The following is a 56,276-nucleotide window of genomic DNA, read 5'->3' as shown; positions in this document are numbered from 1 at the left end:
GACCTGGGAGATGCGCAAGGTCAACGCCCATCGTCGCGCCGATATGGACAACCTGGTGATTTCCCGGGAAAACCGCGACGACGCCAGTAATCTCGCCGACTCGGCCCTGGCTGATTACCAGCAGGCCCAGGCGCAACTGGAAGCCGCCGAGCTCAACCTCAAACGCACTGAAGTGCGCGCAGCGGTAGACGGCTACGTGACCAACCTCAACGTGCATCGCGGCGACTACGCGCGCATCGGCGAGGCGAAAATGGCCGTGGTCGACATGAACTCGTTCTGGGTCTACGGCTTCTTCGAAGAAACCAAGCTGCCCCACGTGCGCGTGGGTGATAAAGCCGACATGCAACTGATGAGCGGTGAAGTGCTCAAGGGCCATGTTGAAAGCATCTCGCGCGGCATCTACGACCGCGACAACCCGGAGAGCCGCGAGCTGATCGCCGATGTCAACCCGACCTTCAACTGGGTACGACTGGCGCAGCGGGTGCCGGTGCGCATTCACATCGATGAAGTGCCGGAGGGCGTGCTGTTGGCGGCGGGGATTACCTGTACGGTAGTGGTTAAGCAGGATGGTGGGGCTTAGCTGTCGGACCGGTTCGCCTGCTTCGCGAGCAAGCCCGCTCCCACATTTGATCTCCTTCGTGCGCAAATCTTGAGCTCACTGAAGATCCAGTGTGGGAGCGGGCTTGCTCGCGAAGGGTACAACGCGGTCCGTCAGGCAGGCGTCGCGCGTTACTCCTTGCAAAACGTCTCATGCAGATGCCGCCAGATCACCCGGCCATCCGTCTGTTTTTCAAACACGACCGTGGAGCGACGATCCGAGTGCAGCCCGGTCGCATCGGTCTGTTGCTCGCGGTAACTCACGGTCGCGCCGCCATCGTGCAGCGCGATGCCACGCAACTCGCTGAGCGCGATGCGGAACCCGAGCTTCTTGCCGCCCGCCAACGTGAACAATTCGTTCAGCGCGTCAAAATCCAAAACCCGACCGAGCGGCGAGACCATGGAAAACTGCGGCGAAAAACGGGTCAGCAGTTGTTCGAGTTCGGACATGTCCTGTTCTTCGGCCAGCCATTGTTCGATGGCCACGTGGGCCTGGATCACTTCGTCGAAGTATTCGGTGTAGTCGGTCATTGTGCTGTTACCTGAAGTTTTGTAGGGACTGTGCGGGCCTCTTCGCGAGCAAGCCCGCTCCCACAATTGATTGTGTTTCTTCAGGAACAACTCGGTCAAATGTGGGAGCGGGCTTGCTCGCGAAGGTGTCGACGCGGTCTCAGAGCTGCCCACGCAACCCGAACCGCTTCATCAACCCGGATTCGAGCAAGCCCTTGGGCAGCAACGTTGCCATCAGCGGCAACGCACGACTGCCATTGCCGAGACGAAGCAACCGTGGCGGTTTGGCCTGCTGCACAGCCTTGAGCAATCCGGCGGCAAACTCGCTGGCCGGAGTCGGCTTGTCCTGGGAAGCCCTGGCCCGGGCGCGTATGCCTTCGCGCAGGGGAAACCACGGCGATTGTTCACTGATCAGTTGTTCGGCTTCGTGGCCGGCATTTTTGGCGAAACAGGACGCGATGGCCCCCGGCTGGACTTCCATGACCCGCACGCCGAACGGCGCCAGTTCCATGCGCAAGGCATCGCTCAAGGCATGCACGGCAGCTTTCGAGGCACAGTAGGCACCGGCAAAGGGCGTGACCAGTACGCCGGACACGCTACCGATATTCACCACCAGCCCCTTGGCCCGACGCAGCACCGGGAACAAGGCGCGGGTGACGCCGACGATGGCGAACACATTGGTTTCGAACTGGCGCTGCATGGCTGGCACACCACCATCGAGCAGCGGCCCCATGGCGCCATACCCTGCGTTGTTGACCAGCACATCGAGGCCACCGGCCTGTTGGTTGATTCGCTCGCTCAAGGCTTCGAGCGCCGCGGCGTCGTTGACATCCAGTTGCACGGCCGTGAAGCCGGCGGCGGTGAGTGCCGCGACATCTTCGGCCTTGCGGGCACTGGCCCAGACTTCATAACCGGCGACCTTGAACGCATCGGCAAGGGCGCGGCCAATGCCGCTGGAACAACCGGTGATCAACGCAACGGGCATGGCGCATTCCTTGTGCAAAAAAATGGAGGAAGGATCAGTCGGAAAAACTACCGTGCAATCGCTCGGCGCGAAACTCCAGCGTCTCCGGACGGTAGCCTGGGCGCAATGGCGGCAGCGGCAAGCAGTCTTCCCAGTTGCCACCGGCCTGCAATTCGCCGGGGCCACGATAGCGCGGGGCGGTGTACTGATTGTCGGCCAGGTTCACGGTGTCGCCCGGTGCATAAGCCGCGACCCGCCAGCGCAGTTCCGTCAGCGGCACGTCATTGCCGTTGTTCAGGGTCAATTGCAAGGGACGGTCGGCGGGACATTTATGCGGCGCGTAACTGATGCGCAACTCCAGGCGTTGCAGTTGCTTGAGTTCGCGGTGGTCCATCCAGATGACCCAGGTCGCGACAATGCCCAGCCCCACGGCGGCGGCCATGGAAACGGGCAAGGCCTTGGCCGGATAGCGCAGCAACAGGATCAGCCAGGTGATGACCAGCAGGACGCCGATGAACATGACGTAGATCTCGGGAATAGAGAGGGTCATCCTACCTAAGCGCAGGTGGGGTTGGCGATGGGCGAGATTTTTTGCGGCGGATGTAATGGCCTCTTCGCGAGCAAGCCCGCTCCCACAATTGATTGTGTTTCTTCAGGAATGACTCGGTTAGATGTGGGAGCGGGCTTGCTCGCGAAGACGCCAGCGCAAGCAACACAAATTTCAGGCAAAAAAAGCCCCCGGTCCAATCCGCTGCGGATAGGGAACGCAGCGGGTGGATCGAGGGCTTAATGTCTACAGATGTTTACTGCGCGATAGTCTTCACCGAAACCCCACGCTCAACCGGTGTCGACCGCCCGTAGATATCCTCGAACCGCTCGATATCGTCCTCGCCCAGATAGCTACCGGACTGCACTTCGATGATCTCGAGTGGAATCTTCCCCGGATTACGCAAACGATGCACCGAAGCAATCGGAATATAGGTCGACTGGTTCTCGGTCAGCAGGAACACGTTCTCGTCGCAGGTCACCTCGGCGGTGCCGCTGACCACGATCCAGTGTTCGGCGCGGTGGTGGTGCATTTGCAGCGACAGGCACGCGCCCGGTTTGACCGAGATGTGCTTGACCTGGAAGCGGCCGCCCATGTCCACCGAGTCGTAGGAGCCCCACGGACGGTAGACCTCGCAGTGGTTCTGGGTTTCGCTGCGGCCCTGTTCGTTGAGGGTGTTGACCATCTGTTTCACGCCTTGGACCTTGTCCTTGTGGGCGATCATCATGGCGTCCTTGGTTTCGACCACGACGATGTTTTCCAGGCCGATCACCGACACCAGTTTACCGTTGCCGTGGATCATGCAGTTGCGGCTGTCCTGGATCACCACGTCGCCTTTGCTGACGTTGCCGTTGGCGTCTTTTTCATTGACTTCCCACAGTGACGCCCAGCAGCCGACATCGCTCCAGCCGGCGGTCAGCGGCACGACGCAGGCGCGTCGGGTTTTTTCCATTACCGAGTAGTCGATGGAATTGTCCGGGCAGCAGGCGAAGGTGGCTTCGTCGAGGGTGATGGTGTCGGCATCCTGCTTGCTGCGTTCCAGGGTCAGCACGCAGGTGTCGTAGATGTCCGGATCGTGCTTTTTCAGCTCTTCCAGGAAGCGGCTGGCGCGGAACAGGAACATGCCGCTGTTCCAGAAGTAACCACCGGACTGGACGAACTCGGTGGCGCGCTTCACGTCGGGTTTTTCGACGAAGTGCGAGACGCGGCTGACGCCTTCAGGCAGCAGCGAGTCGTTGGTCGACTTGATGTAGCCATAACCGGTTTCCGGCTTGGTGGCCGGCACGCCGAACAGCACCATTTCGCCGTTCTCGGCAGCGACGGTGGCCAGGGCCAGGGCGCGCTGCAGGGCTTTCTGGTCTTCCAGCACGTGGTCGGCCGGCAGCACCAGCATCAGCTCGTCGCGACCTTCGTTGACCAGCATCATCGCGGTCAGGGCCACGGCCGGCGCAGTGTTGCGACCGAACGGCTCCATCAGGATGCGCTGGGTTTCCAGTTTGCGCGCGGCCAACTGCTCGTTGACGATGAAACGGTGGTCCTTGTTGCAGACCACGATAGGCGTGTCCATACCTTCGAACACCAGGCGTTCCAGGGTTTGCTGGAAGAGGGTGTGCTCGCCGGTCAGGGCCAGGAACTGTTTAGGGAACTGCTTACGGGAAAGCGGCCAAAGACGTGAGCCACTACCACCTGACAAGATCACCGGAATCATGTTGTTACTCCTTGAATATCGATTGGTTAGAGCTACCGCGTTTGTGTCGTTTCACTCTTGTTTTTGTTCCGTGTCCGGATTGACGCCCCGGATCAATGTGGGAGCGGGCTTGCTCGCGAAAGCGGTGTGTCAGTCGACATCGTTGGTGAATGTCAGACCGTATTCGCGAGCAAGCCCGCTCCCACAGAGGGATGCGTCAACCCGGAAAATTGATTAGCGCGTCGACACCGGGCGTTTCACCCAGACCGGCGACAGGCTGCTGCCGTTGCCGGTGACGTACAGCACCGCGGCTTCACCGCGTTCCAGGGCGACCGGTTTCACGTCGCCGACTTTGGTTGCGCCGTCATAGAGCGCCAGGCTGACTTTCACCGGGTTGATTTCACGTTCGCCACGGCCCTTGGCGGCTACGTTCGGGACCACGTCGGTCTTGCCGTCGGCGGTTTTCAGGGTCAGCGTCTTGTCGCTGAGGTTCTGTACGCGTACCAGGGACTTCTGCTTGTTCTTGAACGGCGGCTCCTCGATCAGTTGCGGTGCGCCGCTGGCGTTGTTGACCAGGGTGTAATAGTGATCGCCGGCCAGTTTCACCGGCAGGGTCTGGCTACCGACCTTGGCGCTGTAGTCACCGCCCGGCATGAAGCTGAAGTCACTGCTGGACAGTGGCGCGACGTCACTCAGGTTGGTGCTGCCGACGGTGGCGCTGACTTCGGCGTTGCTGGCGTTGTAGATGCGCACGAAGGTCGAGCCTTTCGGTGCGGTCGGGCCGTAGAGTGCTGCGTCGCCACCAGCGAAGGCCTGTATCGACAGCACGCTGAGGCCGGCAACCAGAGCAAAGCTTTTAGCGAGACGACGCGGAGTTGTAGTGAAAGTCATGGTGTACCTCTCTTTCAGTTTTGCGCCCGGTCGGGCGTCTCGGATTTGTTGTTGATGGCTACGTTTTGTTGGCGCGCGCCGGCTTGTTTAAGCTCTGCGACCCACTGCGGGTCGGCGTCGCCGATTTCGTTGTTCACGGGCAGATATCGTTCAGGAAACTCCCAGATCAGCACCTGTGGCGGGCTGTTCTTGAAGGCATCGCTTTTCAGGTAGCTGAGCATCGGCAGAATCGGGCCGTGGCCGTCTTCGGCGTAATTGACCACGTCACTGTGCAGGGCTTGCTTGAGCGCACCGACGAAGTTCCAGTTGGGGTTGGCGCTGTAGCTGGTGCCGATCAGGGCCACCGGCACTTCGGTGTTGGCGAACAGGGCATCGTCACCGGCCGGTTGGTCATCCGCTGCCACGGTGTTGCGCTTTTGCAGCGACTCTTGCGCCGGCATCAGGTTTTCGAACAGTGGGTCCAGCGGCAGGAACAGACGCAGGTCGCCCTTGTGGGTGATTTTCTCCGCAGGCTCGGTGACGAAACGCTGTGGCTCGCCGCTCAGCGGGTACTTGTCGGCGATGGTTTGGGCCAGGCGGTTGGCGGCGATCTCGGCGCCTTCCGGGGTCCAGTGGGTGTCGGTGCGCAGGAACACTTGCTGGCCATTCTGTTTGGCCTGTTGCAGCGGGCCGAGCAGGTCAGGGGCCGGAATCCGGTCGGCGGCCAGGCGCTGGTGGAAGTCCTTGTAGAGGTTGGCGTGGATGCTCGCCGGTTTCACTTCACCGAGGTGTTCCGGGTACAGGCGCACCTTGGCTGGCACCACTGCCATAACCAGTTGCACGCCTTTTTCCTTCAAGGTCTGGCGCACGCCTTCGACCAGCGCGTAGTTGCCTTGCAGGTTCAGTTCTTCGTTGACTACCGGGTGGAATTCTTCATCGCTGTACAACCACTGGTCGCGACCGAGCACCACGCCCGGACGACCTTCATTGAACAGTTTGAAATCCAGCGCGGCCCAAAGATTGGTGCCCAGGCGCTTGATCGGGAACTCGTCGTCGTAGTGCGTTTCCACGGCTTTGGTCCAGCGACCGTTGAGCACCGTCGCATCGGCGTTGGTGCTGAAGCCGAAGAAGCTGCGCACCGACCACAGACCGAGCACCAGCAGGGTCACCAGGAACAGCGCGATGTAGAAGATACGTAATGAGCGGGTCATGGTCAGATCCCTCAGAACTGGAAGTAAAGGAACGGCGAGAAGCTTTGCGCCGAGAGTTTGAGAATCGAGGCGATGAACAGCAGCAGCACCAGCGCACGCATCACGTAGCGCGACCAGTCAGCGCTCCAGTAGGCCGGTTGCACCTGGGCTTCGACGCCGACGGTGTAGCCAGGCTGATGGATGCTTGCCGGGTTATCCCCTGGCACGGCCTTGATCGTTCCGGCTGTAGCGGCGGCCGGGCCGTCGGCGTCGACGTTCTCGGCAGGCTTGGTCTTGACCGGTGGCTGATTGCTGTAGAAGTCGCGCAGGCCGAAGAACGCCAACGTCACGTAGGCCACGATCAGCGTTGCCACTTGCAGGCCGGTGAGGCTGGCCTGGTTGAGTTCCGACAGCGACCAGTCGCCGAAGCTGAACATCGCGCCATACATGCGCCCCGCAACGTGCAGGTTTTCCGCGCGGAAGATCACCCAGCCCATCACCACCAGCAGGAAGGTCAGTGCCCAGCGAATCGGGTTGAAGCTGCGTGGCGAGGTGTTCAGACCGATGGCTTTTTCAATCGCCAGCCAGGTGCCGTGCCAGGCGCCCCAGACGATGTAGGTGATGTTCGCACCGTGCCACAGACCACCGAGCAGCATGGTCAGGAACAGGTTGCGATAGGTCATCAGCGTGCCTTTGCGGTTACCGCCGAGGGTGATGTACAGGTAGTCACGCAGCCAGGTCGACAGGCTGATGTGCCAGCGCCGCCAGAACTCGGTGATCGACTGGCTGACATACGGCTGCTTGAAGTTTTCCATGAAGCGGAAACCCATCATCAGACCCAGGCCGATAGCCATGTCGCTGTAACCGGAGAAGTCGAAATACAACTGCGCGGTGTACGCCAGCGCGCCGAGCCAGGCATCGCCCGTGGTCGGGTTTTGCAGGGCGAAGCAGTGGTCGGCCACCACCGCCAGGGTGTCGGCGATGAAGACTTTCTTGATGAAACCCTGCATGAACCGCGTGCAGCCCTCGGAGAATTTGTCGAGGGTGTGGGTGCGGTTGTTGAACTGGTCGGCCAGGTCGCGAAAACGCAACACGGGGCCGGCGATCAAGTGCGGGAAGATCGCCACGAATGCCGCGAAGTCGATCAGGTTGCGGGTCGCCGGGGTGTCGCCACGGTAAACGTCGATGATGTAGCTGATGGACTCGAAGACGTAGAACGAGATCCCGATCGGCAGCAGCACGTGGGTCAGGATGAAAGGTTCCAGGCCCACCGATGTCATCATCGCGTTGATGCTGTCGACGCCGAAGTTGGCGTACTTGAAGTAGCCGAGGATGCACAGGTCGACGGCCACACCGAGCAGCAGCCAGCGCTGCGCCGGTTTGGTCCTGACCCCGGCGGCACCGACTTTCAGGCCGATCCAGTAGTTCCACAGCGTGACGCCGGCGAACAGCGCGAGGAAGTCCACACGCCACCAGGCGTAGAACACGTAGCTGGCAATCAGCAACAGCAAATTGCGATAGCGTTGCCCGCTCAGGTAGTACAAGCCGAGAAAGATCGGCAGGAACAAAAACAGGAACACGTTGGACGAAAAAACCATCCCGATCTCTCCTTGTTTGAATCAACAGTCAAGGGCCAACGGCCCCCCCAAACCCCCCAGGAAAATCTGGAGGGCGACACATCTTCACTGTGGGAGCGGGCTTGCTCGCGAAAGCGGTGTGTCAGTCGACATCAATGGTGAATGTCAGACCGCTTTCGCGAGCAAGCCCGCTCCCACAAGGGACAGCACTTGGCCTAAGAGCCTTTGCCTTTTTCATTGGCTGGGTCGTAGACCTTGGTCAGGTCGCCGCCGAGGCGGAAGGTCTTGAACGGCTGCATCTGGTGTTTCTTCGCCAGCACCTCGGGCGAGCAGGTGTAGAGCGAGCAGAACGGTTCGAGCCAGGCGAATTTCATGTCCTCTTTCAGGTCGGTCATGTCCTGTTCCTTGCCGTTCTTTTTCTCGAACTGGTCCGGGTCTTTCACCCCGGACAGCACCCGGTCACCCAGGCGCTTGAGCGCGCCATTGTTTTCCTGGCGCAGATCCACACCGTTGACCTGAGCGAAGCTGGCGATCATCGCCAGCGGCGGCAGGGCGTAGTTGTGGTAAGCCAGGGCCCGTTGCTGACGCTTGAGTTCGTTGGGCAGGTAGCCGTCGGCGTCGATCTGGTTGGCGCCGACCTTGTATTCCTTCACTGCCCAGTCGAACAGGTCGCGACGGTTGGTGGCGATGGAAGTGGCCATCACCGACCAGGCGGCCCAGTACGAGTGGTTGTTGGTCTGGTCGAGCGGCAGGTTGTCCCAGTCGCTGACCACCTGGTCGGCCATCTTGCTGAACCAGGCTTCGATCAACTGCGCTTGCTGTTGATGGGTGGCCAGCGGGTGGGAGTCGGAAAACTTCAAGCGGATATACGCCGAAGCCATGCTGCCCAGCGCCCATTTGCGCATCGACTTGCCGGTGTGGTTGAAGTCCTTGGACATCAGCGCGTCGGCCTGGGCCCAGGCGGTCAACCAGTCGAGCGTGCATTCCAGCTGTTCCGGGCGACCGTCACGCATGAACTGCATCACGCGCTTGCTGGTGCCGCGCTCGATCTTGGTGATGTCGGCGGTGCTCTCGCGGAAGGCTTTTTCCGACTGCACGTTCAGGGTCGCGCGGGCTTTGTCCGAGCCTTCGTACTTGCTGCGAAATTGCAACGAGCCGGTGTATGGCGTCGGCATCGCATCGCAGCCTTCGCTTTTGTCGCCCGTCTTGAATTTATCCACAGGCGCAAAATAGCCCTGGGGTGGACGCAGTGGCGCAGCCGCTTGCGTGGCCCCGGCGAACATCGCCAGGCTCAGGAGCGTCGGTGCCAACAGAGTTGAAAAGTTCGGATAGCGCATAGCAGACCTCATTGCCCGACCGAAGCAGTACGCTGCTCGGCGCCCGGGAATACGTTGCGTTTGCAGATTTTCGCTTCGACTTTCTGTGGTGCGGCACCGGCTTCGGGGCCCTGGACTTCAACGGCCAGCAGGTTCTGCGAGGCCCAGTCTTCATCCGTGCGCAATTCGAAAGCGAAACGCCCGTCAGTCTCGGAGGTTTCCGGTTTGTCGATCTTGATGTCCTCGTGGCGACCGTTCATGTACCAGAGGGTGGCTTGCAGGGTTTTCACCGAAGTGTCGGCGAAGCGGATGTCGACCTGGTGGCTGCTGTTGCGCAGGTCCATGTTCTTGCTGTTGACCATCAACTCGTTTTTGCCCGGCTTGAGCGTGGCGCTGCCGGACATCTGCGCATCCTTGCCTTCGCAACCGTTGTCCAGCAACGCCATCATCTGGCGGTAGATGGTTTCCTGGTCGAGGCGGTACAGCGGCGAGAATTCCCAGATGAGAATCTTCGGCGGGTTCTTCTGAAACTCGTCGCTGCCCAGGTACTGCAGCATCGAACCTTCCAGGCCGCCGCCGGGGAATGCCACGTTGAGGATGTCGGCACCGATGGCCTCTTCGAGGAACCCGGCGAAGTTGTAGTTCTTGCCGCTGTGGGAGGTACCCACGAGGGTGATTTGCGGATTGCCGGAATCGCCGAACAGATCGCCATCGCCCGCTTCGCCCTTCGGCTCGGTGGTGAACTGATCCATGTACTGGATCGCGTAGCTGGTGCCACAGAGTTGACCGGCCATGTTGTGCAGGGTTCCGGTCTTGCCCATGCGACCCGACTTTTTGGTCTCGAATTCGCGCTTGGGAATGTCGGCGAATTCAGGCAACTGCTTGACCTTCTCGGCGACGATTTTCGCCGTGCGCTGGGCACCGTATGGCGTCCAGTGCTGGTCGCCACGGAAGTAGAAATCGTGGGCGGGCAGGGTGTCGGGCAACGATTCGTTGGTCAGCGGCGAAAGGTCCGGGACCACATAACCCATCTGCGCGAAACGACCGAGCATGGTCTTGTAGTTCTGCAGCGCCTTGTCGTAGTCGAAGCTGGCTTTCTCCGCCGGGTTGAGCTTGTTGCGGTTCACCAGGCCACGGGTCGGCTGGTACACGATGACCAGTTCCACGCCTTTGCTCTTGAACGCATCGTGCAGTTGTTTCATGCGTTTGTAGCCGGCGGGCGTGGTGTCGAATTCGGTGCGCAGGTCTTCCTGGGTGCGGAACAACCAGTCGCCCTGGGCCTGTACCAGCGTGGTGAAGTTCTGCTGGTAACGGGTGGTGTAGTTTTTTGCATCGTGGGCGGCCGGGCACAGGCTGCAGCACGGTTCGGCACTGAACTTCGGTGCCTGGACTTCATCGGCACGCGCACCGCCGCTGGCCGCGAGAATGCCGGCGGTCAGGGCCGACAGGCTGAGTAATTTGATCAAGTGTGGGTGCATAAGATTGTCCTCAGTCCCGCATTTCGGTCTGGCGTTCGACAGGGTCGATCAGCACGGCTTTCTGCTGGCGCACCAGCAGGTCGAGAATTTCATCCTGACGATCGCCAAGGATGCCGGTGAAGCTGATGCCGCTGGATTTGGTCGGTGCGAGCATCGACACGCGATACAGCTCGACACTCAGCGGCGAGTCGATGGACAGCGGCCCGCTGCCGTTGGCCGCCAGCTCACCACCGACCACGATCAGCGACACCTGGGCGTCGAACGGGTCGAGCTTGATGTCACGGTCGGTGTTGCTCAGGTCCTTGATGTGCCCGTAGACGCCGGTCAGGCCGTTGGCCATGGCGACGTTTTCGTAGAGGCGAATGTTCACGCTGTTACGAATACGGATGCCGTGGCGCTTGTTGCTCAGCACACGGTTGCCCCACAACAGGTTGTCGGCACTCTCGTAGAGGGTGATGCCGTCGGTGTGGTTCTGGTAGATCTCGTTGTGGGCGATCAGGTTGTTCACGCTGTTACGGTCGATCACCAGCCCCGAGAGGTGGTTGTCGTAGCTGCGGTTGTTGAAGATGAAGCTGTCGTTGACCTCACGGGAAATAATGATCCCGTGCTTCTTCTTGGTCCCGTACACCGTGTTGTCGGCGATGATCAGACCATGGGAACGGTCGTGCGGGTCGATGCCGTAGACGATGTTGTCTTTGTAGGTGTTGCCCTTGACCACGAAGTCGCGGGTTTCATAGCAGTAGAAGCCGTACCACATGTCCGAGAATTCGGAGCCGACGATCCAGCCGGTCGGTTCAGGACGCTTGAGCACCTTGGCCATGTTCGGCGTGTACTGGGAAATACTCACGCCATAGGACTTACTGTTGGCGTAGCCGAAACTGGCGATCTTGCTGTTGGCGATGTAAGTCTCGGTGCCGCCCCAGGCGAGCAGGAACGGACGGAACTCCTTCGGAGAGTTGAACGTCGCCGGGCCGTTGTCCTTCTCGCGCCAGCCGGTGATTTTGGTGTCGCGCACGAACAGCTGGCCGTCGTTGACCAGGAACGAACCGGCCTCCTGGGACAGGCGCAGTTCCCGGGTCTGCTTGTCGATTTCCAGAATGCCGTGGCGACCGACCACGATCGGCAACTTCGCCAGGTAAACCCCTGGCGCGGTTTCGATGACGTACTTGGGTTGCTTCTTCGCCAGGTCCTTGAGGTTCATGTAGCCGTCGTCGACGAAGATCGCCTGAGGGATGCCGTGCTGACGCACCACCCACTCGGCCATCTTGTTGTCGCCGCCGATGAAGTCCTTCAGGGCGTCTTCCTGCATCATCCGGCGCACGCTGATTTTACCGGCCTTGCTGCGCACGATTTTCGCGGCGATGGCTTCGGCGGTGTAGCCCGAGACATCCGGCAGTTTCGGCGTGGCCAGTTCCAGCGGCGCGGTCGGTGCGCTGCTGACGGTATAGGTCTTGGCCTGTTGCAGTTCCTTGGCGATGGTGGCCGCGTGTGCCGGTTTGGCCGGCTCTACATTGGCCGGCTCTACATTGGCGAAGCCGGCCGAGCTTGCCAGCAGCATCGCGCCGGCCAACAAGGTGAGCGAACCTCGCTTCGAATTGTTCATGTCGGGCACTCCCTTCGCGGCTTGCATCAGAAGCGCCAGATCACGTCGATGAACGCGCGGTGCATATACGAATCGACTTCCTTGCCGTAGGCATCGCCCGGCTTGAACACACCGCCACGGAAGCGCACCAGGGCCGAAGGCTCATCGATGGACTGGCTCAACGCCGCTGGCAACAGGCCTTGCTTGAAGTACTTGGTGACCACCAGGTCCATCTCCTGACCGAGGTCTTTCTCGCCATCGTTCAGCGGCAGCGAAGTGCTGGAGAGGATTGCGCCAGTTACGTCGTCGGTGTTGTTCTCGACGGCGTTGATGCCATTGCTGCCGACCGGCTTGTTGCCGTCGACGCGCCAGAACTTGTGGTAGATCAGGCTGGCGTCGTATTCATCGTTGAGCATCCACGAGCCGAACAGGGTGGCGGTCTGCATGTTGTTCATTTCGCCACGGAAGGCTTCGCCGAAACGGTGTACCCGCGAGCGGGTGCCGGTGTAGTTCGAGCGATTGCTTTCCAGGCCGTTCTGTTGGTACTCGGCGCTGGCGCGGGCATAGGCGGCACCGACTTGCCATTGCGGGTCCAGGCGCAAACGCACGCCGACATCGGTGGCCCAACCGTTAAGGTCATCACCGTGCTTGGCTTCGGTCGGGCGTGTGCCATCGGCATTCAGCGGGTTGACCGTGTCGGTATCACCGCGCATGCCGGTGATGCTGCCCCAGTAGTTGACCGTGTTGGTGTTGCGCCAGTTGTAGGCATCACTGTCGGCGGTCAGGCCGATCCAGCTGATGTCGCCGTTCTGTTTCTTGTCCAGCGAATCGGCCGGCACACCTGGCTCCGGGAAGTCGAGCTTGCCGTTGTCATGGGTGTGATGACTGCGAATGCCGACCCAGTTGCCGGGCGTCCACTGATACGCGGCATCGGCGTAGGCGTGCAGGCGATCCTTGTCTTTCGGTGCCAGTTCCTTGAGGTCGGTGCGGTACTCGCTGAAGCGTTCGGCGATACCGACGTTGGCGCGCAGCAGGGTGGTATCGAAAGTCCAGTTCAGGGCTTCGATGTTGGTGTCGCGCCATTGGCCGTCGTCATTGCGCAGGCGTTGGCGACCGAGCTTGAGGATCTCGCCGGGGTAGGGCGTGAAGCCGCTGTAGCCGACCCAGAACTCGCGCATGGCCAGGTAGTTTTTCTTGGTCTCGCGATCACCGTTGTCGGTGGTCTGGGCACCATCGGACTGTTGCAGGGTGTCGGTCTCGATGATGTCGGTGGACGTCACCGCCTGACCCATGGCGTAGGCACTCCACGCGCCGCTTTCGCCGTAGACCCAAGGGCGCAGGTCGAGACCGACGCCATTGACGTCGCCACCCGGGGCGGTGCCGAGATCGCGGTCGTCTTCGGACTGACCGGTGATTTTCACTTCGAGGCCAAAGTTCTTGGTTTCAGTGATCGCAGCAAGCGTCGGGCAGGACCAGATCAGCGCGAATGTCAGGCCGATGCCGGCCTTCATGAATGGATTCAATTTCATTTGGATTCCTCGCTGGCTTCTTCTTGCAGGGCGTTCAGCTCCGGCGTGTTCGGGCTCAGGGCACCGCGCACGGCCTGTTCTTGTTTCAACAGGCGTTGGGCTTCGGCCAGCCGGTCGGGTGGCAGTTGCGTTTGGATTGTTTGCGCAAGCTCGGTGGCTTGCGGAGTGTTCTGGGTCAGGGCCAGTTGGCTGAAGACATAGGCATTGAGCGGATCAGGCTTGGTGCCCTTGCCTTGGGAAAACAGTTGGGCGATGGCGAAGTCGGCGCTGTTCTGGCCGTTGCGCGCAGCGGTCAACAGATGGTCGAGCGCTTTCTGCGGATAGACCTTGCCCAGGTAGCCACGGCGATAGATCTGCCCCAGGTAGTAATCGGCGGCGACTTCGCGGCCGACGGCTTTCTGGAAGTGCGCTTCGGCGACCTTGGCGTCGGCCGGCACCAGTTTGCCTTCGTAGTAGAGCTTGCCCAGCAACAGTTCGGCGCGGGGCTGGTCGGCGGCGCGACCGTTGTCCAGGTACTTCATCATCTGGTCGACGTCGCCCAGTTCGGGGAAGTCGTAGAGCAGTTGCGCAAGGGAGACCCACGAGGCCGGGTAGCCCGGTGCGATCGGTTCGAGCAGCGACTGTGCGGTTTTCTCGTCGGTCTTGCCCAGGGACGAATCGGCGAGCACGCGGGCGACGCTGTCGACGCGCTGCGCCGAAACGGTGCCGCGAGCGTGAGCCGCTTGCAGCTGTTTGATCAGCTCGGCCTGTTGCTCTGGCCTGGCCTGTTTCTGATAGACCGTGGCCAGCTCGACGTAGCAGATGTCGTTGGTGTTGAGCGCGGCCTTGCAGATTTTTTCCACATCATTCAGATGCTGGTCATAGGTGCCCTGGGTGCGATAGAGCAGCACTTGCGCCAGACCGGCTTCCGGTTTGTTCTCGGCACGCCATTGGCTGATTTGCTGCTGCGCATTCACGTTGGGAAAGCTGTGCGGGTATTGCAGGTACAGCATTGCGAGCGGGATCAGCGTGTTGCCTTCGCCCGCGGCGGCGGCTTTTTTCAACAGGGTTTCGGCTTCGTGCTGCTCGGCTTCGGTGGAGCCGGGCTTGGCCACCAGCAGACGACCGAGGCGTGCCTGGGCGCGCGGCGAAACGCTGGCCGCGGCGCGGTAAGTCGCCTCGGCCTGTTTCATCTGCGCCGGGTCACGGCTGTCGACCTGAATGTCGGCCAGACCGACCTGGGCTTCGCTGTAGCCCAGGTCTGCCAGTTGCCGGTAATTCTGCGCCGCGGTGACGGTGTCACCGCGCTTGAGCGCTTCGTTGGCCAGGCGCTGGTCGGGCAGGCCGGCGCAACCGGCAAGGCTCACCGCCAATGCAACGGCACACAGAGACCCCATGTGGGAGCGGGCTTGCTCGCGAAAGCGGTGCGTCAGTCGGCACTGATGTTGAATGTCAGAACGCATTCGCGAGCAAGCCCGCTCCCACAGGGGCTGCGGTGTATTCAGGATAGGTGGAGTCGTCACAGGCATGTCCTCCGGTTACAGACCAACAGCCATGGCTTTGTCGATCAGCCAGTTCAGGTTCGGGCCACGGTCGCTGTTCACTTCCACCGGACGACCGGCGAGGGAGCTGTCCAGGGTTTCGTCCGGCTGGATCAGCACGCGGATGTCGGAGGACAGGTCGGCACTTTTCAGGCTGGTGCTGCTGACGATCTTGCCGGTGCGGGTGTGGTCTTCGCCGGCGATCTGGAAGCGCACCGAAGTACCCGGGCGCACGTCGCTGAACTGGCGATAGGAGAAGCGCGCTTCTACGTTGGCTTCGCCGCCCCGCGGGACCAGCTGGAAGATCACGTCACCCTTGCTGGCGTACTGACCGTTGGCGACCATTTGCTGGGCCACGGTGCAGTCGCAAGGCGAGGTCAGCGTGCCGGTCATTTGTTTGCCGAACAGTTCTTCAACCTTGGCCGGTTGCAGTTGGTCTTCGTCCAGATGGCCCTTGAGCACGTCGAGCATGCTGGTGCTGAAGGTCGCCAGCGGTGCACCTTTGGCGGCTACGCCGTCGGGCTTCACCAGGCTCTGCACGGTACCGTCGCGAGGCATGGTGACGTTCACGCCAGGCACGCTGACCAGGCCGGCCTGGGCGTGGCTGACGAAGTACATGCCGTACACCGATTTGAAAACAAAACCGAACGCGGCCAGGCCAACCACGAAGACCCCGAGGCTGAAGGTCACGGCTTTCATGCGTCCGAACGCAGTCATGCCATGGCCGCCGTCCTTGACCTTGCGCGCCTTGGTGAAGTTGTCGCGCTGCAGGGTCGCGAGCATTTCACCCACGCTGACGATGTCGCCGGCCAGGTGCGAAGTGATCAGGTGGCGCAGGGTCGAGATGTCCCGTGGTTCCAGGTTCTGGAACTGGCAGCCGGCGCGTCCGGTCTCGCGATCGAAGGAGCGGACCTGCAACTCGACGTCCATGGCCAGGCCGAGGTTGTCGATGACGAATTGCAGGCGGGCCTTGTACACGTCACCCATTTTCAGCGGCAATTGACCGGCGTTGAACGCCAGGCCACCGGCGGACAGGTCGATCACCCGGGCTTCGACCGGTGTCCGGTCAGGGCCGAAGAAACGCAACTTGGCCGGGATTTTCACTCGGGCGTGTTGGCGCTGGGCTTCGGATTCGTGCACTACGTTGGCGTTGACGGCGGTATTCATAAAGGCGATTTCCTGGTTAATTCAATAAGGGGGCGGTCAGACCATCAACAGCAGCACGGCGACAAAGATGCTGCCGGCAGAGAAGGTCATGGTCCGAGACGACCAGGTGTTGAACCAACGTTGAAAGCTGGCGAGATCACGGGTCAGAGAAGTGGGCTGGCGAGTCCAGGACTGTTTGTCGAGGCGGAAGAACACGTAGATCTTCACCAGTGCACCGACGATCTGGTTGTAATAGAGAATCGCCGGGTAGGCCGGGCCGATCCGGTGGCCGGAGCACGACAGCAGCACGGTCAGGATCAGGCGGGTGATGCCGATCCACAGCAGGTACACCAGGATGAACGCGGTGCCGTACTTGAAGCTGGCGATCAGTGCCACGGTCAGGCCCAGCAGCGAGGTCCACATCGACACGCGCTGGTCGAACAGCACCACCGAAGTGAACACGCCGAGGCGTTTGATCCCCAGGCCCAGGGCACGGGAGTTCTGCCGCAGGTTGTTGCCGTACCAGCGGAACATCAGTTTGCGGCTGGCCTTGATGAAGCTCTTTTCCGGCGGGTGTTCAACGGTGTTGATCGCCGCGTCGGGCACGTAGAACGTGTCGTAGCCCAGGCGCATCAGGCTGAACCAGCTCGACTTGTCATCGCCGGTAAGGAACTTGAAGCGACCCAGGCGCCAATGTTGCAGCGAGTCGCTTTCCACATCGGCGATGAAGTCCGGGTTGGTGACCACGGTGGCGCGGAACACCGACATGCGGCCAGTCATGGTCAGCACGCGCTTGGACAGGGCCATCGAGCACATGTTGATGTGGCGCTGGGCGAAACGCAGCTTGTGCCATTCGCTCATGATGTAGCCGCCGCGCACTTCGCAGAACTCGTTGGTGGTCAGGCCGCCGACATTGCCGAACAGCTGGAACCACGGCACAGTCTTGAGCACCACGCCCTCGGCCAGCACGGTGTCGCCATCGATCACCGCGACCACGGCGCGATCATCCGGCAGGTGCCGGGAGATGGCGCGGAAGCCGTAGGCCAGGCCATCGCGTTTGCCGGTGCCGGGAATGCGCACGAAGTCGAGCTTGACCCGGGACGGCGGGTTCATCCGGTTCCACAGGCTTTTCACCAGCAGTTCATCGGACATTTCCACGATGGAACAGACCACGGTGGTCGGCAGGCCGCAGTCGATGGCTTCGCGGATCACCGAGCTGTAGACCTGCGCAGTGGTCAGGGCGTCGATGCGGAAACTGGTGACCATCAGAAACACGTGGGACGGGTCAGCCGCTTTGCCCAGCTTGCGCACTTTGCGCCGCAGGTACGGGTAGACGATGTATAGAAAAATCATGCCGCGCACAAAGTGGGTGGCACCCATCGAGTAGCGCCAGATGCCCACGGCGCCAATCAGGAAAATGAAGTCCTTCGACTCGGAGTCGAACGTGGACACGGGCAACGCCATGGCGAGGCCCATCAGTAAACTCAGGTAGAACAGCCAACCGGCGGCCTGGAGTAGGCCGTGTTTTAGCCTGTGCATAATCGGAATCCTAAAGTCAGTTGCAAGCCCCAAGCTTCAAGCCCCAAGCGAGGAGCTTTGAACTTGCGGCTTGGAGCTTGAAGCTTGCGGCTGCTTTACCAGCAGATACCTTCGGCGCGGCCAGTGGTGCTGGTGGCCTTGGACATGAAGCCGACCAGGTCGATCACTTGCTTGCCCTGTGGAACTTCCTGCACCAGCGCGCGGAATTTCTCGTCGCGGTTGCCGAGGATGATCACGTCGGAGTTGTTGATCACCGCGTCGAAGTCGGAGTTGAGCAAGGATGAGACGTGAGGGATCTTCGACTCGATGTAGTCCTTGTTGGCGCCGTGAACGCGGGCGTACTCGACGTTGCTGTCGTAGATGCTCAGGTCATAACCCTTGCCGATCAGCATTTCCGCCAGGTCAACCAGCGGGCTTTCGCGCAGGTCGTCGGTGCCGGCTTTGAAGCTCAGACCCAGCAGGGCGACTTTGCGTTTGTCATGGCTGGAAACGATGTCGAAAGCGTTCTGCACCTGGGATTCGTTGCTGCGCATCAGCGAGTTGAGCAACGGGGCTTCCACGTCCAGGGAACCGGCGCGGTAGGTCAGGGCACGCACGTCTTTGGGCAGGCACGAACCGCCGAAGGCGAAGCCCGGGCGCATGTAGTACTGGGACAGGTTGAGGGTCTTGTCCTGGCAGACCACGTCCATCACTTCGCGACCGTCGACGCCGACTGCCTTGGCGATGTTGCCGATTTCGTTGGCGAAGGTGACCTTGGTGGCGTGCCACACGTTGCAGGTGTACTTGATCATCTCGGCGACCGCGATGTCCTTGCGGATGATCGGTGCGTCGAGCTCTTCGTACAGCGATTGCAGAACGTCGCCGGACGCTTTGTCGAATTCGCCGATGACGGTCATTGGCGGCTGGTCGTAGTCGGCGATGGCGGTGCTTTCACGCAGGAACTCAGGGTTCACGGCCACGCCGAAATCAACGCCGGCTTTCTTGCCGGAGCAGTCTTCGAGAATCGGGATGACCACGTTGGCCACGGTACCCGGCAGCACGGTGCTGCGCACCACGATGGTGTGGCGGGTGGTCTTGTCACGCAGGACGAAACCGATTTCGCGGCACACTGCCTCGATGTAGTTCAGCTCCAGGTCGCCGTTCTTTTTGCTCGGCGTGCCCACGCAGATCATCGACAGGTCGGTGTCGCGAATCGCCTCGGCGAAGTTGGTGGTGCCACGCAGGCGACCGGTCTGGATACCCTGGGCCAGAAGTTCGCCCAGGCCAGGTTCAACAATCGGCGATTTGCCGGCATTGATCATGTCGATCTTGTCTTTGGCCACATCGACGCCAACGACGTCATGACCCCGTGCAGACAGGCAACCGGCACATACTGCGCCGACGTAACCCAAACCGAAAATGCTGATGCGCATCGCAATTACCTCTGTATTGATCAAGCCATTAGATGGCCGGAGTTAATGGTGTTCAGCGGTGATAGTGCACTCGCAAGTACGCCGTGCAGGCGCAACGATGCCGTGTGCTGGCATATAAGTTACGAGTGTCTAAATAAATGCACTCAAGGTGTGCGCAACTAGGCCTTGTTGTTATGAATTGCCCTGTTATGCAGCCGATCCTCTTTTCAAAAGATCCAGGTGCAAAGGTCTTGCACGCCTGATCTCAGGCCGAAAGCCCGTGGATCAAGCGGTCTGGTGCTCGGGTGAGCACGTTTGTAGGGGCGCTGCCTTGGCCTTGTAGGGGATAGTCATATCGCGTTATCTCCTGTCCGCTCGCTGTTGTCCAAATCAGTGATTAGTCGGCACAAGTTATTATTACAACTTCGCTACACGAATCGCTTATCTGCGTAAGTTATCTCGTACACGCTCGGCGAGAATCGTTACCGGTGGTATGAGCGGCGCGTTTGGACATAGTTCCAGTCCACTCATCATGAAATCTGAAATTTTTTGAAATATTGAGAAAGATGGCACTGCTCTCAAATTGATAGCACTTGCCGTTTCGCCCTTTATATATAGGCGGATAATTGGGGTGGATAGTTATTTGCCACTACTGTTAAAAAAAGTCAGTGCCACTACGCAAAAAAATCATTGAAGTCGAGTGAAACTAAAGTTAGGAAACTGAGTGGTGAATTTTTGGCGCCATAAAAATGGCGAAATGGCGGGGGAAGGCTGAAGTTAATCAAGGGTCGGCGCACGAAAGTTGTGGAGGTCGTGCGCCGACTGGATGCATCACTCTGGTGCGTGATCGCGCAGGAACACCAGATTGTCCGGTTTGGATTGTTCGGCGCTGTAGCGATAGCCTTGAACGTCGAATTGCTTGAGGGTCGCCGGATCGTTGATGCGTTCTTCGATGACGAAGCGGCTCATCATGCCGCGGGCCTTTTTCGCGTAGAAGCTGATGATCTTGTACTGGCCGTTCTTCAGGTCCTTGAATTCGGTATTGATGATTCGTGCGTTCAAGGCGTTGCGTTTGACCGCCGAGAAGTACTCGTTGGACGCCAGGTTGAGCAGTACGTCATCGCCTTGATCAACCAGGGCTTCGTTCAGCCATTCGCTGATGCGTGTGCCCCAGAAAGCATACAAGTCCTTGCCCCGGGCGTTGGCCAGTTTGGTACCCATTTCCAGGCGATAGGGTTGCATCAGGTCCAGCGGGCGCAGTAGTCCGTACAGTCCGGACAACATGCGCAAATGCCGCTGGGCATAGTCGAAATCGGCTTCGCTGAAGGTTTGCGCATCCAGGCCGGTGTACACGTCGCCCTTGAAGGCCAGCAGCGCCTGCTTGGCGTTTTCCGGGGTGAACGCGGGCGTCCAGCTGCCGAAGCGCGCGGCGTTGAGCCCGCCGATCTTGTCGGAAACGTGCATCAATTCGCTGATCTGCGCCGGGGACAACTCGCGCAATTGCAGGATCAGCTCCTGGGAATGGTCGAGGTACTGCGGCTGGGTGAAGCGCTGGGTCGCCGGCGGTGTTTCATAGTCGAGGGTCTTGGCGGGTGAAATCACCATCAGCATGAAGTCGTCTCCTTTAATCGTGGCGGCGATTCTAGGGGGTTGTCCTCTCTGACTCCAGCTATCGGGGTCATAGGTGATCAATGGTTCACCACAAACCTTGTGGGAGCGGGCTTGCTCGCGAAAGCGGTATTTCAGTCACCACATATATCGACTGATCCACCGCATTCGCGAGCAAGCCCGCTCCCACAGTGGTTCTGTGTTGCTGCGGGAATTGGGAGTGGATCAGCTATAGTGCCGCGCGGGTTTTGTTATGGAGACATCCCATTGCGTATCGCTTTTCTCATCTCGATCTGGCTACTGAGCTTCGGCGCCATCGCGGCACCGGGCGATGTGGCGACGCTCGATCGCAGCACCTGGCCGGAAAAGCTTGGCAACCCGACACTGTTCGATGTGGCGTCGAGGGCCGAGATCCTCATGTTTTCCAGCGTATTGCTGGCCAGCGAGTCGCTGGATGAGCCCGCCCTGGCACAGCACCTGGGGCTGCGCACGATCAATCTGGAGTCGGTCAACCGGGTTCGCCAGCGCATGTGGCAACGGCTGCTGGACAACTACAACTACGCCCAACAGAGTTGCGACCAGGATGCCTCTTTCTGTTTTCTGGTCGAGGACATGCCTACCCTGCGCGAACAGGCCAGCAAGTTCCAGGTCAGTGCAGACAGCTATTACATCAAGTGGGCCGAGCCGAGCCGTGCGTTCCACACCCAGTACCTGGACGAACAGTTGCGCAAGGCTGCGCTGTTCCCGCAAACCAGCAGCGAAGTCGATCGTTTTGGCGACTATGAGCGCACCGGCGACGAGATGCATGACCGGCTGTTTCTGCTGACCTTCGACAGCGCCGCCAACGCCGCGCCGGACAATACGGCCTGGGTCACCGAGTACCTGCGCAAGTCGAACATGAACGGCACGTTCTTCGTTCTCGGCAAGGACATCCAGGCCCGTTTGGCAGAGCATTCGGTGAGTAACCTGCAGTCGACCTACTCGACCCAGTGCATCGGCGTGCAAGGCTGGGAGTTCCGTTCCCACAGCCACTGGCAGGACTGGCAGGACTCGGTGCGCCGCAGCGCCGAACTGGTCAAGAGCAAACTGCCGGAGAACTACGTGCCACTGTTCCGTCCGCCCGATGGTCAGCGCCGTTCCGATGCCGAAGGCTTCTTCAAGGCTCAGGGTTTGCAGGTAGCGCTATGGGACATCGACGCCCAGGACGGCGCCGGCAAACTCAAGGGCATCCAGAGCGCGCAACGGGTGCTGACCTTGATGCTGCTGTGGCGGCATGGGGTGATCAATTTCAATGCGAAGCAGGATGGCGTGAAAACGGCTTTGCCGTGGCTGGTCACGCAAACGGCGCCTGTCGGGATCGGCTGGGAAGATTGCCAGGATGCATTTCGCTGAAAGCGGCGAAAGCCAGTAAACATTGGGTTTATGGCGATTTTGGAAGGGGATTCGTTGCAGGTGGACTTCCGACTTTAAACGGGTGATGGCAGTCCGCCAAGTGTTATTGGTCACTCTGAAAAATAAACTTCAAAAAAGCGTCAAAGTACTTTTTTCTGTCACACGTTTTGGAGTATTACGAAGACAGACCGCCGAAACCTGCAACACAGGTGGCGTCTCCCAAGACCCAGCTTTGTATGCAGTTCACTTGAGTCCCCGCAGGTGAAGTTCGGCGGCCCTTCGAGGCGCAGCACCGTCAAGGTATTGCGTCGACTGGCTCCCACAAAGGTGACCGAGTATGGATGATCACGGACGTAGCTCTTCTTCCAACCAGCCAATCCTTTATGTACTCGATACCAACGTATTGATTCACGATCCAAACGCGCTGCTCAACTTCGAAGAACACCACGTCGCGATCCCGATGACCGTGCTTGAAGAGCTCGACAAGCTCAAGAGCGGGCCTCACAGCGTTGCCGCAGAATGCCGCCAAGCCATCCGACTGATCGACAAGACACTGGGCGATGCCTCACCCGAGGATGTCGAGCAGGGTGTTCCGATCCAGCGTGGCAAAAGCGGACCCAAGGGTTTGCTGTCAATTCTGATGATCAGGAATGCCGAGCCGAACCTGATTCTGCCCGAGCACCTCAATGACAACAAAATCATCAACCAACTGATCGACCTGCACGCGCGCGACCCGAAGAAGCCCGTGGTGCTGGTCACCAAAGACATCAACATGCGCCTCAAGGCGCGCGCCTGCGGGATCGAGGCCGAGGACTACAGCACCGACCAACTGGTCGACGACGTGTCCTTGCTGCCCAATGGCTACCACAACATGACCGGCTCATTCTGGGACCGCGTAAGCAAGGTCGAAACCCGTCAGGACCATGGCCGCACCTGGCACCAGGTGCAGTTGATCGACAACCTGCCGGCGGTGCACATCAATGAATTCATCATTGATGAGCAGGGCTTTGTCGGCTGGATCAAGGAGATTGAAGAAGACCGTTTGCTGATTCTCGACTTGCACCAGGAACCGCTGCTGCACCAGGAGGCCTGGGGCCTGAAGCCGCGTGATATCTATCAGAGCCTGGCGTTGTACGCCTTGCTCGATCCGGACATCCACCTGGTCAACCTCTCGGGTGCCGCAGGCTCGGGTAAAACCATCCTGGCGCTGGCCGCTGCGATTGAGCAGACCATGGTCAGCAAACGCTATCGCCGCATCATTGCCACCCGTAGCGTGCAGGGCCTGGACCAGGAAATCGGCTTTCTGCCCGGCACCGAAGCAGAAAAAATGGAGCCTTGGCTGGGCGCCATCACCGACAACCTCGAAGCCTTGCACATGGATGACGAAAGCACCCATGGCAGCGTCGACTACATCCTCAGCAAAGTGCCGTTGCAGTTCAAATCCCTCAACTACATCCGGGGTCGCAGCTTCCAGCAGAGCCTGATTTTGATCGACGAATGCCAGAACCTTACGCCGCACCAGATGAAAACCATCATCACCCGTGCCGGCGCCGGTTCCAAAGTGGTGTGCCTGGGCAACCTGGCGCAGATCGATACCCCTTACCTGTCCGCGACCAGCTCCGGGCTGACCTACCTCACTGAACGCTTCAAGGACTTCCCGAACGGGGTGCACATCACCCTGCAAGGGGTACCACGTTCGATCCTGGCCGAATACGCCGAATCGCATTTGTAACTGTCCACCGGAACCGGGCGGCCGCAAGGTTGCCCGGTTTTTTTGTACGCGACGTAAAGGCTGTGCCTCAGGGCAGACCCAATACCGATGAATGTGTTTCTGCAAAGCCTGGGGCGAAAGCAGTCTTGTTTACAGAGGTTGCGAAAAATAGCCCTTGAGGGTTTCCGTAAGAATTGATTGAGCGTTCAATACCTCTTGGGTCGGCTCAGGCTGTGAGCTACTAAACTTTTTTCGCGTCCAACTGAAAAAGAAGGGGCCATCAATAATATGTTCATTGTGTTCCGACAAATATAACTTGGTCACGGAAGCATACCTGGGGAAAACGTGAAAATGCAGTTCATGATTGAGTTCGGAAATACGCATTATGTATATTTTTTCAGGAGAAAATAGAGTGTTTAAGGCTCGCTCCGTAAATGCTAGCCCACTCATCAGTTCAGCACTTTCCTCTGCGCTTAGTTCTGCAAGTCTTGTTATGTCCCGTTTAAGAGAAATAATCATGTAGCCAGGGATGTCACAGTCCCGGCAATGAGAGATTATGATGTGTTTTCCTGAGTAAATTGTCCGTGCTGCCATGATTAGCCTCCCATGTACCAACCATGGTTAACGTGTAGTGTCTGCCCCGTTAAGCTCATGCCGGAGGTCAGTAGGAAAGTGAGTGTATTCACAATTTCTTCAGGAGATCCTAACTGGTGGCTGGGTATTTGTTCTTTCAGGTTTTTGATGAAGCTATCATCGAATTTACCCATCCCGCCGGAAACCGCACCGGGAGCAATGGCGTAGACCGGGATGTTGAATTTACTGAATTCGCGTGCTAACGATTTTGTGAAATTGATCACGCCGGCTTTTGATGCGCTGTAATGCGCGGCAGAGACGCTATAGGGAAATATTTGGTGAGTGTCAACGCCAGAGCCGGTAGCGCCCATCATGGATGCAATATTGATAATTTTTCCTTCCTTGGCCTTCAGCGCACCGAAAAAATACTTACACATCAAAAAAACACTTTTTAAATTGGTTTGCATTACAAGATCCCACTCCTGATCATCGATACCCAAGATCGGTATTCTCTTGCCATTTGTTAATTTTGGAGAGATACCGGCATTATTGATCAGTAAGTCGATGCCCTTGAATCTATCCTGGACCGCCTGTGCCGCATGTTTGACATCTTGACTCGAAGAAATACTAATTTCTAGTGCCAGTACTTTGGTTTCAGGGTGTTGACTGAGGATCCTCGATTGAAGAGCATCCAGATTGGTTTTGTTAGTATCGATAATTACCAAGTTGTAGCCAGTACTTGCCAGGCGTGTGGATAGACATGTGCCAATTGTACCCCCAGCGCCTGTCACCACCGCAGTCAATTGTCCAGAAGGCATCGCTTATGCTCCTATTTGTTGCACCGTTGATACCTATCATTTCTTTATGGGTGACCCAGATCTGAAGGCGCTGAAGAAAATCCCACCAGAACAAATCTTTCTCATCCATTGCAATGATTTGATTAGTAACTACGCCGCCGACTCCCAAGCAATGTATCCTGCTACCTGTGTGCTTTACACCCGCGGGAAGTTTTACTTCAGGGTTGGGTTTAGTGCCGCAGGTGATAACCCTTATGTTTCCTTTCAGTGCGATTGACTTGATGATGGAAAAGCCAATGCCTCTGGTTCCACCGGTGACCAGAGCAACTTTCATAATAGTAACCTTCCAGTTTTGGAGTTTGGGGTGCCGTTGCCTGCGTTGTTCAAGCTAGTGAGGCTTAATAGTTCGGTCAATCATTCCGTTGTAGGAGGTTTCACTGCAGATCTTGGGTGTGGGCTTACGGAAAATTCTTACGTCGAGATTTATTTTAAGTTAATCAGCAAGTTCTAAACTGTTGCACAAATTTTAGCTATTCGATGATGTAAAAAAATCGCATTTTCAGTAGGGTTTTGTTACACTTATTTCGGTTATTTGGCGCAGCTTCCATTGGTGTTATTAAAACTTAATAAGGAGCCAATCAGTGCGGTTCCAAAGTGGTGTGCCTGGGCAACCTGGCGCAGATCGATACCCCTTACCTGTCCGCGACCAGCTCCGGGCTGACCTACCTCACTGAACGCTTCAAGGACTTCCCGAACGGGGTGCACATCACCCTGCAAGGGGTGCCGCGCTCGATCCTGGCCGAATACGCCGAATCGCATCTGTAACTTTCCACCGGAACCGGGCGGCTTCACAGCCGCCCGGTTTTTTTGTGCCCGACACAAAACCCTTGTAGGAGCGAGCCTGCTCGCGATGGTGTGTCAGTCGACACAGCGGTGAATGACACTCCATCGCGAGCAAGCTCGCTCCTACATTTAGGGGATGGTGGTGACCTGATAATCAGGCGTGCGGAAAATTGACCCGCAGGTTTACAATCGATGCTCCTGATCAGGAGTAATCCCGTGCTGACTCATCTCGATTCCCAAGGTCGCGCCAATATGGTCGACGTCACTGAAAAAGCCGTGACGTTCCGTGAGGCGACGGCCCAAGCGCTGGTACGCATGCTGCCCGAGACCCTGCAGATGATCGTCAGCGGCGGTCACCCCAAGGGTGATGTGTTTGCCGTGGCGCGCATTGCCGGCATCCAGGCGGCGAAGAAAACCAGCGATCTGATTCCCCTGTGCCATCCGCTGATGCTGACCGGCGTCAAAGTCGAGCTCAGTGCCGAAGGCGATGACTCGGTGCGTATCGTGGCGCGCTGCAAGCTGTCCGGGCAGACCGGCGTCGAAATGGAAGCCCTGACCGCTGCCAGCGTTGCCGCGCTGACCATCTACGACATGTGTAAGGCCGTGGATCGCGGCATGACCATCGAAAGCGTGCGTCTGCTGGAGAAGGTCGGCGGCAAGAGCGGACATTTCCAGGCGGAGCAGCCATGAACGTGACCGTGAAGTTTTTCGCCCGTTATCGTGAAGCGCTGGGGCTGGACTCGGTGAAGGTCCAAGGCGATTTCGCCACCGTCGACGACGTCCGCGCACTGCTGGCCCAGCGTGACGGTGCCGAGGTATTGAGCGAGCAAAACCTGATGTGCGCCCGCAACGAAGACCTCTGCCAGCTAGACGAGCCGGTGAGCGATGGCGATGAAGTGGCGTTCTTTCCGACCGTGACCGGGGGCTGATCCATGGCGATTCGCGTGCAGTCCACCGCGTTCGATCCGGGGGCCGAAGTCAACGCCATGCACGATGCCAATGTTGGCGTCGGCGCGGTGGTGAGTTTTGTCGGCTACGTGCGCGACTTCAATGACGGCCTCGACGTGGCCGGGATGTTCCTCGAACACTATCCGGGCATGACCGAAAAAGCCCTTGGCAAGATCGCCATCGAGGCCGAACAACGCTGGCCGCTGCTCAAGCTGGAAGTGTTGCACCGCATCGGCGCCCTGGAACCGGGCGAACCGATCGTCTTCGTCGGCGCCGCCAGCGCTCATCGTCAGGCGGCATTCGACGCCTGCGCCTTTGTCATGGATTACCTGAAAACCCGCGCACCGTTCTGGAAGAAAGAAAACACCAGCGACGGGCCGCGTTGGGTCGAGGGCCGTGACAGCGATCATGCGGCGGCGGATCGCTGGAAGCAGTAAATAGCCTGTTGATTCTCGGCGAGTCTTACCGGCCCCTTCGCGAGCAAGCCCGCTCCCACATTCGACCGTGTTCTTCCTGAAAGAACTCGGTTAACTGTGGGAGCGGGCTTGCTCGCGAAGGGGCCATCAAATACACCCAACCCCTACCTGACTCGCCATCCGACCGTCGGATGCGCGCAACCCCGTTTGCCTGATTGACGGCTCATACATAAAAGTCCAAGATGGAATTATAAGTACAAAAAAAGGTTTCCACCCGTTTCAGCTTTTTCTTCTGTCTTGCCAAACCAACAATAACCGCGAGAAAACGAACATGAAGAAGTTCCCCCTCATCACCGGTCTGGCCCTGAGCCTGTTGGCGTGCAGCTCTGTGTTCGCCGCCGAGAAAACCCTGCGTATCGGCATCGAAGCCGCGTATCCACCGTTCGCCTCGAAAACCGACAAGGGCGAAATCGTCGGTTTCGACTATGACATCGGCAACGCCCTGTGCGCGCAGATGAAGGCCAAGTGTGTGTGGGTCGAGGGCGAGTTCGACGGTCTGATTCCTTCCCTGAAGGTGAAGAAAATCGACATGGCGCTGTCGTCCATGACCATCAACGAAGACCGCAAGAAGTCGGTGGACTTCACCCACAAGTACTATTTCACCTCGTCGCGCCTGGTCATGAAGGACGGCGCGGTGGTGGATGACCAGTACGCCAGCCTCAAGGGCAAGACCGTCGGCGTGCAGCGCGCTACCACCACCGACCGTTACGCCACCGAGGTGTTCGAGCCCAAGGGCATCAACGTCAAGCGCTACAGCAACAACGAAGAAATCTACATGGACCTGGCGGCCGGTCGCCTCGACGCGATTTTTGCCGACACCATTCCGCTCAATGACTTTCTGTCGATGCCGCGTGGCCAGGGTTATGCCTTTGTCGGGCCGGAGCTGAAAGATCCGAAATACGTGGGCGAGGGGGCCGGGATTGCCGTGCGCAAGGGCAACACCGAACTGGTCAGCGAGCTGAATACGGCCATTGATGGCATTCGTGCCAGTGGCGAGTACCAGAAGATTTCCGAGAAGTACTTCAAGTCCGACATCTACGGCGATTGATAGTCCGCTTTCGCGAGCAAGCCCGCTCCCACACTGGTTCTGTGTCCGCAGTTCTAATGTGGGAGCGGGCTTGCTCGCGAAGGGGCCCTGTCAGGCAATACAGCTTTCAGCCCTTCAATTCCTTCAAATGCTTGTACACCGTCGCCCGGCCCATGTTCAGCACATTGGCCACGTAGTTCGAGGCGCTTTTGCCCTTGAACGCGCCTTCGGCGTGCAACGCCAGCACCAGCTCACGTTTGTGATCGCGGGTCAGCAGGTTCAGGCTCAGTTGGCGCTCTCGCAGCCAGGCGTGGAGGAAGGTGTTGATCCGCTCCTGCCAGTCATCGCGGAACAGTGCATCCGGTTGCGGGATCAGCTTGGTCGGCGACAGGAACAGATCCAGGGCCGCCTTGGCATTCTCGAACAGCGAAATATTCAGGTTGATGCACAGCACGGCCAGCGGATGCCCCTCGCTGTCGCGCAGGACGGTGCTGAGGCTGCGAATCTTCTGACCATCCCAATTGAGCTTTTCGTACGGCCCGATGTTTCGTTCGTTGACATCGTCGCTGAGCATGTCTTCCAGCGCCGAGTCGTCGCCGATTTCCCGCTTGGACAGGTTGTTGGCGATGTAGTCGACCTTTTGCGTGCGCAGGTCGTGCAGCACCACTTCGGCGTGGGGGAAAAACAACGTGGCGATGGCGTCGGCGATCGCGTGGAAGTTATCCAGGGACGTGTCGTCCAGGGCCGAGTCTTTTTCGGGGGCGTTCATTGGTGGAACTCCAGGCAGCGTCAACGCCCCATCAAAGGGGCGTTGAAAGTGTGCCGTAATCGTGTGGGCGCGTCACCTGAGGATCAGGATCGGCCGAGGCGGGCGGGGGAGAGCATTTCGGCGTTCAGGCCGAAACGGCCGAGCGATTCGGGCAGCGCCGCACCGCGCACCAGTGCCGCGCTGGCCTGGCCCATGGCCGGCGAAGTCTGGATGCCATAACCACCTTGTGCCGCGACCCAGAACAGCCCCGGCACCTGTGGATCGAAACCGGACAGCAGGTCGCCGTCGCTGACGAAGCTGCGCAGGCCGGCCCAGGTCCGGGTCGGGCGGCGAATGGTCAGGGTCGTGGCCTCTTCGATCTGGTAGATGCCCATGGCGATGTCCAGCTCTTCGGGCTGCACATCGTGGGGGGCGACCGGGTCGGCGTTGGCCGGCGAGCCGAGAAACATCCCGGCGTCGGGTTTCATGTAGAAGGATTCGTCGAGGCTGACCAGCATCGGCCAATGGTGGATGTCCACGCCCTCCGGGCCGGCGAAGATGAACGCGGCACGGCGTTTCGGTTGCAGGCCCAGCGGCTGCGCACCGGCCAGTTCGCCAATCTTGTCGGCCCAGGCGCCGGCGGCGTTGATGATGACCGGGGCGCTGAACGTCTGGGTGCCGGTCTGGACCTGCCATACACCTTGGCCGTCACGGCTCAGGCTGACGACTTCGCTGTCGGTATGCACTTCGCCCTGGTTGCGACGAATGCCGCGCAGGTATCCCTGATGCAGGGCATCGGTGTCGATGTCGCTGGCGGTCGGGTCGTAGATGGCACCGTGGACCTTTTCCCGTCGCAGGATCGGCACCAGCGCGCAGGCTTCGTCGACGCCGAGCAATTGCATTTCCGGCACCGTGGTTCTGGCGCTCTGGTACTGCCGGTTCAATTCGTCCGGGTCACCGGTGAGGTCCACGGTCATTTCGCCGCGCGGGGTCAGCAGCGGGTGTTCGCAGAAACCGCTGGGCGGGTTGTCGAAAAAGTCCCGGCTGGCCAGGGTCAGCGCCCGCACTTGTGGGGTGCCATAGGCTGCGGTGTACAGCGCGGCCGAACGGCCGGTGGAGTGATAGGCCGGATGGGATTCGCGTTCGAGCACGATCACGCGGCCGTGCTGCGACAGCCAGAAACCCGTTGAAGCACCGGCAATCCCGCCGCCGATGATGATGAAATCTGCCTGGCTCATGAACGTCTCCTGATAACGCGCGATGCCAATGGTTCGGTACCTTGTAGGAGCGAGCTTGCTCGCGATGGTGTGTCAGTCGACACAGTGGTGCCTGATCCACCATCGCGAGCAAGCTCGCTCCTACAGGGCGGGGGGGGTTAGTGCTGCAGGCGGTAGATCGCATTGGCCAGCGCAATGTCTTCCAGGCCCAGGCCGATGGAGCGGAAAAACACATGGCGGTCGTAGTCGGGGCGCTGCACCTTCTCGCTGAGCAGGTCGGGCAGGTCGCCGACAATCGCGCTCCTGTCCCAGCCGTGTTGTTCGGCGGCGATCAGCATTTCACCGGCCGAGCCCGGGGTGGTCAGACGATAGTCGCAAAACACCTGCATGTCGTTGAGGCTCTGCGGCGGTACTTCGTGGGCACGCGGCGCGTTGGTGCTGATGGAGGTGATCAGCGCCGGTTTGCGCAAGCTCGACGGATCGATCACCGGCCCGGCGGACGAGGTGCAGAGCATGATCACGTCAGCGTCCTGAGCAGCAGCTTCGCGGCTGTCGACGATGTTCAGGCGTGGCTCGATGTTTTTCAGCAGGCTCACGGTTTCGGCATCTTCGTTCAGGCTCGGCGAGTACAGGCTGATGCTTTGCCAATCGCGCAGGCCCTTCACGTAATGCAGGTGCGCCTGGGCCACTTTGCCACTGCCGATGATGGCCAGGCGATTGGCTGCGAGCGGCGCGAGGGCATCGACCGCCACAGCGGTGGTTGCGGCGGTGCGGGCCGTGGTCAGCTCTCCGGCATCGCACAGCAGCAGCGGCTGCCCGCTTTGCATCGACATCAACAGCGTCCACGCCGTCACCAATGGCCCCTGTTCACGGACGATGTATGGCGAAGTCTTGATCCCGTACACGCCGTCTTCGGCCAGCACACCCAGGTAGTTGATGAAGTCGCCGGCACCGTGCGGGAATTCCACCAGTTGCTGCGCCGGTTGCACCGCTTGCCCTGAGGCCAGGTCGCGGAACAGCTTGCGCAGGATCTGCGGCACATCGACTCGCGCCAGATACTCGCGGGCCTGGGCTTGGGTGATCACTTGGGGCGTGCTGGACATGGTCGGCTCCGGGATTCGAGTTAAACTAATTTGTCCATTATGGACTTTTGGTTCTCTTGGGCAAGCTCCTGTTGAAAAAAACGGGCGAAAAAAAAGCGCAGTCCGTTTCCGGCTGCGCTTGTCTTTTCAGCGTCGCTTAATGAGGACGCTTACGCTCAACCGCCCGCAACAGGTGGGTCGGTGGTGTTTCACAGCTGATCTTGCGCCCCAGCTTTTCCTCGATGGACGGTAGCTGGTAGGAGTCGTCTTCACCGGCAAAGCTGATGGACACGCCGTCGGCGCCGGCACGCCCGGTACGACCGATGCGGTGCACGTAGTCGTCCGGCACTTCCGGCAGGGTGAAGTTGATCACGTGGCTGATGCCGTCGATGTGGATGCCGCGACCGGCCACGTCGGTGGCGACCAGCACGCGGATCTTGCCTTCGCGGAAACCTTCCAGGGTCTTGATGCGCTTGTGCTGCGGCACGTCGCCGGACAGTTGCGCGGCGTTGATGCCGTCGCGCACCAGGCGTTCTTCGATGCGTCGCACTTCATCCTTGCGGTTGGCGAAGACGATGACCCGCTCCCAACCGTTGTCGTTGACCAGGTTGTAGAGCAGTTTGTATTTGTCGGCAGCGGCCACCGCGTAGATGTGCTGCTCGACGTTTTCGTTGGCCACGTTCTGCGACTCGATCTCGACGATCGACGGGTCGGTGGTCCATTGCTTGGCCAGGTTCATCACGTCTTCGGTGAAGGTCGCGGAGAACAGCAGCGTCTGACGCTCGGACTTCGGTGGCGTCTGGCGAATGATCTGGCGCACTTGCGGGATGAAGCCCATGTCGAGCATGCGGTCGGCTTCGTCCAGTACCATCACTTCGACCATGTCCAGATGCACGTCGCCGCGCTGGTTGAAGTCCAGCAGGCGGCCCGGCGTGGCCACGAGGATGTCGCAGTGGCGGGCTTCGAGGTGCTTGAGCTGCTTGTCGAAGTCCATGCCGCCGACGAACGTCATGACGTTGAGGCCGGTGTACTTGGTCAGGTCGGCGGCGTCCTTGGCGATCTGCACCACCAGTTCGCGGGTCGGCGCGATGATCAGCGCCCGTGGCTCGCCCATGTAGCGCTCTTTCGGCGGCGGGGTCTGCAGCAACTGGGTGATGATCGAGATCAGGAACGCAGCGGTTTTGCCGGTACCGGTCTGGGCGCGGCCGATGGCGTCTTTGCCCGCGAGGGTGAAGCCCAGCACCTGTGCCTGGATCGGCGTGCAATACGGGAAGCCCAGGTCCTGGATGGCATGCATCAGTTCAGGGGCGAGCTTGAAATCGTGGAAGCGGGTTTTGCCTTCCTGGGGTTCGACGACGAAGTCTTCGAGTTTCCATGGGATGACGGGCGCCTTGGGCTTGGGTTCACGGCGCGGTCTGGCGGGTTTCGGCGTTTCGCTGAGCGGCTGCTCCGGGGCTGTTATCGCCGCAGGCTGGTCAGCTGTTGCGGTCTTCGGATCATGCTTGGGTGCCGCCGTGGCGGTGGCTCGTTCAGACTGAATACCGTCGGTGCGGTGGCCGGGAGCGTGAGACGCAGGGCTGGGAACTGGCGCGAGTTGCTCAGTCTCGCTTTTACCGAACATTTTCTTGAGTGCTTTGAGCACGGTCATCTCATCAATTGGTTAAGGAATGTACGCCGGCCAGTGTAATGCAAGAATCGGGCGCGGCGTAGTGGGATGGATCAAAGGGCGCTTTTAAACAGAAATGCTTAACGCAAGCGCTCGGTGAGCCAGACGCCGATGTCGCGAATTTCTTCGGGTAACACTTCGTGACCCATTGGGTATTCCTGCCATGTCACGGTGACACCATGCTGCTTCAGATACTCGTAAGCGGTACGTCCCATCGAATTTTGCACCACGTCATCGTACTGACCATGCAGTGATAGCACCGGGATGCGTTGCTGGCTTGCCGACAATTCCAGTTCGTCGCTGAAGGTGGGGGCATAAGTAGAGAGGGCAACTACGCCACCCAGTGGTCCCTGCCATTTCAGAAAAGCGGTGTGGAACACCACGGCGCCGCCTTGGGAAAAACCTGCCAGGAAAATCCGCGAGGCGTCTATTCCGCCGGCTCGCTGCGTTTCAACCAGTTCGATGATCCAGTTGGCCGACTCTTCGAGTTGTTCGCGATTGATCGCGCGCGCCGGGCTCATGGCCAATATGTCGTACCAGCTCGGCATTTCGTAACCGCCATTGATGGTCACGGCGCGGCTCGGTGCCTGGGGCAAAACGAAGCGGGTGCTCAGCAGGCTTTCCTGTAGCGCTTCGGCCACCGGCAGGAAGTCATAGCGGTCGGCGCCCAGGCCATGCAGCCAGATGACGCAGGCGTCTGCGGTCTTGACGGGTTCTAGAATCAAGGGGTTGGTCATGGCTGCTCCAATGTTGTGCGTGCGCGCTCATTAAGTGCGTGATCCAAGTGCGCGTCGGGTTGATCCGTTAAGAAAGTGTCGCAAGGTTACAAGTTTTGCTATTGACCTGCAGCTGAACCGCTTCCGCGGGCGGTGTGGTACGGGCTTTGCTATGGCGAAGCTTGTATGAAAAATCCTACGTCTGTCGGTAACACTATCAGGCCAAGGTTGTTAGTGGGATTGAAAAGAATCCGGTGATGGATGTTCGCCAAAGGCCGCTACGGGCTTCGCGAACGTGAAAGGGCTACAGCCCGTTCGGCCGACTGGTGAGAGTGAGCTTTCCATTATGTGGATTTTCTCCTACTAGACTCATAGCTAACGTCTTACGTCGGTTGACCCCAAAACAAGCCAACACGGGTCGACTACGCCTCAAAAGGGTGCGACTGGACTCACGCTCCGACACAACAAGAGCAAAACTGGAGGTTTGAATGAAGATGTTGAAATCCACCCTGGCTATCGTGACTGCAGCCGCGGTACTCGGTGTCAGCGGGTTTGCCCAGGCGGGCGCAACCCTGGATGCAGTGATGAAGAAAGGTTTCGTGCAGTGTGGCGTCAGCGATGGCCTGCCAGGCTTCTCGGTTCCGGATTCCACCGGCAAGATCGTTGGTATCGATGCTGACTACTGCCGTGCGGTAGCGGCTGCTGTCTTCGGCGACGCGACCAAGGTCAAGTTCAGCCAGTTGAACGCCAAGGAGCGCTTCACCGCGCTGCAATCCGGCGAAATCGACATCCTGTCGCGCAACACCACCATGACCAGCTCCCGTGACGCGGGCATGGGCCTGAAGTTTCCGGGTTTCATCACCTACTACGACGGCATCGGCTTCCTGGTAAACAACAAGCTGGGCGTGAAAAGCGCTAAAGAACTGGACGGTGCAACCATCTGCATCCAGGCCGGTACCACTACCGAGCTGAACGTTTCCGACTACTTCCGCGGCAACGGCCTGAAGTACACCCCGATTACCTTCGACACCTCCGACGAAAGCGCCAAGTCGCTGGAATCCGGTCGTTGCGACGTACTGACCTCCGACAAGTCCCAGCTGTTCGCCCAGCGCAGCAAGCTGGCTTCGCCGAAGGACTACGTGGTTCTGCCGGAAACCATTTCCAAGGAACCTCTGGGCCCGGTCGTGCGTAATGGCGACGACGAGTGGCTGGCCATCGTGCGCTGGACTGGCTACGCGATGCTCAACGCTGAAGAAGCCGGCATCACTTCGAAGAACGTCGAAGCCGAAGCCAAGGCCACCAAGAACCCTGACGTTGCCCGTCTGCTGGGTACCGACGGTGAATACGGCAAAGACCTGAAAGTGAAGAAAGACTGGGTCGTGCAGATCATCAAGCAAGTGGGTAACTACGGCGAAGTGTTCGAGAAAAACCTGGGCAAGAGCACTCCGCTGGAAATCGACCGCGGGCTGAACGCTCTGTGGAACGCTGGCGGCATTCAATACGCACCACCAGTGCGCTGATGGTTCTATCACCCGGTGGGCCAACCGCCGGGTGATGTTCTGTTCCATTATTTCCGGGGCACTTCATGCAAAATTCAATCGGCGCACCAAAGCAGAGGCTCAGCCTCAGCGATCCACGAGTGCGTGCGTGGGTATTCCAGATCATCACGATTATCGGGGTGGTCTCGTTAGGCTGGTTTCTGTTCGACAACACGCAAACCAACCTTCAGCACCGGGGCATTACCTCCGGTTTCGACTTTCTGGAGCGCAGTGCCGGTTTCGGCATCGCTCAGCACCTGATCGACTACACCGAAGCGGACACTTACGCCCGGGTGTTTGTCATCGGCCTGCTCAACACCTTGCTGGTGACCTTCATCGGCGTGATCCTGGCGACGATCCTCGGCTTCATCGTCGGTGTGGCGCGGCTGTCGAAGAATTGGATCATCGCCAAGCTGGCGACGGTGTACGTGGAAGTCTTCCGCAACATTCCGCCATTGCTGCAGATCCTGTTCTGGTACTTCGCGGTGTTCCTGACCATGCCGGGGCCGCGCAACAGCCATAACTTCGGCGACACCTTCTTCGTCAGCGCCCGCGGCCTGAACATGCCCGCCGCTCTGATGGCCGATGGTTTCTGGCCGTTCGTGGCCAGCGTCGTGGTGGCCATCGTCGCCATCGTGCTGATGAGCCGTTGGGCCACCAAGCGCTTCGAAGAGACGGGTGTACCGTTCCACAAGTTCTGGGTCGGCCTGGCGCTGTTCCTGGTGATCCCGGCCTTGTGCGCGCTGATCTTCGGCGCACCCTTGCATTGGGAAATGCCAAAGCTGCAAGGCTTCAACTTCGTCGGTGGCTGGGTACTGATCCCGGAACTGCTGGCCTTGACCCTGGCGCTGACGGTGTACACCGCCGCGTTCATCGCCGAGATCGTGCGTTCGGGCATCAAGTCGGTCAGCCATGGCCAGACCGAGGCGGCGCATTCCCTCGGCCTGCGCAACGGTCCGACCCTGCGCAAGGTGATCATCCCGCAAGCCCTGCGCGTGATCATTCCACCGCTGACCAGCCAATACCTGAACCTGGCGAAGAACTCCTCGCTGGCGGCCGGTATCGGTTATCCGGAAATGGTCTCGCTGTTCGCCGGCACCGTGCTCAACCAGACCGGCCAGGCGATCGAGGTGATTGCCATCACCATGAGCGTGTACCTGGCGATCAGTATCAGCATTTCCCTGCTGATGAACTGGTACAACAAGCGCATTGCGCTGATCGAGCGGTAAGGAAAAGCGCATGAGTACTCATACTTTCAAACCTGACATGCCACCTCCTCACAGCAGCATCGGTGTGGTGGCGTGGATGCGCGCAAACATGTTCTCCAGCTGGCTCAACACCCTGCTGACCCTGTTTGCGTTCTACCTCATCTACCTGGTGGTGCCGCCGATCCTGCACTGGGCCATCCTCGACGCCAACTGGGTGGGCACGACCCGCGCCGACTGCACCAAGGAGGGCGCCTGCTGGGTGTTCATCCAGCAGCGTTTCGGCCAGTTCATGTACGGCTATTACCCGCCGGAACTGCGCTGGCGCGTGGACCTGACGGTGTGGTTGGCGATTGTCGGCGTGGCGCCGTTGTTCATCTCGCGCTTTCACCATAAGGCGGTGTACGGGCTGGGCTTCCTGGTGCTGTACCCGATCTTTGCCTACTTCCTGTTGCATGGCGGCATCTTCGGCCTGACCAACATCGCGACCAGCCAATGGGGTGGCCTGATGCTGACCCTGGTGATCGCCACCGTCGGCATCGCCGGTGCGCTGCCGTTGGGGATTGTCCTGGCCCTGGGCCGTCGTTCGAACTTGCCGGCGATTCGCGTGGTCTGCGTGACCTTCATCGAGTTCTGGCGCGGCGTGCCGTTGATCACGGTGCTGTTCATGTCCTCGGTGATGCTGCCGCTGTTCCTGCCTGAAGGCATGAACTTCGACAAACTGCTGCGGGCCCTGATCGGCGTGATCCTGTTCCAGTCGGCCTATGTGGCCGAAGTGGTGCGTGGTGGTCTGCAAGCGATTCCCAAGGGGCAGTACGAAGCGGCCGCGGCGATGGGCCTGGGCTACTGGCGCAGCATGGGCCTGGTGATTCTGCCGCAAGCCCTGAAGCTGGTGATCCCCGGCATCGTCAACACCTTCATCGCGCTGTTCAAGGACACCAGCCTGGTGATCATCATCGGCCTGTTCGACCTGCTCAACAGCGTCAAGCAAGCCGCCGCCGACCCGAAATGGCTGGGCATGGCCACCGAAGGCTATGTGTTCGCCGCCCTGGTGTTCTGGATTTTCTGTTTTGGTATGTCGCGCTATTCCATGCATCTGGAACGCAAGCTCGACACTGGCCACAAGCGCTGAAGCGCCGTACCTAATTTAGGAAGTTCTTTTATGAGCGAAGCAATCAAACAGCCTGTGGGCCCTGAAGGCATTATTCAGATGCAGGGCGTGAACAAGTGGTACGGCCAGTTCCACGTGTTGAAAGACATCAATCTGAACGTCAAGCAGGGCGAGCGTATCGTTCTGTGCGGGCCGTCGGGTTCGGGCAAATCCACCACCATCCGCTGCCTCAACCGCCTGGAAGAACACCAGCAGGGCCGCATCGTGGTCGATGGCACGGAACTGACCAACGACCTCAAGCAGATCGAAGCGATCCGCCGTGAAGTCGGCATGGTGTTCCAGCACTTCAACCTGTTCCCGCACCTGACCATTTTGCAGAACTGCACCCTGGCGCCGATGTGGGTGCGCAAGATGCCCAAGCGCAAGGCAGAGGAAATCGCCATGCACTACCTGGAGCGCGTACGCATTCCGGAGCAGGCGCATAAATACCCGGGGCAACTGTCCGGCGGTCAGCAACAGCGTGTGGCGATTGCCCGCGCGCTGTGCATGAAACCGAAAATCATGCTGTTCGACGAACCGACCTCGGCACTCGACCCGGAGATGGTGAAGGAAGTGCTCGACACCATGATCGGCCTGGCCGAAGACGGCATGACCATGCTTTGCGTAACCCACGAAATGGGCTTCGCTCGCACCGTGGCCAACCGCGTGATCTTCATGGACAAGGGCGAAATCGTCGAACAGGCCGCGCCGAACGACTTCTTCGACCATCCGCAGAATGAGCGCACCAAGTTGTTCCTGAGCCAGATCCTGCATTGATCGAACCCAGGCACTGAAATAAACCCGGACATGTTCCGGGTTTTTTTTTGCCTGTAGGAGCGAGCTGGCTCGCGATGGACGTCAACGATAACGCTGGTTGGCAGGTACCCCGCGGTGCTCTCGAGTCCATCGCGAGCCAGCTCGCTCCTACAGAGGCATTGCCCTCGTGGAACATGTTGACTACCATGTCAGAAAATTCATCCTATGATTGGATGAGAGGGCGAATTCCGTGTCAGAAATCTCTCCATTGGTAAAACGATCCCTGGTCGATCAGGCTCTGGACCAGCTGCGCCTGCGGATCAACCAGGGCGTTTGGGCTGTGGGCCAGCGTTTGCCCACCGAACCTGAGTTGTCCGCCGAACTGGGCATCAGCCGCAACACCGTGCGCGAAGCCATGCGGGTGTTGGCGTTTTCCGGGTTGATCGAGATCCGCCAGGGCGACGGCAGTTACCTGCGTGCGGTGGTCGATCCGCTCGATACCTTGAAGGCGCTGTCGCGCTGCTCCCTTGAGCAGGCCCGGGAAACCCGGCACATCCTTGAAGTCGAGGCGATCGGCCTGGCAGCCATGCGCCGCACCGATGAAGACCTGGTGGCATTGCGCGAGGCGCTGGGTGTCAGCGGCAGCCACTACCACGGCGATCTCGATACCTACATCGCCTGCGATCTGGTGTTTCACCGTCGGTTGGTGGACGCCGCACATAACCCGACCCTCAGCGAGTTGTATCGCTATTTCTCCAGCATCGTCGGCGCGCAGTTGCGCCAGACCCTGAGCATCGTCCCGCGCCGCCAGGAAGTGTTCGACCTGCATATCGAGTTGCTCGATGCCGTCGAACAACGCGACGCGGAACGGGCCAAAGCCCTGTCGAGGCAGTTGATCAATGAACCTTGAAACCGAGAAGTCCGTGCACCGCGGTGATTTATCCACAGCCCGAAAACGTTCGGCAGAGTTGAACGAGCTGCTGATCGACGCCGAGGCCGATGACGAACAGGTCCAGCAAGCTCATCCGGTCCTGCGTCGGCCGTGGCTGTTGCTGCTGGGCCTGATCCTGGTGGCGCTGAACCTGCGTCCGGCGCTGTCAAGCATGGCGCCGATGCTCAGCGAGGTCTCGAAGACCCTCGGCTTGTCGGCGTCCACGGCGGGATTGCTGACCACGCTGCCGGTGCTTTGCCTTGGCCTGTTTGCGCCACTGGCGCCGCTGCTGGCGCGTCGCTTCGGTGCCGAGCGGGTCGTGTTGGGTATTCTTCTGACCCTGGCTGGCGGGATCATCCTGCGCAGTTCGTTCGGCGAGATCGGCCTGTTTGCCGGAAGCGTGCTCGCCGGTGCCAGCATCGGCGTGATCGGCGTGTTGTTGCCAGGCATCGTCAAGCGCGATTTCCCGAAACAGGCCGGGACCATGACCGGCGTCTACACCATGGCCCTGTGCCTGGGGGCGGCGATGGCGGCGGGTGCGACCGTGCCCCTCAGTGAGCATTTCGACAAGAGCTGGGCGCTGGGTCTTGGTTTTTGGGTTATCCCCGCGTTGGCGGCGGCCGTGTTCTGGCTGCCGCAAGTCGGCCAGAAACACGGCGCGCACAACGTCGCCTATCGCGTTCGCGGTTTGCTGCGTGACCCGCTGGCCTGGCAAGTGACCTTGTACATGGGCCTGCAATCGTCCCTGGCCTACATCGTGTTCGGCTGGTTGCCATCGATTCTGATCGGGCGCGGCCTGACCCCGACCCAGGCCGGGCTGGTGCTGTCGGGCTCGGTGATCGTGCAACTGGTCAGCTCGCTCGCGGCACCCTGGCTGGCGACCCGTGGCAAGGACCAGCGGCTGGCAATTGTGATCGTGATGGTGCTGACCCTCGGCGGCCTGTTCGGCTGCCTGTATGCGCCGATCGATGGCTTGTGGGGCTGGGCAATTGTGCTGGGGCTGGGGCAGGGCGCCACGTTCAGCCTGGCATTGACGCTGATCGTGCTGCGCTCGCGGGATTCCCACGTCGCCGCGAACCTGTCGAGCATGGCCCAGGGCTTCGGTTACACCCTGGCGTCCATGGGGCCGTTCGCGGTCGGCATCGTGCATGACTGGACCGGTGGCTGGACGGCTGTGGGCTGGATCTTCGGCGTCATCGGCCTGGGTGCGATCATCGCCGGCCTCGGTGCCGGGCGGGCGCTGTATGTGCAGGTCGAAAGCGAAAAGGCATGAGGGTGAAGGGCATCCATCCCTCACGGTCCGGGACAGCGTCGTGACATCCGGAACCGGTAGATGCCGAACCCTTCGGTCGCAGTCGCACCGAAGGGTTCGGCGTTGCAGGCCTACAGGTATACCACTTCGAAGGTTACTGAACCATCGAGGGTGAAGTCGTCGATCAGGGTGAGGCTGTCGGTAGGATGGATCACGGTTTTTATCCGCAGATCCATCGTCGCGTTGTTCACCATGATTGGTTTGGTGTGGTCAGTGGTGGAGCTGACCGACCACAGTTCATCACGGAAAATTTCTGAGGCGCTCTTCCAGGTTCTCCCCTCATCCATTGAGTAGATCGCCTGGGCGCTCGCCCCATCCGCCAGTGTTTGGGTGATATTCAGGAAAAAATACCCCGGTCTTTCACCTGCGGGCGTCAATCTCATTCCAAAGTAGGTGTAATTCGCAATATCCAGATAGGGATGATTGTCGATGACCCTCAGTGCGACCAGTCTCGGCGCCCCACATGTGAGGTTCAATTGAAGGTCGCGATCTGCTAATTCAGTGGGCTCAGTGGTGTTCAGATTTTTGACCAGGAGCTTGCCGTAGTCCACTACACCGCCGCCGGAAAAACCAGGAGTGCAGGCTTGCGGGGTGATGGTGCCGGTAACAGTCAGGTCAGTCGAAGACGCAAGGGCATAAGGCGCGAGGCTGATCAGAGCGGTTGCGGAGAGTGCTGCGAAGTAATGTTTCATTCTTTTCCTTTTTCGGGGTTTTCCCTGGTTGTACCCGGGCACGTGATGGCCTCCAGTTCGCCAGGGGTGGGTGTTACAGGTAAACGATTTCGATCGTGCCCGAGCCGTCGAGGTGGACGGCGCTGCTCAGATCCAGGTTTTCGGTGGGGGCGATGACCGCCTCGACCGTGACGGCGGCGCTGAGGTTCTGGATCGCGACAGGGCCCGAGATGCTGCCGGCAAGGTCGGTGAACCCCAGGTAGCTGTTTTGGGCGAGTGGAATCGGGCTCGTGCTGGCCGTGCTCCAGGCCGTGCCACCGGTGGTGGAGTCGGTTCGAAACAGCCGCGCATAGCTGTCGGCGCTGGCGCTGCCCGGGTCGAGGGTCAGCGAATACAGGCCGATTTTGTTGTTGCGGCCGTCCACGTCCAGGCCGTAGTAAATTTCGCTGTTCACCGTCGCCGAACCGGTGCGGTTGTCGTGCATGCGCAGGGCGAAATGCGTCGGTGCATCGCAGCCGACCTGCAGGTTCAACCCCTTGGGCGGCAGGCGGGTGCTTTTATCGGTGTTCAGATCGTTTTTGGACATTCGGCCAAAATCCACCAGGCCACCGTTTGACAGGTTCACGTTGCATGCCCCAGGGGCGAAGCTGGCACGCAGGGCGATTTCCCTGGAGCGTCCGGCGGCGACCGCATCGAGCAGACCCGTGGCCTCCCAGACCACCGCGTCGCGCACTTGTGATGCCTGCTCTTGGGCCCAGGCCGTCAATTCAAGCTGTGCCGAAAAGCTCTGCCCCTTGGCAACTGCACCGGCTCGCACCGGGACGATTGCCTGCTCCGGCCGCCACAGCAGGCTCGACGCTGTGGCTTCCGGCGTCTGACCGGTGGCGGAGATCAGCCCCAGGTCGACTGACTGCCCATCGAGTACCGCATGGCTTGCGCGCACAGCGTAGCTGCCCCGGTCGGCCAGGCGAAAACGTTCGGCGGTCGCGGCCATGGCGCGATAGAACACGGTCATGTCAGTGGGTTGTGAGCAGCTCAGGGTCAGGCTCACGCGGCGTTCGCCCAGCGTACGTTCAGGCAGGCTGTCGGCGCGGATCGCACGGTTCATCAAGCCGTAATCGAGTACCGGCTGGCTCACGCTGAGCTGACAGTCGTTGGCGAAGGCCCAGGCGTGCGGTGCCATTGTGCTCAGCGACAGAGCGCCAAGGGTCAGAAACAAGGGGCGGGACAGGTTCATGCGGTCATCCTCAAAGCGCTCGGCACTGGGCGGCGGCGGTTTCGTAGTACGCGTCGGTATCGGCTTTGGCCGGCAGCTCGAAGCTCAATTGGCAGCGGTCCATGCCCGGTGCAGTGATCCACAGGGTCGGGCTATCCAGTACGTTCGGCAGGAACACCACGCCGCCTTCCTGGGCGAGCGTGACGAACTCGCCGTCTTCGGTATTCACCGTGGCGCCACGGGGCAGTGGCGCACCGTTGGCGGTGGTGACCTTGAGCAACGCACGGCGGGTCTGGGTGATGCCGAAGTCGATTTTGTCGACGGCGCCGCGCCCGGCGGAGACCACCGCCAGCCCATTGTTGATATCGAGGTTGCGCGGCAGCGAACGGGTGTCGACTTCCACTGCGCTGCGACCATAGGCCGTCAGTTGTGACACCACCGCGTTGCCTTTGCTGTCGGTCCAGACCGGACCACTCGGGGTCGAGACCTTGATCGAGTCGGCATCGCCGACCGACACCAGTGCAAAGGTTTCGCGCACTGGGTAGGGCGTGAACGTCACGCCGTCACCGTGCAACACGGCACCCCCGCGCGCGCCCGCCTGATAACTCGAACGCTCGGCATCGGAGCGGGTGTAGTTCAGGTCCAGCTGGCTGTAGCGCGGCAACAGCGAAACACCGGCGGAGGTCTGCACTTGCTTGTCACGCGTGTCGTGTTCGACGCCGACCCGGTAGCTCAGTTGATCGTTGACCTGTTCGCTCAGGCCGACGCCGCTGCGGTATTCACCGCCGGCATTGCGCACCCAGGTGCGCGCCCGGCGGGTTTCACCCAGCGGAATGCTCAGGTTCAGATACACGCTGTCATCACTGCTCTGGGTACCGCTGACTTGCCATTGCGCCGAGGCCGAAACCGAGACGCCGCCGATATTGGTGCCCCACGAGAGCAGCGCGCGGTTGCTGCTTTGCCCGTCGAACGAGGTCGAACGGCTGACACTGCCGCTGAAAGCGCCCAGCCCCGGTGGGGACCAGCTCAGCCCCAGCGTTTGCTGGTCGCGATTACGGGAGTGGCTGCGCTCGGACTCGATTGCGGCCACGGCTTCCGACAGATCGCTGTATCCGAACGTGCGGTGCGAGGTGCTGGCATTCACCGACCACTGTTCACCCACGCGTTGCGATATGCCCAGATCCGCCTGAACACCTTTTGCAGGTTTCCCGGCGCGGATATCGGAGGCTTGCAGGGTGGTCTGGATCTGCGTGTTCTTGCCGGGCTGCAAGCCCAGGCCGGCACCCGCGGCGAGGTAGTCGGTGGCACCAGTGGCGCCGGCACTCAATTGCATCAGCGGGCTCAGTGCGCCGGTCCAGCCACCGCTGACCACCCAAGGGTCGTTGCCCTGGGTGTCGCCGGTGTTGCGTACCTGGCCGGCGGCCAGGGAAAAACCGGGGGCGGGCAAGCCGACCCCGAGCAGGGCCGCGGGGATGGTAAAGCGCTGCTCGCTGCCATCGGTTTCCTTGACCGTGACTTCAACGTCGGAACGATTGTCGAGACGGCGCACGTCGTTTAATGAGAACGGGCCGGCCGGTACCACCGTCGAGTGGATCAACGAGCCGTTCTGGCGGACTTCCACCTGAGCCTGGCTCCTGGCAATGCCTTCGATGGGCGAGCCTTGGCCTTCGCTTTGCAATGCCTGTTCGGTCATCAACTGCACGCCAGTGATCTGCGCCCCGGCCAGTACCGGGTTATAGAGGCTGATCTGGCCTGCCTGCAGCACCGTTTCCTGGCTGGCAAACGTCCGCTGGGCGTAGGCCGCCAGATGTGTGGTGGTCGACACGTCGTTTTGCCAGGTCTGCACCTGGCGGCTGCGCACGATCCAGTCCCCGGCGTTGAAGCCCAGCTCGGTGTTGGCTGACAGGTAGCGACTCGACTGGCCAGCGTTATCGCTGAACAGGTTGTTGACGTCGTAATTGAGCAAGGCGGCGAAGCCACCGGTTTGATAACCCGTGAAGTCCCGGGCCGTCGGCCGTATGGCGTCGGTAGGGGCGATCAGCTTAACACTGAGGTTTGCCGGGTCCTGTTCGATGGTCATCTGCGGCCAGGTGCCGAGCGCATCGAAACAGCGCTGGCCGTCGGCCGGTGCAGCCGGTTCAACCAGGTTGGCGGCGTCGAGCAGGGCACGGTCAAAGCACAGCTCACCTTCGTGGTTGAACGCCGCATCCACCCGTCCACGGGGCTGGCCGTTAACGATGAGGGTGATCGGGTGCTTGCCGGCGCTGAAGCGCGGAGCCTGCAGCAATGAGGTTGCCAAAGCCGGGTCGATGCCGCGTTGCGTCAACATTTTCTGGTCGAACGAGGTCAGCAATGCCGCGCCGCTGAGGTCTTCGGCACGGGCATCGAGCAACAGCAGCGCGTTACTCAGCAGCGCCACGGTACTGGCGCGTAGCGTCGACAGACGAGCGTTTACAGCCTGCTTTTCAGGCATGGCTTCGCCATCACGGTATTTGGATACGGTGTTCATGGAGTTCACTGAGTCATTGCCGCTGTGCTGGCTTGATCCACTGCCGCCGCTGGCTTGCGTCGGGGACGGTAACGACCGTCATCCCGAAAGTTCACGCCCACTCTTCCCTGGGGGCGCTGGTTCTACGGTGGTTCAGGGCTTGAGCGGTGCCTCGAACGGCGGCGCTGCGAAGCCATACACCGTGGCCGGCTGGATGCGCACCTGTTTGGCGGTCTGGGTCGATACCGCGACGCTGAGCTTCTCGCCCGGCAACACGTAGGCCTTTGGCAACATCGCATTGCCCGAAGGCAGCAGTTGTACCTCCTGGGCCAGCCGTACGACGTAAGGCGTATCGTTGCTGACGGTCAGTTGGCCGTTGTTCAACGACCATTGCAGGTCGGTCCATGGCGTGCGATTGGGCTTGAGGCCCTTGGGGTGCAGAATCACCGGCAGGTTCTGGCGCACCGTCACACCCACGCGGGCGCTCCCGGCTTCGGCGCCGGCTTTGCCTTGAGGGATGCCTTCAAAGATCACCCTCTTCAGGCGCTGGGTCACCAGGGGCTTTTCCGATTGCAGGATGAAACGGATCAACTGGCTTTTCGAGGCTTCGACCCGGGCCAGCGGCGGGGTCACGAACACCAGTTGCTCGGTGTCTTCGGGGATGTCTTCCAGGGTGATGTGCAACAGGGCCAGGTTGGCATCGGTGTTGGTCACGGTCACGGAGGCTTCGCCGTCGGCCTCGTTGACGATCACCACGGAGGTGTCGGGGACCATGCCGTCAGCCTGGGCCTGGGCGGCCATCAGCAGCACAAAGCCGCCAAAGCCGATGTAGATCAAATGATGTGCAAACTTGAAAATCTTCTTCATGACGTGTCTCGTTGATTGATCAAGCCGTTGACCGCCAGGCATGTGCGCTGAGCGGTGGAAACAGGGGGGCGCAGGCGATCAGCAGCGCTGTCGCGAGGGCAGGGTGGTGAATGTTCACTGGGCTTTTCTTAATGGTTTATTGGGCAACTAACGGCAGGTTCGTTGCCCGGTATTGAGTTGAGTTACAGGTAGACGATTTGCAGGGTGGCCGAGCCGTCGATTTGTGCTTCGTCGGTCAGGGTGAGGTTTTGGGTTGGGGCAATGAAAGGGGAAACGCGCAGATCCACTCTGACATCCTGCAGGGGGTGGGGAACTCTGATTCCGGTGCTGTCGCCAAAGGCAACCAAATAGCCCGGATAAATAGCGGTGTTTCCATCAGTCCATGACACCCCGCCATCGCTCGATTGCAGTATTGCCGATGGAGTGTCTGCAATAACGTTCATAAAATTCAAGACGTACTCCCCGAGCTTCTCATCTCCGTTGATAAAACCCAGCCCGTAGCGGACGGGAGAGGTCGAGGACTCCGCCCTGTTATCAACTGGCATAATCGCAAACAGGGTTTCCGCATCGCAATTCACGGTAAGTTGAAGAGTTTTTTGCCCGAGTGGGGTGGCAGCATCTGGCTTCAGGTCCTTGGCAGCTATTTTCCCGTAATCAAACACGCCACCGCCGGCAAGACTCGGCGTGCAGGCAGCAGGGGTGATGGTGCCGGTGACGGTCAGGTCAGTGCTGGAGGCGGCGAAGGCGGAAGTGGCAGCGCCAAGCAACAAGGCAGTACCCAGTATCGTCAGTTGTTTGTTCATGGTCGTGTGCTCCTCTCGATGAGCGTTTTCAGGTTGATGGCCAAGGCTGCGGGATGTTGGGTATCGGGCTGCTCAAGGGCGACGCAATGTATCCATCGAGGTGAGGATAAGAAATGCAACAAATACGAAAGCGTCTGTTGGCGTACGAATAAGTGTTGTGGGCTACGTAAGCTTTTGGCTATTCAGGCATGAAATTTCCCTGATTTCGTAGGGCTATTTGTTTTGCTCTGTGGGACTAATCTTTTTGTTTTCGGAGTAATGCCCTGGGGGCTTGAAGGCTCTGAAACTGCTTGGAGCAAGGGTTGTTTCTGGGAGTTGTGGTGGCTATAAAACAGGGCTACTTTCATGGCATGCAGTCATGTAGGAAAAGTCCCTCAATGCGAGTCGTAATTGCTGACGATCATTCTGTTGTTCGCGTAGGAATGCGGATGCTCATCAATGCCAGCAGACAATGCGAAATTGTCGGAGAGGCCGATGGCGTAGACGACCTGATGAATGTGCTTTCAAACACCCCCTGTGATCTGTTGATCACCGATTTTTCCATGCCGGGCGGGCAGCAGGTCGATGGCCTGACAATGTTGAATACCCTGCGCCGTCTATACCCGGCAATGCCGGTGATTCTGCTGACAATGTTTACCAGCGTGGCCACCGCGAGGGCGGCGCTGGCTCAAGGGGCGATGGGCATTGTCGCGAAAAACACCTCGGTGTCCGAGCTGCCGGCGGCAATCAATGCGGTGGGGCTGGGGCGGCGATACATCAGTGAGCCCCTGCGCGAACTGCTGGACAACGCGGACCGTCAGCTGGAGGAATCGCCACTGTCGGTCAAGGAATTGGAGGTGGTCAGAATGTTGGCCAACGGCATGACCGTCAGCGAAATCGCCCACCAGGTTAAACGCAGTGTGTCGACTATCAGTAAACAGAAAAACATGGCCATGCTCCGCCTGGGCATCAGTACTGACGTCGAGCTTTTTGCCTATGCCCGCGACAGCGGTATGGCCCACTAACCGCATTGATCACCCGGTTCTACCAAGCGTTTTAACGTCTCGATGCCGGTGACATGTAGCGCATTGCGTCTTCCGTAACGGCAAGATTGGCGAGCATAGCGACAGTTTCAATCTGTGGAAGTGGTCGCGTCAGGCGCTGGGTTTCAAAGGCCTGTTGCCGGGGTGGACGCCAGCCGCTGATAAGATCGCGGCTTGCTGCCTGACCCGCTGGCCTGGCAAGTGACCTTGTAGCTTGTGGGGCTGGATCTTCGGCGTCATTGGCCTGGGTGCGATCATCGCCGGCCTCGATGCCGGGCGGGCGCTGTGTGTGCAGGTCAGCAGTGAGAAAATCCAGCCATGATTGGAATCTATAAATAGACAAGTTCCAGGGTTGCCGAGCCATCAATGAACACGTCTTCACTCAAGTCCAGCGTCGAGGTCGGTGCGATGACCGCTTGCAGGGTGATCCGGCTGGACAAGTTCCGGATTGCAATGGGCCCTGCGGTGCTGGCGGGTACATCGGTGAAACCCAGATAACTTCGCGCAGCGATCGGTATGGGGGTTGACCGGGATGCACTCCATGCCCGCCCTCCGGTGGTGGAGTCGGTTCGATACACTTGAGGCAGAGCGTCCACTACGGTGTTGACGGGATCGAAACGCAGCGAATACAAGCCAATCCTGTTGCCGCTGCCGTCGAACTTCAGACCGTAATAGATTTCACTGTTGGTGATGGCCGAGCCTTCTCGATTGTCCCGCATGATCAATGCAAAACGCGCAGGCAAATTGCAGTGAATGCTGAAGTCGAGTGTCTCGTCGCGAAGTTGCGTGCGTTTGTCGACGTTCAGCTCCTGCCGGGAGATTTTTCCGAAATCGACAAGGCCGTTGTTGGAAAATGACGGGGTGCAAGCGACTGGCGTCAGGGTGCCGTTGATCGTCAGCTCAACGACTGACGCCGCATGGGCGCAAATTGTCGTACTCAACAACAGCGCCGTTGCCAGGTTGATGGGGATAGGCTTCAACGATAAAATCCTTTTTTTCAGTGGGCCGTAACGGTGCTGAACCGCGGACGGTCCAGCACCTTGTTCCTTACAGGTACTTCACTTCAAGGGTCGCGGAACCGTCGATGTCGATTTCGTCGGTCAGGTCAAGCGAATCAGCGCGGGCGATGTAGGAATCGATCGCGAAGTCGATAGTGACGTTCTGTGCATTGGCCGGGTCCGTTTCGCCGAGTGCTGCCACGGACAAGAGGTAACCAGGTTTTGCCGAATCTGCTTTCGCCCAGGTTGTTCCATCGTCGGCTGACTCGATCGGGTCCAGCTCGGTTGCACCGTCCATGACCGTAATGACCCTGGGGTGATAGAAGCCCAGCTCTTCGCCTTCATTTCCCAAGCCAAGGCCGAACGAACCGGTAAGGCCCGTATTGGGATTATTGTCAATTGGATTCACTGCGAACTTCGTTGCTGCATCGCAGGTCACGGTCAATTGAAGTGGATCAGTGCTGACCAGGGTGTTCTGATCCGGTAAAAGGTCTCCTGCCGAGATTTTGCCCAGATCAATGACACCACCGCTGGAGAGGGTCGGCGTGCAAGCGACTGGCGTGATGAGGCCTGTAACCGTCAGGTCAGTGCTCGACGCTGCGAGCGCAAAAGGAGCCGCGCTGATCAGTGCCGTTGTGGCGAGTGCTGCGAAGTACTTTTTCATGGGTGAAACTCCTTGCTACTGTTGTTGACCTTGAATGCCCCGGGGCACGTCATTGCACCTCGGGTTCAACAAGGCAGGGTGGGTGTTACGGGTAAAGCATTTCGATCGTCGCCGAGCCATCGAGGTGAACGGCGCCGCTCAGGTCCAGGCTCGCGGTGGGAGCAATGACGGCATCGACCGTCACTGTGGTCGTGAGATTCTGGATCGAGGCCGGCCCTGCGCTGCTGCCGGCATTGTTGGTGAAGCCCAGGTAGCTTTTCCGGGCGATCGGTATGGGGTTCGAGCTGGAGGTGCTCCAGGCCACGCCCTGGGTGGTGGAGTCGGTTCGATACACGCGGGCAAAGCTGTCCGCACTGGCATTGGCGGGGTCGACATTCAGTGAGTACAGGCCAATCTTGTTGCTGCGGTTATCCACACCCAGCCCGTAGTAAATCTCGCTGTTGACCGTCGCCGTGCCTGAGCGGTTGTCATGCATGACCAGGGCAAATTGCGTCGGGGCGTCGCAGCCAACCTGCAGGGTCAAATCCCTGGGAGGCAATCGGGTGCCTTTGTCGGGGTTGAGGTCGTTTATCGATAACCGACCGAAATCCACCAGGCCGCCATTGGACAGTTCCACCTTGCACGCGGCGGGCGCAAAGCTGGCGCGCAGGGTTATCTCCCTTGAATGGCCCGTAGCGACTGCGTCGAACAGACCGGTGGTTTCCCAGACAATGGCATCGCGTACCTGCAACGCTTTTTCCGGAGCCCAGGCTGTCAGTTCCAGTTGCGCCGAAAGACTTTGACCTTGCACCGCCACGCCGCCCCGAACCGGAACGATTGCCTGCTGCGGTCGCCAAAGCAGGCTCGAAGCGGTTTCTTCGGGTACCTGGTCGATGGCGGAAATCAGGCCCAGGTCCACCGGTTGCCCATCGAGTACGGCGTCACCCATGCGCACTGCATAGCTACCGCGTTCAGCAAAGCGGAAGCGCTCGGCGGTCGCGGCCATGGCGCGGTAGAACAGGGTCATGTCGGTGGAATGCGGGCAGTTCAGGTTCAGACTCAGGCGGCGCTCGCCCAGGGTTCGCTCTGCGGGGGCATCGCCGCGTATTGCCCGATTCATCAAGCCGTAATCGAGCACCGGCTGACTCAGGGTGAGCAGGCATTCATCGGCGAGCGCCCAGGCCTGAGGCGCAAGTCCGCTCAACATCAGGGTGCCGAGTGTTAACCGTAAAGGGTGGGACAGCTTCATGGGGGCATCCTTAAAGTGTTCGGCACTGGGCGGTGGCGGTCTCGTAATACACCTGGGTATTGGCCTTGGCCGGCAGTTCGAAACGCAGTTCGCAGCGCTCCAGTCCCGGTGCGGTTATCCACAGGTCTCGGGTGTCCAGGGCGTTGGGCAAAAACACCAATCCGCCTTCTTGAACGAGTGTGACGAACTCACCGTTTGCGCTGCTGACCGTCGCGCCACGGGGCAGGGGGGCACCGTTGTCCGTGGTGACTTTGAGCAAGGCACGACGGGTCAACGTGACACCGAATTCGACCTTGTCGACGGCCCCGCGCCCGGCGGAAACCACGGCCAGTCCGTTGTTGATATCGAGGTTGCGTGGCAGCGAGCGGGTGTCGACTTCTACCCGGCTGCGACCATAGGCGCTCAAGTGAGGAACCACGGCGTGACCTTGCCAATCGGTCCAGACCGGACCGCTGGGGGTCGAGACTTTGATGGCGCCTGCGTCGCCTACCGAGAGCAGCGCGAAGGTGTCCCGCACGGGGTATGGCGATAACGTCAAGCCGTCGCCGTGCAGCACAGCGCCGCCGCGCGCGCCAATCTGGTAGCTGGAGTGTTCGGCATCGGAGCGGGTGTAGCTCAGGTCCAATTGGCTGTAGCGCGGCAGCAAGGAAACCCCCACCGAGGACTGCACCTGTTTGTCTCGCGTGTCGTGCTCAACGCCGACCCGGTAACTCAACTGGTCGTTTACCTGTTCGTTCAAGCCGACACCGCTGTGGTATTCGCCAGCGGAACTGCGTACCCAGGTGCGCGCCCGGCGACTTTCACCTAGAGGAATACTGAAACTCAGGTAAACGCTGTCGTCGCTGCGCTGGGTGCCACTGACTTGCCATTGCGCCGTGGCCGACACCGACACTCCGCCGATCCGGGTGCCCCAGGACGCCAGGGCGCGGCTGCTGTTCTGGCTGTCGAATGTCGTCGAACGATTGAAGCCGCTGCTGAACGCGCCAAGCCCGGGGTGTGACCAGGCCAGCGACAGGCTCTGCTGATCGCGGTAGCGCGACTGGCTGCGCTGCGCTTGAGTATCGAACACGGCCTCCGACAGTTCGCGATAGCCGAAGGTCCGGTGCGAAGTTCCGGCATTGATCGACCACTGTTCACTCATGCGTTGCGAAATGTTCAGGTCGGCCTGAAGCCCTCTGGCGGCTTGGCGGGTGCTGGTGTCGGTCGCTTGCAGGGTGGTCTGGATCTGTGTGTCGGCCGCTGGCAACACACTCAGGCCTGTGCCCGCCGCGCGGTAGTCGGCGGCGCCCGTAGCGCCGGTGCTGAGCAGGACATTCGGGGTGAGTGCTCCGCTCCAGCCGCCGCTGATCACCCAGGGCGCGCCGCTCTGTGCCGCGCCGAGACTGCGTACCTGGCCGGCGGCCAACGAAAAGCCGGGAGCCGGCAGGCCAACGCCGAGCAGGGCGGCGGGGACCGTGAAGCGTTGCTCGCTGCCATCCGCCTCCTTTACGGTGACTTCAACATCGGAGCGACTGTCGAGCCGGCGTACGTTGCCAAGGGAAAACGGTCCTGCCGGCACCACTGTCGAGTGGATCAGCGAACCGTTCTGGCGAATTTCGACCTGAGCCTGGCCATGAGCGATCCCTTCGATGGGATTGCTTTGGCCTTCGACCTGGAGCGCCTGTTCGGTCATGACCTGAACGCCGGTGATCTGCGCGCCGGCCAGTACCGGGTTGTAGAGATTGATCTGACCCGCTTGAAGCACCGTCTCCTGGCTGGCAAAGGTGCGCTGGGCGTAAGCCGCCAGGTGAGTGGTGCTGGACACATCGTTCTGCCAGGTCTGCACCTGACGACTGCGCACAATCCAGTCGCCGGCATTGAAGCCGACTTCGGTATTGGCTGAGAGGTAGCGGTTCGATTGACTGCCGTATTGGCTGTGAAGGCTGTTGATGTCGTAGTTGAATAACCCGGCGACACCACCGGTCTGGTAGCCAGAGATATCCCGGACCGCAGGACGTATCGCCTGGGTGGGTACTATCAATGACAGGCCGAGGTTGGCCGGGTCCTGTTCGATTCCGGTTTGCGGCCAGGTGGCGAGTAAGTCGAAACAGCCTTTGTCGTTGGCCGGAGTCGGGGGCACGCTCAGGTTTGCCGCATCGAGCAGGACACGGTCAAAGCACAAGCTGCCCTCCTGGTTGAACGTGACGTCCACCCGGCCACGACGCAGGCCATTGACCGTGAGGGTGATCGGATGTCGGCCAGCGGTGAAGCTCGGAGCGGCCAGCAGCAGGGTTGCGAGAATCGGGTCGATACCGCGTTGACTGAGCATTTTCTGGTCGAACGAAGACTGCAGCGAAGCAGCATTGAGGTCTTCGGCATTGGCTTCGAGCCCGATCAGCACGTTGCTCAGCAGCAACACCATGCCGGTCCGGACTCGCGACAGGTGCGGGGGCATGCTGGCCGGCCGAATCGCAGGCATGGCTACGCCATCACGGTATTTCAATACGGTGTTCATGAGCTTCACTTGGGTTATGGCGCGGCGCCGGCTTGATCCACGACGGTTTGCGTTGCGTTTGCAGCGACGGCAAATCAGGCCGTCACGATGAAATGTCGCCTCCTGTTTTTCCCTGCGCGGCGCTATTGGAGGTGTCGGTTCCGGGGGGTGAGCAGTGCGTCATAGGGAGGCACGGCAAAGCCATAGACGGTCGCGGGATGAATTCGAACCTGGGTGGCAGCCTTTGTGGGGACCGGAACGCTGATGTGGTCACCGGGCAGCACGTAGGTCCTTGGTAGCGTGGCACTGCTCCCGGAAGGCAGCAGTTGTACCTCCTGAGCCAGGCGTACGACATAAGGTGTTTCGTTGCGTACGCTTAGTTGACCATCCTGCAGCGACCATTTCAGGTCGGTCCATGGTGTGCGGTTCGGCGCCAGGCCTGCGGGGTGAAGGATGACCGGCAGGTTCTGGCGCACCGTCACACCCACACGGGCATGCCCGGCCTCGGGAGCAGATTTTCCTTGGGGGACTCCTTCAAAAATCACCCGCTTCAAACGCTGGGTGAGCAGGGGCTTTTCTGATTGCAGGATGAAGCGCACCAGCTGTGTCCTGGAGGCTTCAACACGTGCCAAGGGTGGTGTCACGAACACCAATGGCTCGGTGTCTTCGGGAATGTCTTCAATGGTGACGTGTAGCAGCGCCAGGCTGGCGTCAGTGTTGGTCACGGATACAGCAGTTTCCCCGCTGGCTTCATTGACGATGACCACGGACGTGTCGGGCACCATGCCGTCGGCGGGGACCTGTGCGGCCCATAACAGCGCACACGCACCGATACCCGTATGGGTCAGGCGGCGCACCTGCTTGAAAAATGATGTATTGATGTCTCTCATGAAAATTCCCGGATAAAAGACCGTTGGCATGGCTCGCAATGCAGACAACGCAAGGCTTCCGTGAGCAGGAGTGCAGTACGCAGGGGGGCACTGGTGTCATGTTCATGCATTCGATAGCCAGGCACTGAGTGAGCGCAGTTCTGTACGGGGACGACGGACTGTTTGGCAGGCCACAACTTAGCGAGCAGATAAGGCGGGAGGAATGCAATAAATACGAAAAGAGAGAGGGGTGTGTATGAAAGAGTGTTGCGGACTACATAGCGTTTTCTAACGGAGGGAGTTCTTTGGTTGTAGTCCTCTTGCGTAGTCTTTATCGCGCTGCAATGTAGGGATCATCTATTTGTTGGATGGGCAAAGAGTTAGCCCATTGAATACATTGAGGATGCGACGTCAGAGGCTTTTTCGGGGCGTTGTGGAAGGGGTATGAACGGCGCTATTTTCCGCGCCTTTGCGCCACAAGCAGGAGGTATCCCACAATGCGAGTCGTTATTGCTGACGACCATTCCGTCGTTCGTGTCGGGCTGCGCATACTCATCAACGCCAGTCGACGATGCGTGATCGTCGGCGAGGCCGACGGTACCGACAGCCTGATGAGTCTGCTTTCAAGCACGTCCTGCGACCTGCTGATCACTGACTTCTCCATGCCGGGAGGGCGGCAGGCCGATGGCTTGAAAATGTTGAGTACGATTCAACGCCATTACCCGGCCTTGCCGATCATTCTGGTGACAATGTTTACCAGCGTGGCGACGGCGAGGGCTGCGCTGGCTCAAGGGGTGATGGCCGTCGTGGCCAAAACCGCATCGGCGACTGATCTGCCTCTGGCAATCAATGCTGTGCAGGAAGGGCATCGCTACCTCAGCGAGTCCCTGCGCGCGCTGTTGACCAACGCCGGCCATCAGTTGCACGAATCGCCACTGTCAGCCAAGGAGCACGAAGTGGTTCGAATGCTTGCCAGGGGCATGACCGTCAGCGAAATCGCCATTCACTTCAAACGAAGCGTGTCGACCATCAGTAAACAAAAGAACATGGCCATGTACCGTTTGGGGATTTCCACGGACGTCGATCTTTTTTCCTACGCCCGGGACAACGGAATGTCGTACTGAAATGACGAGAATAGTCATCGCGTCATTTTCGTCATGAATGCCGATAGTGTTCGATGCGTTTGCAGACTATCGTGCAGGCAAACTTTCGACACCATTATGCAAATCCAGGGGAGCCCGCAAATGAGTGAAGCCCATAGCGCCTTGATCACCCGTTTCTACCAGGCTTTCCAGCGCCTGGATGCCGAAGCCATGGCGGCCTGCTACACCGATGATGTGGTGTTCAGTGACCCGGCGTTCGGCGAGCTTCGCGGTCGCGATGCCGGTGACATGTGGCGCATGCTGACCACTCGGGCCAAGGACTTTTCCCTGACCTTCGATCATGTTCGCGCCGACGAGCGCACCGGTAGTGCCCATTGGGTCGCGACCTATCTGTTCAGCCAGACCGGCAACACCGTGGTCAACGATATCCAGGCGCGTTTTGTCTTCCGTGACGGCAAGATCTGTGAGCACCACGACAGTTTCGATCTATGGACCTGGTCACGTCAGGCGTTGGGTTTCAAAGGCCTGCTGTTGGGCTGGACGCCGCTGGTGAGAAACGCTGTCCGCACGCAGGCATTGAAAGGCCTGAAGGCATTCCAGGCCAGTCGCTGATAAGATCGCGGCCTGTTTTCCTTCAAGCCCTGATCGTTACGTGACCACCCTCAGCGAAAGCAGTGTCGACGCCGACACCCCCGCGAACAAAACCTGGTTCGTCTACCTCGTTCGCGCGGCCAA

51 protein-coding genes and 2 pseudogenes (2 of these 53 only partly in view) are annotated in these 56,276 nt (G+C 59.7%); 19 read left to right on the top strand and 34 right to left on the bottom strand.

The window, feature by feature from the left end; translation table 11 throughout:
* Window positions 1-580, top strand: the 3' portion of a protein-coding gene (locus AC06G5_RS25105) for an efflux RND transporter periplasmic adaptor subunit (protein ID WP_413704040.1). The gene continues 284 nt to the left of window position 1, outside the view; the window shows 580 of its 864 coding nt (coding positions 285-864); its start codon lies off the left edge, out of view; it ends in the stop codon at window positions 578-580.
* A gap of 149 nt (window positions 581-729) precedes the next feature.
* Here the strand turns inward: AC06G5_RS25105 and AC06G5_RS25100 are convergent, their stop codons facing one another.
* The 16 genes from AC06G5_RS25100 to yaaA form a co-directional block, all read right to left on the bottom strand.
* Window positions 730-1,128 carry a DUF4440 domain-containing protein gene (locus AC06G5_RS25100; RefSeq protein ID WP_413425851.1) on the bottom strand — a complete coding sequence of 133 codons (399 nt, stop codon included), beginning with the start codon at window positions 1,126-1,128 and terminating at the stop codon, window positions 730-732.
* A gap of 139 nt (window positions 1,129-1,267) precedes the next feature.
* Window positions 1,268-2,092 carry an SDR family oxidoreductase gene (locus tag AC06G5_RS25095; RefSeq protein WP_413425849.1) on the bottom strand — a complete coding sequence of 275 codons (825 nt, stop codon included), beginning with the start codon at window positions 2,090-2,092 and terminating at the stop codon, window positions 1,268-1,270.
* A 34-nt stretch (window positions 2,093-2,126) separates the two neighbouring features.
* A complete protein-coding gene (locus AC06G5_RS25090) occupies window positions 2,127-2,591 on the bottom strand; it encodes a multidrug transporter (RefSeq protein WP_480459927.1) in 465 nt (154 codons plus the stop codon).
* A 283-nt stretch (window positions 2,592-2,874) separates the two neighbouring features.
* Complete coding sequence (locus AC06G5_RS25085; RefSeq protein ID WP_413425845.1) at window positions 2,875-4,326, bottom strand: mannose-1-phosphate guanylyltransferase/mannose-6-phosphate isomerase; 1,452 nt, start codon at window positions 4,324-4,326, stop codon at window positions 2,875-2,877.
* Window positions 4,327-4,539: 213 nt separating this feature from the next.
* Window positions 4,540-5,196, bottom strand: a complete 657-nt coding sequence (locus AC06G5_RS25080) for an alginate O-acetyltransferase AlgF (RefSeq protein ID WP_008018613.1) — start codon at window positions 5,194-5,196, stop codon at window positions 4,540-4,542.
* A gap of 14 nt (window positions 5,197-5,210) precedes the next feature.
* Entirely contained in the window at window positions 5,211-6,386 is a 1,176-nt protein-coding gene (locus AC06G5_RS25075; RefSeq protein WP_413425843.1) for an alginate O-acetyltransferase, read from the bottom strand.
* A gap of 11 nt (window positions 6,387-6,397) precedes the next feature.
* Entirely contained in the window at window positions 6,398-7,963 is a 1,566-nt protein-coding gene (locus AC06G5_RS25070; RefSeq protein WP_413425841.1) for an MBOAT family O-acyltransferase, read from the bottom strand.
* A 194-nt stretch (window positions 7,964-8,157) separates the two neighbouring features.
* The gene (locus tag AC06G5_RS25065; protein WP_480458534.1) at window positions 8,158-9,279 is read right to left on the bottom strand and encodes a mannuronate-specific alginate lyase; all 1,122 of its coding nucleotides are present in this window, start codon (window positions 9,277-9,279) and stop codon (window positions 8,158-8,160) included.
* An 8-nt stretch (window positions 9,280-9,287) separates the two neighbouring features.
* Complete coding sequence (locus tag AC06G5_RS25060; protein ID WP_413425837.1) at window positions 9,288-10,736, bottom strand: alginate O-acetyltransferase; 1,449 nt, start codon at window positions 10,734-10,736, stop codon at window positions 9,288-9,290.
* 10 nt (window positions 10,737-10,746) lie between these two features.
* Window positions 10,747-12,339, bottom strand: a complete 1,593-nt coding sequence (gene algG / locus AC06G5_RS25055) for a mannuronan 5-epimerase AlgG (RefSeq protein WP_413425835.1) — start codon at window positions 12,337-12,339, stop codon at window positions 10,747-10,749.
* Between the two features lie 26 nt (window positions 12,340-12,365).
* Window positions 12,366-13,847: an alginate export family protein gene (locus AC06G5_RS25050; protein ID WP_480458533.1), complete on the bottom strand. Its 1,482-nt coding sequence runs from the start codon at window positions 13,845-13,847 to the stop codon at window positions 12,366-12,368.
* Complete coding sequence (gene algK / locus AC06G5_RS25045; RefSeq protein WP_413704044.1) at window positions 13,844-15,355, bottom strand: alginate biosynthesis TPR repeat lipoprotein AlgK; 1,512 nt, start codon at window positions 15,353-15,355, stop codon at window positions 13,844-13,846. Before algK ends, AC06G5_RS25050 begins: the two co-directional genes overlap by 4 nt.
* 9 nt (window positions 15,356-15,364) lie before the next feature.
* Window positions 15,365-16,534 carry a PilZ domain-containing protein gene (locus AC06G5_RS25040; protein WP_480458532.1) on the bottom strand — a complete coding sequence of 390 codons (1,170 nt, stop codon included), beginning with the start codon at window positions 16,532-16,534 and terminating at the stop codon, window positions 15,365-15,367.
* Window positions 16,535-16,570: 36 nt separating this feature from the next.
* Window positions 16,571-18,052: a mannuronan synthase gene (alg8, locus tag AC06G5_RS25035; RefSeq protein ID WP_413425827.1), complete on the bottom strand. Its 1,482-nt coding sequence runs from the start codon at window positions 18,050-18,052 to the stop codon at window positions 16,571-16,573.
* A 95-nt stretch (window positions 18,053-18,147) separates the two neighbouring features.
* Complete coding sequence (locus tag AC06G5_RS25030; protein WP_057395846.1) at window positions 18,148-19,464, bottom strand: nucleotide sugar dehydrogenase; 1,317 nt, start codon at window positions 19,462-19,464, stop codon at window positions 18,148-18,150.
* A gap of 810 nt (window positions 19,465-20,274) precedes the next feature.
* Window positions 20,275-21,054 carry a peroxide stress protein YaaA gene (gene yaaA / locus AC06G5_RS25025; RefSeq protein WP_413704045.1) on the bottom strand — a complete coding sequence of 260 codons (780 nt, stop codon included), beginning with the start codon at window positions 21,052-21,054 and terminating at the stop codon, window positions 20,275-20,277.
* 264 nt (window positions 21,055-21,318) lie between these two features.
* Between yaaA and AC06G5_RS25020 the strand changes: the two genes are divergently transcribed.
* Both AC06G5_RS25020 and AC06G5_RS25015 read left to right on the top strand, forming a co-directional pair.
* Window positions 21,319-22,443 (top strand): polysaccharide deacetylase family protein, encoded by a 1,125-nt coding sequence (locus AC06G5_RS25020; protein ID WP_480458531.1) that lies wholly within the window; start codon window positions 21,319-21,321, stop codon window positions 22,441-22,443.
* Between the two features lie 337 nt (window positions 22,444-22,780).
* Window positions 22,781-24,175: a PhoH family protein gene (locus AC06G5_RS25015; RefSeq protein WP_322614769.1), complete on the top strand. Its 1,395-nt coding sequence runs from the start codon at window positions 22,781-22,783 to the stop codon at window positions 24,173-24,175.
* Between the two features lie 129 nt (window positions 24,176-24,304).
* On the opposite strand, the gene AC06G5_RS25010 is transcribed toward AC06G5_RS25015, so the two are convergent.
* Genes AC06G5_RS25010 through AC06G5_RS25000 form a run of 3 tightly spaced genes read right to left on the bottom strand, consistent with a single transcriptional unit; the run spans window position 24,305 to window position 25,858 of the window.
* Entirely contained in the window at window positions 24,305-24,748 is a 444-nt protein-coding gene (locus AC06G5_RS25010) for an HIT family protein (protein WP_480458530.1), read from the bottom strand.
* A gap of 2 nt (window positions 24,749-24,750) precedes the next feature.
* Window positions 24,751-25,545 carry an SDR family NAD(P)-dependent oxidoreductase gene (locus tag AC06G5_RS25005; RefSeq protein WP_480458529.1) on the bottom strand — a complete coding sequence of 265 codons (795 nt, stop codon included), beginning with the start codon at window positions 25,543-25,545 and terminating at the stop codon, window positions 24,751-24,753.
* A complete protein-coding gene (locus tag AC06G5_RS25000) occupies window positions 25,433-25,858 on the bottom strand; it encodes a Rossmann-fold NAD(P)-binding domain-containing protein (protein ID WP_480458528.1) in 426 nt (141 codons plus the stop codon). Before AC06G5_RS25000 ends, AC06G5_RS25005 begins: the two co-directional genes overlap by 113 nt.
* A gap of 311 nt (window positions 25,859-26,169) precedes the next feature.
* Here AC06G5_RS25000 and AC06G5_RS24995 point away from each other — a divergent pair.
* The 5 genes and pseudogenes from AC06G5_RS24995 to AC06G5_RS24975 form a co-directional block, all read left to right on the top strand.
* Window positions 26,170-26,349, top strand: a pseudogene (locus AC06G5_RS24995) (PhoH family protein); the annotation flags it as partial.
* Between the two features lie 234 nt (window positions 26,350-26,583).
* A complete protein-coding gene (moaC, locus tag AC06G5_RS24990; RefSeq protein WP_007972660.1) occupies window positions 26,584-27,057 on the top strand; it encodes a cyclic pyranopterin monophosphate synthase MoaC in 474 nt (157 codons plus the stop codon).
* On the top strand, window positions 27,054-27,296 hold the full coding sequence (gene moaD / locus AC06G5_RS24985) for a molybdopterin converting factor subunit 1 (RefSeq protein WP_008018597.1): 243 nt from the start codon (window positions 27,054-27,056) through the stop codon (window positions 27,294-27,296). The genes moaC and moaD overlap by 4 nt, the downstream gene beginning before the upstream one ends.
* Window positions 27,297-27,299: 3 nt before the next feature.
* Entirely contained in the window at window positions 27,300-27,752 is a 453-nt protein-coding gene (moaE, locus tag AC06G5_RS24980; RefSeq protein ID WP_007989960.1) for a molybdopterin synthase catalytic subunit MoaE, read from the top strand.
* A gap of 310 nt (window positions 27,753-28,062) precedes the next feature.
* The gene (locus AC06G5_RS24975) at window positions 28,063-28,839 is read left to right on the top strand and encodes an ABC transporter substrate-binding protein (protein WP_413425820.1); all 777 of its coding nucleotides are present in this window, start codon (window positions 28,063-28,065) and stop codon (window positions 28,837-28,839) included.
* Window positions 28,840-28,945: 106 nt separating this feature from the next.
* On the opposite strand, the gene AC06G5_RS24970 is transcribed toward AC06G5_RS24975, so the two are convergent.
* The 5 genes from AC06G5_RS24970 to AC06G5_RS24950 form a co-directional block, all read right to left on the bottom strand.
* The gene (locus AC06G5_RS24970) at window positions 28,946-29,587 is read right to left on the bottom strand and encodes a helix-turn-helix transcriptional regulator (RefSeq protein ID WP_413704046.1); all 642 of its coding nucleotides are present in this window, start codon (window positions 29,585-29,587) and stop codon (window positions 28,946-28,948) included.
* Window positions 29,588-29,670: 83 nt separating this feature from the next.
* Window positions 29,671-30,804 (bottom strand): NAD(P)/FAD-dependent oxidoreductase, encoded by a 1,134-nt coding sequence (locus AC06G5_RS24965; RefSeq protein WP_480458527.1) that lies wholly within the window; start codon window positions 30,802-30,804, stop codon window positions 29,671-29,673.
* Window positions 30,805-30,941: 137 nt separating this feature from the next.
* Window positions 30,942-31,886, bottom strand: coding sequence for an ornithine cyclodeaminase family protein (locus AC06G5_RS24960; RefSeq protein WP_480458526.1), 945 nt, complete (start codon window positions 31,884-31,886; stop codon window positions 30,942-30,944).
* A gap of 136 nt (window positions 31,887-32,022) precedes the next feature.
* Window positions 32,023-33,513 (bottom strand): ATP-dependent RNA helicase RhlB, encoded by a 1,491-nt coding sequence (rhlB, locus tag AC06G5_RS24955; protein WP_413425812.1) that lies wholly within the window; start codon window positions 33,511-33,513, stop codon window positions 32,023-32,025.
* A 98-nt stretch (window positions 33,514-33,611) separates the two neighbouring features.
* Window positions 33,612-34,268 carry an alpha/beta hydrolase gene (locus AC06G5_RS24950; protein ID WP_413425810.1) on the bottom strand — a complete coding sequence of 219 codons (657 nt, stop codon included), beginning with the start codon at window positions 34,266-34,268 and terminating at the stop codon, window positions 33,612-33,614.
* A gap of 467 nt (window positions 34,269-34,735) precedes the next feature.
* Between AC06G5_RS24950 and AC06G5_RS24945 the strand changes: the two genes are divergently transcribed.
* From AC06G5_RS24945 to AC06G5_RS24920, 6 genes are all read left to right on the top strand, one after another.
* Complete coding sequence (locus AC06G5_RS24945; protein WP_085715874.1) at window positions 34,736-35,767, top strand: amino acid ABC transporter substrate-binding protein; 1,032 nt, start codon at window positions 34,736-34,738, stop codon at window positions 35,765-35,767.
* A gap of 65 nt (window positions 35,768-35,832) precedes the next feature.
* The gene (locus AC06G5_RS24940) at window positions 35,833-37,014 is read left to right on the top strand and encodes an amino acid ABC transporter permease (protein ID WP_413425807.1); all 1,182 of its coding nucleotides are present in this window, start codon (window positions 35,833-35,835) and stop codon (window positions 37,012-37,014) included.
* A gap of 10 nt (window positions 37,015-37,024) precedes the next feature.
* Window positions 37,025-38,122, top strand: a complete 1,098-nt coding sequence (locus AC06G5_RS24935) for an amino acid ABC transporter permease (protein ID WP_413425805.1) — start codon at window positions 37,025-37,027, stop codon at window positions 38,120-38,122.
* A 30-nt stretch (window positions 38,123-38,152) separates the two neighbouring features.
* Complete coding sequence (locus AC06G5_RS24930) at window positions 38,153-38,917, top strand: amino acid ABC transporter ATP-binding protein (RefSeq protein ID WP_008018587.1); 765 nt, start codon at window positions 38,153-38,155, stop codon at window positions 38,915-38,917.
* 229 nt (window positions 38,918-39,146) lie between these two features.
* Window positions 39,147-39,806, top strand: coding sequence for a FadR/GntR family transcriptional regulator (locus AC06G5_RS24925; RefSeq protein ID WP_413425803.1), 660 nt, complete (start codon window positions 39,147-39,149; stop codon window positions 39,804-39,806).
* A complete protein-coding gene (locus AC06G5_RS24920; RefSeq protein WP_480458525.1) occupies window positions 39,796-41,100 on the top strand; it encodes a CynX/NimT family MFS transporter in 1,305 nt (434 codons plus the stop codon). The genes AC06G5_RS24925 and AC06G5_RS24920 overlap by 11 nt, the downstream gene beginning before the upstream one ends.
* A 110-nt stretch (window positions 41,101-41,210) precedes the next feature.
* Here AC06G5_RS24920 and AC06G5_RS24915 read toward each other — a convergent pair whose 3' ends face one another.
* The 5 genes from AC06G5_RS24915 to AC06G5_RS24895 form a co-directional block, all read right to left on the bottom strand.
* Window positions 41,211-41,831, bottom strand: coding sequence for a DUF1120 domain-containing protein (locus AC06G5_RS24915; RefSeq protein WP_480458524.1), 621 nt, complete (start codon window positions 41,829-41,831; stop codon window positions 41,211-41,213).
* A gap of 73 nt (window positions 41,832-41,904) precedes the next feature.
* Window positions 41,905-43,047: a DUF1120 domain-containing protein gene (locus tag AC06G5_RS24910; RefSeq protein WP_413425797.1), complete on the bottom strand. Its 1,143-nt coding sequence runs from the start codon at window positions 43,045-43,047 to the stop codon at window positions 41,905-41,907.
* Between the two features lie 10 nt (window positions 43,048-43,057).
* Window positions 43,058-45,535, bottom strand: coding sequence for a fimbria/pilus outer membrane usher protein (locus tag AC06G5_RS24905; RefSeq protein WP_480458523.1), 2,478 nt, complete (start codon window positions 45,533-45,535; stop codon window positions 43,058-43,060).
* A 132-nt stretch (window positions 45,536-45,667) separates the two neighbouring features.
* Entirely contained in the window at window positions 45,668-46,381 is a 714-nt protein-coding gene (locus AC06G5_RS24900) for a fimbria/pilus chaperone family protein (protein WP_413425793.1), read from the bottom strand.
* Between the two features lie 182 nt (window positions 46,382-46,563).
* A complete protein-coding gene (locus AC06G5_RS24895; RefSeq protein ID WP_413425791.1) occupies window positions 46,564-47,184 on the bottom strand; it encodes a DUF1120 domain-containing protein in 621 nt (206 codons plus the stop codon).
* 377 nt (window positions 47,185-47,561) lie between these two features.
* Between AC06G5_RS24895 and AC06G5_RS24890 the strand changes: the two genes are divergently transcribed.
* A complete protein-coding gene (locus tag AC06G5_RS24890) occupies window positions 47,562-48,188 on the top strand; it encodes a response regulator (protein ID WP_413425789.1) in 627 nt (208 codons plus the stop codon).
* A 58-nt stretch (window positions 48,189-48,246) separates the two neighbouring features.
* Window positions 48,247-48,411 (top strand): annotated as a pseudogene (locus AC06G5_RS24885) (hypothetical protein); the annotation flags it as partial.
* A gap of 124 nt (window positions 48,412-48,535) precedes the next feature.
* Here the strand turns inward: AC06G5_RS24885 and AC06G5_RS24880 are convergent.
* The 5 genes from AC06G5_RS24880 to AC06G5_RS24860 form a co-directional block, all read right to left on the bottom strand.
* A complete protein-coding gene (locus tag AC06G5_RS24880; protein WP_413425787.1) occupies window positions 48,536-49,186 on the bottom strand; it encodes a DUF1120 domain-containing protein in 651 nt (216 codons plus the stop codon).
* A gap of 67 nt (window positions 49,187-49,253) precedes the next feature.
* The gene (locus AC06G5_RS24875) at window positions 49,254-49,868 is read right to left on the bottom strand and encodes a DUF1120 domain-containing protein (RefSeq protein ID WP_413425785.1); all 615 of its coding nucleotides are present in this window, start codon (window positions 49,866-49,868) and stop codon (window positions 49,254-49,256) included.
* An 85-nt stretch (window positions 49,869-49,953) separates the two neighbouring features.
* A complete protein-coding gene (locus AC06G5_RS24870) occupies window positions 49,954-51,096 on the bottom strand; it encodes a DUF1120 domain-containing protein (protein ID WP_413425783.1) in 1,143 nt (380 codons plus the stop codon).
* Window positions 51,097-51,106: 10 nt separating this feature from the next.
* Complete coding sequence (locus tag AC06G5_RS24865; RefSeq protein ID WP_413704058.1) at window positions 51,107-53,590, bottom strand: fimbria/pilus outer membrane usher protein; 2,484 nt, start codon at window positions 53,588-53,590, stop codon at window positions 51,107-51,109.
* Window positions 53,591-53,712: 122 nt separating this feature from the next.
* Window positions 53,713-54,459: a fimbria/pilus chaperone family protein gene (locus AC06G5_RS24860; RefSeq protein WP_413428692.1), complete on the bottom strand. Its 747-nt coding sequence runs from the start codon at window positions 54,457-54,459 to the stop codon at window positions 53,713-53,715.
* Window positions 54,460-54,935: 476 nt separating this feature from the next.
* Between AC06G5_RS24860 and AC06G5_RS24855 the strand changes: the two genes are divergently transcribed.
* The 3 genes from AC06G5_RS24855 to AC06G5_RS24845 all read left to right on the top strand — a co-directional run.
* Entirely contained in the window at window positions 54,936-55,562 is a 627-nt protein-coding gene (locus tag AC06G5_RS24855; protein ID WP_413428693.1) for a response regulator, read from the top strand.
* A 120-nt stretch (window positions 55,563-55,682) separates the two neighbouring features.
* The gene (locus AC06G5_RS24850; protein WP_413704059.1) at window positions 55,683-56,153 is read left to right on the top strand and encodes a nuclear transport factor 2 family protein; all 471 of its coding nucleotides are present in this window, start codon (window positions 55,683-55,685) and stop codon (window positions 56,151-56,153) included.
* Window positions 56,154-56,193: 40 nt separating this feature from the next.
* Window positions 56,194-56,276: the 5' end (the start) of a GIY-YIG nuclease family protein gene (locus tag AC06G5_RS24845; RefSeq protein WP_413428695.1), read on the top strand. Its footprint extends 238 nt past the window's final position; 83 of the gene's 321 nt are visible here — the first part of the coding sequence; its start codon is at window positions 56,194-56,196; its stop codon lies off the right edge, out of view.

This window comes from Pseudomonas sp. WT-JTC, assembly GCF_056711565.1.
Note: the sequence above shows the minus strand (reverse complement) of the source record. Positions and strands in the feature narration are given on the sequence as shown.

What these genes read in the sequence shown, in the direction of transcription:
- AC06G5_RS24920 (WP_480458525.1), top strand. Translation starts at nt 39,796, where the DNA reads ATGAACCTTGAAACCGAGAAGTCCGTGCACCGCGGTGATTTATCCACA.
- AC06G5_RS25005 (WP_480458529.1), bottom strand. Translation starts at nt 25,545, where the DNA reads ATGCCTTCTGGACAATTGACTGCGGTGGTGACAGGCGCTGGGGGTACA.
- AC06G5_RS25050 (WP_480458533.1), bottom strand. Translation starts at nt 13,847, where the DNA reads ATGAAATTGAATCCATTCATGAAGGCCGGCATCGGCCTGACATTCGCG.
- AC06G5_RS25000 (WP_480458528.1), bottom strand. Translation starts at nt 25,858, where the DNA reads ATGAAAGTTGCTCTGGTCACCGGTGGAACCAGAGGCATTGGCTTTTCC.
- AC06G5_RS24870 (WP_413425783.1), bottom strand. Translation starts at nt 51,096, where the DNA reads ATGAAGCTGTCCCACCCTTTACGGTTAACACTCGGCACCCTGATGTTG.
- AC06G5_RS25015 (WP_322614769.1), top strand. Translation starts at nt 22,781, where the DNA reads ATGGATGATCACGGACGTAGCTCTTCTTCCAACCAGCCAATCCTTTAT.
- AC06G5_RS25085 (WP_413425845.1), bottom strand. Translation starts at nt 4,326, where the DNA reads ATGATTCCGGTGATCTTGTCAGGTGGTAGTGGCTCACGTCTTTGGCCG.
- AC06G5_RS24850 (WP_413704059.1), top strand. Translation starts at nt 55,683, where the DNA reads ATGAGTGAAGCCCATAGCGCCTTGATCACCCGTTTCTACCAGGCTTTC.
- AC06G5_RS24945 (WP_085715874.1), top strand. Translation starts at nt 34,736, where the DNA reads ATGAAGATGTTGAAATCCACCCTGGCTATCGTGACTGCAGCCGCGGTA.
- AC06G5_RS24865 (WP_413704058.1), bottom strand. Translation starts at nt 53,590, where the DNA reads ATGAACACCGTATTGAAATACCGTGATGGCGTAGCCATGCCTGCGATT.
- AC06G5_RS24875 (WP_413425785.1), bottom strand. Translation starts at nt 49,868, where the DNA reads ATGAAAAAGTACTTCGCAGCACTCGCCACAACGGCACTGATCAGCGCG.
- AC06G5_RS24860 (WP_413428692.1), bottom strand. Translation starts at nt 54,459, where the DNA reads ATGAGAGACATCAATACATCATTTTTCAAGCAGGTGCGCCGCCTGACC.
- AC06G5_RS25010 (WP_480458530.1), bottom strand. Translation starts at nt 24,748, where the DNA reads ATGGCAGCACGGACAATTTACTCAGGAAAACACATCATAATCTCTCAT.
- algK (WP_413704044.1), bottom strand. Translation starts at nt 15,355, where the DNA reads ATGCCTGTGACGACTCCACCTATCCTGAATACACCGCAGCCCCTGTGG.
- AC06G5_RS24970 (WP_413704046.1), bottom strand. Translation starts at nt 29,587, where the DNA reads ATGAACGCCCCCGAAAAAGACTCGGCCCTGGACGACACGTCCCTGGAT.
- rhlB (WP_413425812.1), bottom strand. Translation starts at nt 33,513, where the DNA reads ATGACCGTGCTCAAAGCACTCAAGAAAATGTTCGGTAAAAGCGAGACT.
- AC06G5_RS25100 (WP_413425851.1), bottom strand. Translation starts at nt 1,128, where the DNA reads ATGACCGACTACACCGAATACTTCGACGAAGTGATCCAGGCCCACGTG.
- AC06G5_RS24905 (WP_480458523.1), bottom strand. Translation starts at nt 45,535, where the DNA reads ATGAACACCGTATCCAAATACCGTGATGGCGAAGCCATGCCTGAAAAG.
- AC06G5_RS25090 (WP_480459927.1), bottom strand. Translation starts at nt 2,591, where the DNA reads ATGTTCATCGGCGTCCTGCTGGTCATCACCTGGCTGATCCTGTTGCTG.
- AC06G5_RS25030 (WP_057395846.1), bottom strand. Translation starts at nt 19,464, where the DNA reads ATGCGCATCAGCATTTTCGGTTTGGGTTACGTCGGCGCAGTATGTGCC.
- AC06G5_RS24910 (WP_413425797.1), bottom strand. Translation starts at nt 43,047, where the DNA reads ATGAACCTGTCCCGCCCCTTGTTTCTGACCCTTGGCGCTCTGTCGCTG.
- AC06G5_RS24950 (WP_413425810.1), bottom strand. Translation starts at nt 34,268, where the DNA reads ATGACCAACCCCTTGATTCTAGAACCCGTCAAGACCGCAGACGCCTGC.
- yaaA (WP_413704045.1), bottom strand. Translation starts at nt 21,054, where the DNA reads ATGCTGATGGTGATTTCACCCGCCAAGACCCTCGACTATGAAACACCG.
- AC06G5_RS25060 (WP_413425837.1), bottom strand. Translation starts at nt 10,736, where the DNA reads ATGCACCCACACTTGATCAAATTACTCAGCCTGTCGGCCCTGACCGCC.
- AC06G5_RS25040 (WP_480458532.1), bottom strand. Translation starts at nt 16,534, where the DNA reads ATGAATACCGCCGTCAACGCCAACGTAGTGCACGAATCCGAAGCCCAG.
- AC06G5_RS24935 (WP_413425805.1), top strand. Translation starts at nt 37,025, where the DNA reads ATGAGTACTCATACTTTCAAACCTGACATGCCACCTCCTCACAGCAGC.
- AC06G5_RS24900 (WP_413425793.1), bottom strand. Translation starts at nt 46,381, where the DNA reads ATGAAGAAGATTTTCAAGTTTGCACATCATTTGATCTACATCGGCTTT.
- AC06G5_RS24965 (WP_480458527.1), bottom strand. Translation starts at nt 30,804, where the DNA reads ATGAGCCAGGCAGATTTCATCATCATCGGCGGCGGGATTGCCGGTGCT.
- AC06G5_RS24975 (WP_413425820.1), top strand. Translation starts at nt 28,063, where the DNA reads ATGAAGAAGTTCCCCCTCATCACCGGTCTGGCCCTGAGCCTGTTGGCG.
- AC06G5_RS24940 (WP_413425807.1), top strand. Translation starts at nt 35,833, where the DNA reads ATGCAAAATTCAATCGGCGCACCAAAGCAGAGGCTCAGCCTCAGCGAT.
- AC06G5_RS25065 (WP_480458534.1), bottom strand. Translation starts at nt 9,279, where the DNA reads ATGCGCTATCCGAACTTTTCAACTCTGTTGGCACCGACGCTCCTGAGC.
- AC06G5_RS24890 (WP_413425789.1), top strand. Translation starts at nt 47,562, where the DNA reads ATGCGAGTCGTAATTGCTGACGATCATTCTGTTGTTCGCGTAGGAATG.
- AC06G5_RS25080 (WP_008018613.1), bottom strand. Translation starts at nt 5,196, where the DNA reads ATGACTTTCACTACAACTCCGCGTCGTCTCGCTAAAAGCTTTGCTCTG.
- AC06G5_RS24855 (WP_413428693.1), top strand. Translation starts at nt 54,936, where the DNA reads ATGCGAGTCGTTATTGCTGACGACCATTCCGTCGTTCGTGTCGGGCTG.
- alg8 (WP_413425827.1), bottom strand. Translation starts at nt 18,052, where the DNA reads ATGCACAGGCTAAAACACGGCCTACTCCAGGCCGCCGGTTGGCTGTTC.
- AC06G5_RS25070 (WP_413425841.1), bottom strand. Translation starts at nt 7,963, where the DNA reads ATGGTTTTTTCGTCCAACGTGTTCCTGTTTTTGTTCCTGCCGATCTTT.
- AC06G5_RS25095 (WP_413425849.1), bottom strand. Translation starts at nt 2,092, where the DNA reads ATGCCCGTTGCGTTGATCACCGGTTGTTCCAGCGGCATTGGCCGCGCC.
- moaD (WP_008018597.1), top strand. Translation starts at nt 27,054, where the DNA reads ATGAACGTGACCGTGAAGTTTTTCGCCCGTTATCGTGAAGCGCTGGGG.
- AC06G5_RS24915 (WP_480458524.1), bottom strand. Translation starts at nt 41,831, where the DNA reads ATGAAACATTACTTCGCAGCACTCTCCGCAACCGCTCTGATCAGCCTC.
- AC06G5_RS24930 (WP_008018587.1), top strand. Translation starts at nt 38,153, where the DNA reads ATGAGCGAAGCAATCAAACAGCCTGTGGGCCCTGAAGGCATTATTCAG.
- algG (WP_413425835.1), bottom strand. Translation starts at nt 12,339, where the DNA reads ATGAACAATTCGAAGCGAGGTTCGCTCACCTTGTTGGCCGGCGCGATG.
- AC06G5_RS24960 (WP_480458526.1), bottom strand. Translation starts at nt 31,886, where the DNA reads ATGTCCAGCACGCCCCAAGTGATCACCCAAGCCCAGGCCCGCGAGTAT.
- moaE (WP_007989960.1), top strand. Translation starts at nt 27,300, where the DNA reads ATGGCGATTCGCGTGCAGTCCACCGCGTTCGATCCGGGGGCCGAAGTC.
- AC06G5_RS25075 (WP_413425843.1), bottom strand. Translation starts at nt 6,386, where the DNA reads ATGACCCGCTCATTACGTATCTTCTACATCGCGCTGTTCCTGGTGACC.
- AC06G5_RS24895 (WP_413425791.1), bottom strand. Translation starts at nt 47,184, where the DNA reads ATGAACAAACAACTGACGATACTGGGTACTGCCTTGTTGCTTGGCGCT.